The following is a 55,714-nucleotide window of genomic DNA, read 5'->3' on the forward strand; positions in this document are numbered from 1 at the left end:
CGGCGCGGCCACCTATCGGCCATCAAAATTGACGCCGACCGGACTCCGTAATCGTCGCGCTACACCATGACGATTTGCGGGGTCGATTATCCTTCGGCTTCGGACACCCGGCCATTCGTGGTGCCCACCTCAAGCCTCATGGGGACCTGCCCGCGCCCACGCATCCGGCCGCGTGAGCCTTTGCCCTCCGGCCGGTTCGTGCATAGATGATCCGATGACCGACCAATTCACTGACCGCGTGGCCAGGCTGGATGACCTGGAAGCCTTGCATCGCGTGATGGGCCGATCGATCGCCCGGCTCCAGACCGGGTTCCTTACGCCCGAGCAAGTCGCCGCCAGTCACAAGGTGATGGGGCTCGACAGCCAGCTCGTGCGCGATGGCACCTATTTCCTGGTCGAATATGGCGAGCGCATCGCCGGGTGCGGCGGCTGGAGCTTTCGCGCCACTCTCTATGGCGGCGACGAGAGCGTGATCAAGCGCGAGCCGGCCATCGTCGATCCGGCGAGCGGCGCCGCGAAGATCCGCGCCATGTACACCGATCCCGACTTCACGCGGCGCGGCATCGGCCGGCGCATCATCAGGCTATGCGAAGAGGCCGCCCGCTCGGCCGGCTATCGCCGCGTTGAGCTGATGGCGACCGCCGCCGGCGTGCCGCTGTATGAAAGCTGCGGATACCAGCCCAAGGCGAAGCTGCAATTCGCCCGGGTCGATGGCGTGGCAGTCCCTCTGCTGCAGATGGAAAAGGTGTTCTAAAAAGCGCTGCGGTCATGTCGAATGAGCGCCGCCGAGGCCGTTGCCTCAGCTTTTGCCGTCGCCTTCGTATAGTCCGCGCTGGAAGCCGAGGAACGTCGAGCGGATTTCGGCCACCGATCCCAATTCGCGGACGGCATCCATGGGCGTGCCGTATTTCAGTTCCAGCAAGGCCGGCAGCTTGCCGTCGTCCAACTCGCTTTCGCCAACCGCCGCATATTGCGACAGGACGAAATCGAGGAAGTCGCGCTGCTTGTCACCGTATCGGAAGAGGATCGCTTCTCGCCGGGTATCCGCCCGCTCGATCCGCTTGATGGGCGGGCGCGCCCAGGCGATGAAGGCCAGCACGTCGAACAGGTCGCTTTCCTGCGAATCCGTCGCCCGGCGGATGCCGTCGAGCGCTTCGCCGGTGAAGCCGCGTTCGGCCAGTCCTTCCACCAGCTTGCGCCGCGTGTCCGGCTGGCTCCAGATCGCGCGCAATTCGTCTTCATCCCGGAAGAGGTCGGGCAACTGGCCGAACAGGTTTTCGATGAACTGCTGCGCTGAAACGGGCTTGCCATCCACGCTCCAGAACGTCGTGGCGCTGATATGCTGGAACGTGCGTTCCTTCCCGTCAGCCAGCCGGATCACCAGCTTGGCCCTGGGCGGCTCGGGGTCTGGCCCCGGTTCGGGCAGATCGCCTTCCGGCTTGCCGTCGCGCGGTCCTTTCGGCGGTTCCGGGTCCAGCGGCTCGCCATCCCATTCGGGATCGCTGAAATGCTCATAGGCCTTCACGAAATCGAATATCGTGAAATAGTCCTTCCCATCGAACAGTCGCGTTCCCCGTCCGATAATCTGCTTGAACTCGATCATCGAGTTGACCGGGCGCATCAACACGATGTTGCGGACGTTGCGCGCATCGACACCGGTGGATAGCTTCTGCGAGGTCGTCAGGATCGTCGGGATGGTCTTGTCGTTGTCCTGAAAGGTGCGCAACCATTGGTCGCCGATCGCGCCGTCCGAGGCGGTGACTCGAACGCAGTAATTCGGGTTGGTGCTGGTCTTCACCTGGTTGATCAGGTCGCGCACGATGCCGGCGTGTTCCTGCGTTGCGCAGAACACGATCGTCTTTTCGCGCTGGTCGATCATGGCCATGAAGGTGCGGACGCGGTAGGCCTCGCGCTCGCGGATTTCGATGGTGCGGTTGAAGTCGCGTTCGGTATAGCGCTTGCCGTCCTCCACCTCGCCTTCGATCACGGCGTCGTCGGACGTATAGACATACTCGTCGATGGTCGTGCCGATCTGTCGGACCTTGAACGGCGTCAGGTAGCCGTCGTTGATCCCCTCCTTCAGCGAGTAGGTGTAAACCGGCTGGCCGAAATAGGCATAGGTATCGGCGTTGTTCTTGCGCCTGGGCGTGGCGGTCAGGCCGATCTGCACGGCGGGCGCGAAATAGTCGAGGATCGCGCGCCATTCGCTTTCATCCTTCGCGCCGCCGCGATGGCATTCGTCGATGATGATGCAGTCGAAGAAATCGGGCGGATAGTCGCCGAAATAGGGCGCGGGATCGCCATTGGCGTCGGTGCCGCTGGTGAAGGTCTGGAAGATGGTGAAGAACACGCTGGCGTTCTTCGGCACCGCGCCTTTCTTCTTGATGTCGCCCGGCGTGATCCGCGCCAGCGCGCCGTCGTCGAAGGCGGCAAAGCTGTTGTAGGCCTGATCGGCGAGGATGTTGCGATCGGCCAGGAACAGGATGCGCGGGTGCCGCCGTGGTTCACCGGGTGCTTTCCAGTCGGAAAGGTTCCAGCGGGCATGGAACAGTTTCCACGCGATCTGGAAGGCGATGGCGGTCTTGCCGGTGCCGGTGGCGAGCGTCAGCAGGATGCGGCTGCGATCCCCGGCTATCGCCTCCAGCACCCGCTCGATGGCGTTGTGCTGGTAATAGCGCGGCTCGAAGCGCCCGCCGCCGGTCTCATAGGCGACAGTCGCGAAGCGATCGCGCCAGCGGTTCGCTTCGGCAAAGGTGGCGTCCCACAGTTCCTGCGGCGTGGGATAGCGATCGACCAGCCCTTCCGCGCCGGTTTGCATGTCGATGCGGTAAACCTGCCGGCCGTTGCTGGCATAGGCGAAGCGGCATTGCAGGCGGGCGGCATAGTCCTTCGCCTGCCCGACGCCCTCGGTATAGCTTTTGGTCGCCGCCTTGGCTTCGAGCGTCGCCAGCTTGGTGTTGCGATAGACCAGCACATAATCGCAGGACAGCGCGCGGGCGCGCTTGCCCTTGCCCATGATCCGGCCGGGCGCGATCACCTCGCGCCGGGTGCGGCTGCCATCGACCACGCCCCAGCCGGCCTCGCGCAGCGCGGGGTCGATCAGCTCGGCGCGGGTCTCGGCTTCGTTCATGCGGCGATGGTTTCCGGCATTGCGGCGGTCAGTTCGCCGGTGAAGGCACGGTGGAGAAGCGATTGCTTTAAGGCATCCAGCGCGATCATCTTCTTTCTTATTGTGGCTTCAAGCGCCTCGCATTCCAGCATTGTCGCATCTAGCAGATCAACGACTGCTTGTTGCTCTCGGGTATCGTCAGGGACGTAGATTTCTAAATCAGACCATTTGGATTTGTTTATGATTGGGAGTGTGGCCTGCCCACTACCGCTCAACACAGCCCGCTGAAATCGCGCGGTCAAAAATTGGTAGAAAGCAAACTTTCCCGACAGACCGGCGCGTGGAATGAAGGCGTTAACCTGCTGGTTTGCCGTAACCTCAGTTTCAGTAAAACCCGATTTTCCAATCGTGGCACCAATGCACACCATCAGCGCGGCATCGGCCGGGATCAGCCGTGATGCACTTGCTCCCTGAACGCTTAGCGCCTCGTTGCCATAGTCCAATGAACCATTCGGCCGGAAATCGCCCGGCTTGATAAATGGAATATGATCTCCAAAATTCGCGGCAACGGATGTTTTTGGCGTGTTACCCGTCAAGGTTTTCCCCAATGAGCGGAGACTGGTCAGGAGCCAGCCCTTCCGCTGACCATCGAGAACATTTGCAAGCGAAGCGCTGAACAACTCCCGCGCATTGGCGAGGTTCTTTTCGGCATTGGCGGTTGCGGTGGCGATGGCGGCGAAGGCCTCATCCAGCACCGCCACAATCCGCCGCTGTTCTTCCAGCGGCGGAAAAAGAAACTCGATGGCGTGGATTTGCTTCGACGAAAGGTGTTTGACGGTCGTGTAGGTCGTTGCGTCTTCAATGGCCTTGAGGTGGCTGTTGATGCCATAGAATAGAAATCGCGCATCCACATCGGCCGCAAAATTCGTAAGTTTGCATACTCGCTGATTGAGAAGCGCATCAGGTCCGCGCCACTCAAAACACCCAAACTCACCGTCCATGCCGATAAGAAAGTCACCAGCGCGAACTCTATAACGCTCATCAAAATCGCCGTCGAAGTTGGTTTCTGTTGACCAACCGCCTCTCAAATCGCGAATGCGGACCAGAGGCATACCGCCGCCCGTGACAAACTGCCTGGAATTGAAAGCGTAGCCGTTCTGGACTTCCAGAACTTCAGATAGCTTTCGCTTACGCCACCCCGCTTTCACAGCAGTTCCCTCACCCGCGCCAGAATCTCCGCACTCTCGGCATCCAGTGCCGCAATCTCGTCCAATATCTCCCGCGGGCTGCGCAGCGCCTCGGCCTCGGGCGCATTGGGGTTGCGCACGGTCAGGTCGAAGGTCGCGGGATCGAGCGTGTCCGCCGCCACGCTCCACGCGTTCGGCCCTTCGGCGAAGCTCGCCTGCCGCTCGACGAAATCCGCCATGTCGGCATCGTTCAGCGGGTTGGTCTTGCCCATGGTGCGGCCGGGATCGAGCCGGTAATACCAGATGCCGCGAGTCGGCTCGCCCTTGTCGAAGAACAGCACCACGGTCTTGACGCCCGCGCCCTGAAAGGTGCCGCCGGGCATATCGAGCACGGTGTGCAGGTTGCAGCTTTCCAGCAGCTCGCGGCGCAGCGCCACGCTGGCATTGTCGGTGTTGGACAGGAACGTGTTCTTGATCACCACCGCCGCCGATCCTCCTGCCCTCAGCGACTTGATGAAGTGCTGGAGGAACAGATAGGCGGTCTCCCCGGTCTTGATCGGGAAATTCTGCTGGATTTCCGGCCGCTCCTTGCCGCCGAAGGGCGGGTTGGCCAGGATCACGTCGAAGCGGTCCTTCTCCTGAATGTCCAGCACGGGTTCGGCCAGCGTGTTGGTGTGGACGATGTTGGGCGCTTCGATCCCGTGCAGGATCATGTTCATCGTGCCGATGACATAGGCGAGGCTCTTCTTCTCCTTGGCGTAGAAGGTGCGCTTCTGGAGCTTTTCGAGGTCGCCGGCCGTCTTCGCCAATGGCCGGAGATAGTCATAGGCTTCGCACAGGAAGCCGCAGGAACCGGCCGCGCCGTCATAGATGGTGTCGGTCAGCGTCGGCTTCACCACCTTGATCATCGCGCGGATCAGCGGGCGCGGGGTGTAATATTCCCCGCCGTTGCGCCCGGCATTGCCCATGTTCCTGATCTTGGCTTCGTACAGTTCGGACAATTCATGTTTTTGCGTCTGGCTGCCGAAGGACAGTTCGTCGATCGCGTCAATCGCGTCACGCAGCGAGTAGCCGGACTGGAACTTGTTGCGGATCTCCCCGAAAATCTCGCCGATCTTGTATTCGATCGTATCGGCGCTGGCGGCGCGCCCCTTGAACCCCTCCAGATAGGGGAACAGCTCGCGGTTCACATAGGCGATCAGGTCCGGCCCGGTCTTGGCGCGGTTGTGGTCGAGCTTGCCGGCGGCATCCTTCGGCGCGGCCCACAGGCCCCAGCGATGCGCGGCGTCGATGATCGGCGTGTAGGCTTGCCCGCGCAGCTCGGCTTCGGTGGCGCGGGTGGTTTCCAGATCATCCAGGTATTTCAGGAACAGCAGCCAACTGGTCTGTTCGGTGTAGTCCAGCTCGGAAGCGCAGCCGGCTTCCTTGCGAAGAATATCGTCGAGGTTCTTGAAAGTCTGTTCGAACATGCGGCGAGAAGTAGCAGCGGTTTGGGAATGGCCACAAGCGGCGATCACGCAGCCTTGCGCCTCATCCTCCCCAACATGTCCAGAATGTCGGGATCATCCAGAATTTCACGGCTGGCCGGCTGGAGCGGGTAGCGGGAATCGAACCCGCATAGCCAGCTTGGAAGGCTGGAGCTTTACCACTAAGCTATACCCGCGTGCCGGTCGGCATGCGTTTGCGTGGGGAACGCAAGGCCGGGTTGCGATTGCCACGAGGGTGGCGGTCTCGTCAATCGGGCAATTGGGCATCGGTGGCGGGATACTGGCGGCGCGTCGCCGCAAGGCCCTTGCCACGGCGGCATCGCCGACTTCATGCTATCGTGCGAATCGGCTTTCGCCCCGTAAGCGGGCGGAGCCACGATCAGGACAAGGGAACGCCATTCGATGAACACGCCACGGTCGCGGTCGCAATCGGACAGTCAGGCTTCGCCGCGGCGGCGCAACCCGCTCGACCTGCTGATGAAATCGGGCCTGGGCAAGCTGCTGCGCGGGATCGGCGTGACGCCGCGCGCGGCAAGCGGGGACAGCCTGCTGGACCTTGCCGACGCGCTGCTTTCGCTGCGCGGGCGGGCCTCCGGGCCGGCGCTGGCATCTGCCTTCTTCGACCTTTACGAAGCGAGCGACACGGCCGCGCGGCATGAATTCCTCGGCAAGATCCACGATCTCCATCCCGCCGACGCGGTGGCGATCGACCGTGCCATCGCGCAGTGGCAGGAGAAGCGGGACGAGAACGCGGCGCGCGCACTGAACGAAGCGACCGAATCGCCCAGCCAGAAGCTGATCCGGCTGCTGAACCTGGCGCCGCAGGGCACCGAGCGACTGATCGACATGCGCGAGGATCTGCTTTCGGCCCCCAAGGGCTCGCCGGGGATCGCCGCGTTCGATCGCGAGATGGAAAGCGCCTTCACCGCCTGGTTCAACGCCGGCTTCCTGGAACTGCGCCGCATCGGCTGGGATTCGCCCGCGCACTTGCTGGAACGCATCATCCGCTATGAAGCGGTGCACGAGATCCATGGCTGGGAAGACTTGCGCCGCCGGGTGGAGCCCACCGACCGGCGCTGCTACGGCTTCTTCCATCCGCAGATGATGGATGACCCGCTGATCTTCGTGGAAGTGGCGCTGACGCCGCAATTGCCCAGCGCGATCCACCAGATCATCGCCGAGGAGCGCGAGCACATTCCGCCGACCGAGGCGAACTGCGCGATCTTCTATTCGATCAGCAATTGCCAGGTGGGGCTCAAGGGCATTCCTTTCGGCAATTACCTGATCAAGCGCGTGGTCGGGCTGCTCAAGGGAGAACTGCCGCACCTCAAGACTTTCGCGACGCTCTCCCCGGTTCCCGGCTTCGCCCGGTGGCTGGCCAAGGAGCAGGGCGCGGAGGCCAAGGTGCCGGGCGCGAAGGATCTGCGCATGCTGGCGGCGCAGTACCTCGTCACCGCCAAGGGACGGGGCGGTCAGCCGCTCGATTCGGTGGCGCGCTTCCACCTGGGCAACGGCGCGCGGCTGGAAGCGATCCACGCCAATGCCGATCTTTCCGAGAACGGCCAGCGCCAGGCGCACGGCGTGATGGTCAACTACGTCTACGATCTCGGCGAGATCGAGGCGAACCACTTCGCGCTGACCGAGTTGGGCACTGTCGCCACGTCGAAGGCGGTGCAGGCGCTGGTCGAGGAAGCCGAAGGCGGCAAGGGTGGCGGAAAGAGCGGCGGCAGGAAGGACAGCCCGTCCAAGGCGGCGATTGCCGCCTGACGGGCGGCGCGGCCGGGCTCCCGCCGCCCGGCTATTCGGGCAAACGCTCCCGGTCCCGGTTAGACGTAACCAAAAGCAAAGCGCCCCCGCCAGCCCATCGGTTGGCGGGGGCGCTTTTTTTTGCCCGAGTGAAGCTGCCGAAATGAAGCTTGCGGTCAGGCCTTCTTCTTTTTCTTTTCGGCCCAGATGCTGCGGTAGGACATGTAGCCCAGCACGGTGGCGAAGAGCAGGAAGCCGAGCACCGGCCAGCCGGTCTGCTTGCGCTTTTCCAGCTTGGGCTCGGCGGTCCAGATCAGGAAGGCCGAGACATCCTTGGCCATCTGGTCGACCGTCGACTTGGTGCCGTCGCCATACTGGACCTGGCCATCGGCGGTCAGCGGCGGCGCCATCGCCAGGTTGAGGTTGGCGAAATAGGGGTTGTAGTGCAGCCCGTTCGGCGTCTTGGCGTCCGGGAATTCCTTCAGCAGTTCGGCCGGCTGCGCCTGGAAGCCTGTCAGCAGCGAGTAGACATAAGGGCCACCGTCGTGACGCGCCTTGGTGATCAGCGACAGGTCCGGCGGGATCGCGTTGTTGTTGGCAGCGCGCGCGGCGACGTCGTTGGCGAAGGGCTTGGGGAAGTAATCGGTCGGCAGGCCGGGGCGCATGTTCGCCTCGCCCGTGTTGGGATCGATGCCGGGAACCTGGAAGCCCTTGGCGATCGCCTTCACTTCGGCCTCGTTATAGCCCAGCGCGGCCAGATCGCGGAACGCGACGAGGCGCAGCGAGTGGCAGGCCGAGCAGACTTCCTTGTAGACCTGGAAGCCGCGCTGCAGCTGCTGGCGATCGAACTTGCCGAAAGGGCCGTCGCTGGCGAAGTGCACTTCCTTGGGCACGAGGTGGAACTCGTGCTCGGCGGTCACGGGCGCCGGCTCGGTGATCGCCGTATAGGCGCCGTTGCCGAACGACCAGGCCAGGCCGAGGGTGAAGAACAGCCCGACGAGAATGGAAATGATGCGGATCATGGCTTTCGTCTTTCCGTCTCGCTGTTGCTTACTCGGCCGGAGCCAAGGCGGCTTGCTCGTCGCTGCCCAGCACGGCCTCGGTGATCGAGAAGGGCAGCGGGTCGGGCCGCTCGATCGAGGAAACGATCGGCAGGATGATGAGGAAGTGCGCGAAGTAGTAGATCGCGGCGATCTGGCTGATCATCACATAGGGTTCCGCCGCCGGCGCGCCGCCGCAGTAGCCCAGGATCAGCACGTCGATCAGCAGGATGATGAAGAACTTCTTGAACGCCGGGCGGTAGCTGCCCGAGCGGACCGGCGAACGATCGAGCCAGGGCAGGAAGAACCACACCAGGATCGCGCTGAACATGGCGAGCACGCCCATCAGCTTGGCCGGGATGAAGAAGAAGTCCGACGTGAAGGCGCGCAGGATCGCGTAGAACGGCCAGAAGTACCATTCGGGCACGATGTGCGCCGGCGTGCTCATCGGGTTGGCCGGGACGTAGTTGTCCGGGTGGCCCAGCGCGTTCGGGAAGAAGAACAGCATCGCGCAGTAGAGGAAGGCGAACAGGCCCATCGCCCAGCCGTCCTTGGCGATGTAGTAGGGGTAGAACGGCACGGTGTCGCTCTCGCTCTTCACCTCGACGCCGGTCGGGTTCGAGGAGCCCGGGATGTGCAGCGCCCAGATGTGCAGCACGACCACGCCGACGATCACGAACGGCAGCAGGTAGTGCAGCGAGAAGAAGCGGTTGAGCGAGGCGTTGTCCGGCGCGAAGCCGCCCAGCAGCCACTGCTGCAGCGGCTCGCCGACCAGCGGGATCGCCGAGAACAGCCCGGTGATGACCTTGGCGCCCCAGAAGCTCATCTGGCCCCAGGGCAGCACATAGCCCATGAAGGCGGTGGCCATCATCAGCAGGAAGATCACCACGCCCAGCAGCCACACCATCTCGCGCGGGGCCTTGTACGAACCGTAGAAGAAGCCGCGGAAGATGTGGATGTAGATCACCACGAAGAAGGCCGAGGCGCCGTTGGCATGGGCATAGCGCAGCATCCAGCCCCAGTTCACGTCGCGCATGATGTGCTCGACCGAATCGAAGGCGACGCCGGCGTTGGCGGCATAATGCATCGCCAGGATCACGCCGGTGACGATCTGGATGCCGAGGCAGGCCAGCGCCAGGAAACCGAAGTTCCAGAAATAGTTCAGGTTGCGCGGAACCGGGTAGCCGGAGCCGACCGAGTTATAGACCAGGCGCGGCAGCGGCAGCTTTTCGTCCATCCACTTCATGAAGGGATGGCTCGGCGTGTATTCGTGGGCCCAGGGGAAGCTCATGTTCGTGATCCTCGGGAGTCTCTTGGCCTCAGCCGATCTTGACGACGGTGTCGGAGGTGAATTCGTAGGTCGGAACCTCGAGGTTCTTCGGGGCCGGGCCCTTGCGGATGCGCGCCGCGGTATCGTAGGCCGAACCGTGGCAGGGGCAGAAATAGCCGCCGAACTCGCCCTTGATCTCGCCCTCGCCGGCGCCCAGCGGCACGCAGCCCAGGTGGGTGCAGACACCCATCGTGATCAGCCAGTTCTCCTTGCCCTCCTTGGTCCGCTCGGCCAGCGTCTGCGGGTCGCGCAGGCTGGAGATCGGCACGGCGTTCGCCTCGGCGATTTCCTTGGGGGTCAGGTTGCGGATGAAGACCGGCTGCTTGCGGAAGATCGACTTGATCGCCTGGCCGGGCTGGATCGCGGAGATATCCACTTCGGTGGAGGATTCGGCAAGCACGTCGGCCGAAGGCGCCATCTGGCTGATGAGCGGCACGAGGAGCGAAACCCCGGCGACACCCGCCGCGCTGACCGCTGCTAGATTGATGAAATCGCGACGCCGCACTCCATCTCCGGTTGCAAGCTCCGGAGCGTCAGTGATCGCTTCTTCTGCCATGTTGACCTTGCCTTGCTCTCCAAGGCCCGCCGCCGAGACCGGAAGCAGGCTGAATCCTGTTCAGTGGTACGCCTGGTATCCCCCGATGCCCGCAACGAGCCCGAACGGACCCCGGACCGATGCCGACTTGGCGGGCCTGATAGACGCGAAAATCACACCTGCCAACCGCCTTTTTGGCGCAAGCCCCCGGCCGGTCAAGATGCGGTTATGCCGGGCCGATCAAGGATATCTGCCGGCCATAGGCGGGCTCGCCCCGGTGGGTGGCGCGGCGGAAGGAAAAGAACCGCTCCGGCGCGGCATAGGTATCGAGGCCGAGCCGGTCGACATGGGCGATTCCCGCCAGCGCGAGCCGCGCGGCCACATAGCCTGCAAGGTCGAACTGGCGATGGCCAGTGCGCGCGCCGGCCGCGAAGAATCGCGCGTTATCCGCGTCTTCGGCAAGAAAGCGGTCGCGAAAGCCCTCGTCCACCTCGTAGCTCGGCTGGGCGATGCAGGGGCCGACGGCGGCGACGATCCGCGATGCCCGCGCACCCAGCCGCTCCATCGCCGCGATCGTCCGGTCGGTGACGCCGGCCACCGCGCCTTTCCACCCGGCATGGGCCGCGCCGACCACGCCGGCCTCGCGATCGGCCAGCAGCACCGGCGCGCAATCGGCGGTGAAGATGCCGAGCAGCAGCCCCGGCCGATCGGTGACGAGCGCATCGGCGCGCGGCCGGTCGGCCTCGGGCCAGGGATCGGCCACGGTGACGCAATCGGGCGAATGGATCTGGTAGACCGTGACCAGCCGCGCGCCGGGTCTGACCGCGGCGATCGCGCGGGCGCGATTTTCCGCGATCAGCGCCGGATCGTCGCCCGAGCCGTGGCCGACATTGAGCCCGGCGACATCGCCTCGCGACACCCCGCCGCGCCGGCCGAGGAAGCCGTGCGGCAATCCGGCGAGCGATGGCGCGGCGATGACTTCGACAGGCTCTGCGGCCGGATCAGCCAAGGCTTTTCGTCACCTGTTCCAGCACGTCGCGCGACAGCGAGGGCGCGGCGGCGATTCGTTCCAGCTCGGCGCGCATCATCGCCGAGCGGCCGGGTTCGATCCGCCGCCAGCGGCCCAGCGGCGGGACGAAGCGCGCCGCCGTCTGCGGGTTGATCGGATCAAGCCGGCGGATCAGATCGCCGATGATGCGATAGCCTTCGCCATCCGCCACGTGGAAGCCCTTGGGATTGACCGCGAAGGCCATGTAGAGCGCGCGCACCCGGTTGGGGTTGTGCATGGTGAAATCAGGATGCCCGGCCAGCGCCTGGACATGATCGAGCACCTGCGGATGGAGCGAGCCCGCCTGGAGCGAGAACCACTTGTCGATCACCAGCGCGTTGCCGTGATAGCGCGCGTGGAAATCGGCCAGCGCTTCCTCGCGCTCGGGCACGGCCAGGCCGCACAGCACCATCAGCGCGCCTTGCCGGTCGGTCATGTTGTCGGCGGCGCGGTATTGCGCGATGGCGCGCCTCGCCGCTTCCTCCGGCGCGCCGGCCGCGAGATAGATCAGCGCCTGCGTCTTCAGCTTGCGCGCGCCGCGCGCGGCGGCATCGCGGCTGTAGGGCACGGCCGAAGCCCGATCGTGCAGCGCGATCAGCGCGGCCTGCAAGGCATGGCCCAGCCAGGCCTTGAGCGCTTCGCGCTCGGCATGGATGGCGCCGGGATCGGCGACGAGGAGCTGCTCGGCAAGGTAGGTTTCGGACGGCAGGATCATCAGCTCGCCACGCATCAGGTCATCCAGCGCGCCATCGGCGAGGAACGCGGCGAAAGCCTCGCCGATCGCCGCGCGGCCCGCCGCCCGGTCATCCGGCGACAGCCCGCCGCCCACCGCGGCGACCAGATGCCGCACCACCAGGCTCTGCATCGCCTCATAGCGGGCGAAGGGATCGTCGTCGTGCGCGGCCAGGAACACCAGATCCGCGTTGGAGCGATCGGCCTCGATCGAGACGGGCGCGGAAAAGCCGCGATTGATCGACAGCACCGGCGGCGCGGAAAAGCCATCGAACGTGAAGCTGTCGCTCGCCTTGTCGAGCACGATCAGGCGTTCGCCGCCATGGCGACCGCTTTCGCGATCGAACAGCGCGACGCGCAGGGGAATCGGCATCGGCTGCTTTTCGGGCTGGCCCGGCGTCACCGGCACGGCTTGCGAGAGCGCCAGCGTGGCGGTGGTGCCCGCGTGCGTCAGCGCGACCTTGACTTGCGGCGTGCCGGCCTGCCCGTACCACAGGCGGAAGCGCCCGAGATCGAGCCCGGACCCGTCCTCGATCGCCTTGACGAAATCCTCGCACGTCGCCGCCTCGCCATCGTGACGCGCGAAATAGAGGTCGGTGCCCTGGCGGAAGCGTTCGGGCCCGGCCATGGTGCGCATCATGCGGATCACCTCGGCGCCCTTGTTATAGACCGTCGCGGTGTAGAAGTTGCTGATTTCCTGATAGGAATCGGGCCGGATCGGGTGCGCCAGCGGCCCCGAATCCTCAGGGAACTGGGCCGAGCGCAGCACCCGCACATCCTCGATCCGCTTGACCGCTTCCGATCCCATGTCCGCGCTGAACAGCTGGTCGCGCAGCACGGTGAAGCCTTCCTTCAGGCTGAGCTGGAACCAGTCGCGGCAGGTCACGCGGTTGCCCGACCAGTTGTGGAAATATTCGTGCCCGATCACGCCTTCGACCGCATCGTAATCGGCGTCGGTCGCGGTTTCGGGATCGGCCAGCACATAGCGGGTGTTGAAGACGTTGAGGCCCTTGTTCTCCATCGCGCCCATGTTGAAGTCCGACACGGCGACGATGTTGAACAGGTCAAGATCGTACTCGCGCCCGAACGTCTCCTCGTCCCACCGCATCGCCGCCTTCAGCGATGCCATGGCGTGGTGCGTGCGCGCCTCGTCGCCGGGGCGGACCCAGATGTTGAGATCGACCTTGCGGCCCGACATGGTGGTGAAGCTATCGTGGTTGGCGACGAGATCGCCCGCCACCAGCGCGAAGAGATAGCAGGGTTTGGGCCAGGGATCGTGCCATTCGGCCCAATGGGTGCCGTCCGCGTCATCACCTTGCGCCACGCAGTTGCCGTTCGACAGCAGGATCGGGAACGCCGCCTTGTCGCCCGCCATCCGCACCCGGTAGGTCGAAAGCACGTCGGGCCGGTCAGGGAAGAAGGTGATGCGGCGGAACCCCTCGGCCTCGCACTGGGTGCACAGCATCCCGTTGGACGCGTAAAGCCCCATGAGCTGGCTGTTCGCCGCCGGGTTGACCGCGGTTTCCACCTCGACCGCGTGGGCATCGCCGGCAAGGTCGATCAACAGGTCCGCGCCGTCGAGCCGCCAGTCGTTCACCGCCACGCCATCGACCTTCACGCCCAGCGGCGCGATATTGTCGCCATTCAGGCGCAACGCCGCGCCATCGCCGTGCGGATTGCGCCGCACCGTCAGGCGCGAGACGACGCGGGTAGCATCGACCCCCAGCGTGAAGTCGAGCGCGATCTCCGGCACCAGCCAGGCGGGCGGCTGGTAATCCTCGCGGCGAATCACCGGCGGGGCCAAGGGCGGCGGCGCGGCACCGGCAAGCTGTGGATCGGCGACAGGTTCGGACGGTCTGCTGGCAATATCCATGCCCGCCTAGGTAGCGCTTCCGTTTCCGATTGCCAGCAGTTCCGCTATGCCGCCGCGCGATGCCCCGTCTCTTCGTCTTCGGCCTCGGCTATACCGCCTCCGTCATCGCCCGCGCCCTGGCGGCGCGCGGCTGGGAGGTGATCGCCACCGGGCGCGAGGGCCAGCTGGGGTTCGACGATAGCGGCAATGTCCGCCTGGCGCTGGCCGATGCCGATCACGTGCTGTCCTCGGTCCCGCCCGGCGGCGAGGGGCTGGACCCGGTGCTGGACCGCTATGGCGCGGCGCTGCGCGGCAAGGCGCTGTCCTACCTTTCGTCCACCGGCGTCTATGGCGATGCCGGCGGCGCCTGGGTCGATGAAAGCGCGCCCACCGGCACGGGCCGGCGCACCGCGCGCAGCGATGCGGACGCGGCCTGGCTAGCGCTGGGCGCGCGCGTCTGGCGACTGCCGGGGATCTACGGGCCGGGGCGCAGCGTGCTCGACCGGGTGCGCGCGGGGCGCGCCCACCGCATCACGCTGCCGGGGCAAGTGTTCAGCCGCGTGCATGTCGAGGATATCGCCAGCGGCGTCATCGCCGGGCTGGACGCGCCGCCGGGCGCCTACAACCTGGCCGACGACCTGCCTTGCGGCCAGAACGCGCTGGTGGAGGAAGCCTGCCGGCTGCTGCGATGCGATCCGCCGCCGCTCCTGGCGCTGGAGGAGGCGGACCTTTCGCCCATGGCGCGCGCGTTCTATGCGGAAAACCGGCGCGTGGCGAACGGCAAGGCGAAGCGCGTGCTCGGCTGGCGGCCCCGCTATCCGACGTATCGCGAAGGGCTACGCGCGCTGCTTGCGGGCTGACAGCGCCATGAGCAGTCCGGCGATCGCCAGCACCGCGCCGCCTACCGCCAGGCCCGTCCAGCGATAGCCTTCGAACGCGGTCGAAAGCGCCATGGCCACCACCGGCACCGCCACGCCGTTGTAAGCCGCGCGGCCGGCGCCCATCGCGCGGATCAGCCCGAAATAGAGCGGGAAAGTGACGACCGAGCCGAAGATCGCGAGATAGGCGATGCCCGCCAGGTATTCCCAGCGCGGATCGAAGCGCGGCGGGCCGGCGGTGGCCAGGCTGAAGGCCGCATTCACCAGCACGCCCCAGAACATGGCCCAGGCGATCAGCGGCACCACCGGCTGGCGGCGGCCCACCGAATTGGCCTGCAGCACGTTCGCCGCCGATGCGCTGAACAGCCCGGCGCACGTGAACAGGATGCCGAGCGCGACCCGGCCGCCGGGCAGGGCAACGCGGTATTCGTGCACCAGCAGCAGCGCGATCCCGGCCATGGCGACCAGCGAGCCCGCCAGGAACCGGCGCGTCACCGGCTCGCCCAGGAACAGCCGCGCCAGCACCGCGTTGGGCACCATCAGCAAGGCATAGAACACCGCCACCAGCCCCGATGTCAGGTGCTGTTCGGCGCGATAGACGAACTGGAAATTGCCCACGAACTGGGTCAGGCCCAGCAGCACCGCCAGCCGCATCCCCTCGCCCGAAAGCCGCAGCGATTCGCGCCGCGCCAGCGCCAGCGCGAACATTCCCGCGCAAGCCAGCAGAAAGCGATACGTCACCGACCAGCTTGCCGGCACCGCCCCCACCTGATCCTTGATGACCAGCCAGGTCGATCCCCAGATCGCCGCGACGATCAGGAACGGCACGATGATCCCGGCGCGGATCGTCTCGGGCGCGCCGTCCGCCGCGCTCACAGGCGGGCAATGGCCCGGGCCAGCGCGGCCGCGTGATCCGGGTTCGTGTCCCAGGCGGTGACCAGCCGGGCCGCGTCCTTGCCCCAGTCATAGAATTCGAAGCCCCCGGCGCGCAGCGCGGCGCGCTCGGCCGGGCTGGTGGCCAGGAAGATCTCGTTGGCCTCGACCGGGTGCAGCAGGCGGCCGGGCGCGGCGGCGGCGATCGCCTGCGCGGCGGCATTGGCGGCGCGCGCGTTGTCCAGCCACAGATCGCCTTCCAGCATGGCCAGGATCTGCGCGGCCAGGAAGCGGCCCTTGGATTGCAGGTGCCCCGCGCGCTTGCGGCGATAGCGGATCACCCGCGCCATCTCGGGATCGAAGAACACGATCGCTTCCGCGCCCATGCCCCCGTTCTTGACGAAGCCGAAGCTCAGCACGTCGGCCCCGGCGCAGGCTTCGGCCGGCGCGCAGCCAAGGAACGCGACGGCATTGGCGAAGCGCGCGCCGTCAATGTGCAGGCCCAGCCCGCGCGCGCGGACGAAAGCGCCGATCGCCGCCAGTTCGGCGGGCCGGTAGACGCAGCCATATTCGCTCGCCTGCGTGATCGAGACGGCGTGGGGCTGGACCTGGTGCACGTCGTCGCGGATCGGATCGATCACGGCGGCGATGCTGGCGGGCGTCAGCCTGGCGCTGTCGCCTTCGGCCAGCATCAGCTTGGCGCCGTGAAGATAGAAGCCGGGGGCGCCCGCCTCGTCCATCTCGATATGCGCTTCGCGGTGGCAGACGACACCGCCATGCGGCGGTACCAGCGCGGCCAGCGCCAGACAGTTCGCCGCCGTCCCGGTCGCGACCCACAGCGCGGCGCATTCGCGGCCGAACAGGCGCGAGAAGGCGCCGTCCAGCTCGCGGCTGAGGGCATCGTTGTCATAAGGCGAATCGGCCGCATCGGCGGCGTGCATGGCGCGCCATAGCGCGGGATGCACGGCGGCGGCATTGTCGGACGTGAATTGCATGGCCATATCGCCCTGCGAGCGGAAGCCGGTCCCGTCAAGCACCGGACAGCGGGAAACCGCACAACGGCAAGGAGCAGCGCATGGTCGGCGTCACCATCACCAAGCACGATCACGGGAATGCGGGCGAATATCATGCCCATGTCGCCGACAGCGACCACATCGGCCGCCTGACCTGGGTGGTGCGTGACGGCGTGCACGTGGCCGAACACACGCTGGTGCCCGGCGAGATCGGCGGGCGCGGCGTCGCCGGGCGGCTGGTCGAGGCGCTGGTGGCCGACGCGCGCGAGAACCACTTCAAGATCCGGCCGCAATGCACTTACGTGGTCGCCGCCTTCGCCAGGCACCCCGAATGGGCGGACCTCAAAGGCTGAGGCGCACCGCAAGGGGGAGCGAAACGCGCTCTTCCGCGCAATCCTTCAGGGGCGCGGGTGCAACTCGCGCAGGCGGTCGAACGCCGTGCCCGGTCCTTCGGCCAGCCGCGCCGCGATCAACTCGCACACGTCCTCGGGCGAATGCGTTTCGGTGTCGATCGTCAGGTCGGAAACCTGGTTGCGATAGACTTCCTCATAGAACCACGGCCGCAGCCGGGTGAGGCGATCGACGATCTTTCGCGCCGCGTCCTCGCCCAGCAAGTCCACCGGGATCTTCTTGTCCATCCGCCGCTCGGCCACGCGGCGTTCCAGCACCTCGAACGGCGGGCGCAGCGTCACCAGCAGCACGGGCAGGCCACGGGTGCGCCAGACCAGATCCTGCAGCACCGGCGGGTCCATCATCAGCAAGTGATCGAACACCACGTTGAGCCCCTGGCGCGAGACCGCGGCCATCCATTCGTGCATCGCCGCGAACGCGCGCATGGCCTGGTCGGCGAAGACCCAGCGCAGGGGCCCGTCGGGATCGGCCGGATCGCGCGGCACGGCGCTGATGCCTTGCACGGCGAGCGGACCGTGGTGGCCGTATTTCGCCGGCAGCGTGTTCGCGGTGAAATGGTCTATGCCGTAGAGCAGCCAGTAATCGTCGCGCCGCTGCTGGAACAGCTCGCAAGTGGTGGACTTGCCCGAACCCGACGTGCCGTTGACGACGACGATCTGGCCCGGCGCGGTCATGCCGCCCCCAGCGCGATCTCGCCGCGCGCGATGCGGCGGAACGTCTCGTCGGGGCAGAATTCCTGGTTGTCGCCCCAGTGGGTCACGCCGTCCCAGTCCCATTCGACCAGCGACCAGACGACGGTGTGGTCGGTATAGCCGGTGAAGACCAGGCCCGGATCGATGCTGCCGGTGGCGCGCATCGTCCGGCCGAGCGCATCGGCGGCTTCGAACACCACGCTGGACGGGCCGAACCGGCCGTATTCAATGATCTCGCGCTTGCCCGAGACGAGGCTGGCCATCGTGCCGTCCCGCATGATGTAGCCGCCGATGCTGGCCGCCTCGCGCCCCGCGCCCATGCACAGCGCGTGGAAGCTGCTGTTTGCGGCGATGCCCCAGAAATAGCCGCCGCGCGCCAGCGATTCGTAATCGCGCGCGCCATAGGACGTGTCGCGCATCGAGAAGCAATCGACCGCGAACGCCTCGCCGTGCCGGCGGATCGTGCCCTTCATCCGGCCGGGCTGCTCGATATGGAACTTGGCGGTCGCCTTCTGCCCGGCATCACCAGTCTTCAGCTCATGCATCGGGCCGATCGCGGTCCATTCCAGATCCAGCTCGAAGCCGTCCCTGGCATAGTCGAGCTTGTAGCGCCGCAGCGGCTCGATCACCCGGCAGGAAAGCGAATTGCGCGCCCGCATGTCGAACTTGCGCGCGCCCGCCGGCAGCGCCTGCAAGTGGCTCCAGTTGTAGTAGAGGCAGTTCCACTGGAACGTGCCCGACGGATCCCACAGCACCGGGCCACCGTTCAACATGCCCATGTTAGGGCGGAAGTAGTACTGGATCAGCCCGTGCATCCGCCGTTCCGGGATCGACATCGAGAACCACACGCTCTCGTTCCAGTAGGGATTGTCATCGCGGCCGGCGCCGAAATGGTCTGCGAAGCTGAGGTCGGTCATGACGGTTCGTGTCCCTCGGGCCAGGTGATGTCGAGACGCAGGCGGGTGAGCGTCAGCGTGGCGATGCGCCATGCCCCGCCTTCGCGCCGGTAGGTTTCATGGTAATGGCCGCGCCCGAGGATGGCTTTCCAGCCGGTGCGCGGGTGGGCCTGCTCCCACTCGATCACGTCCTGCATCGCCCAGATGCCGGTGGCGGTGCCATCGTCCAGCAGTTCGATCTCGCCGGTCAGGCCCTGGTGGCAGGAAACCGCGTGCTCCAGCGAATGGCGCAGGCTTGCCGCATAGGCATCACCCCCCGCGACATAGACCGCCCCTTCGGGCGTCAGGACTTTGAGATCGGCGGCGAACACCGCACGCAGCGCGTCCCACTGCCTGGTGTCCATCAGGCGGAAATAGCGTGCCTTGAGCGCGCGAATCGCCTCGATCGCCTCAAGCCGTTCCAGCCTGTCCATGCCTTCCCCCGCGATCGTTCTCGCCGGCCAAGGCAGCAAAGCCCCACCGGCTTTGCAAGCGCCGGCGCATGACCCCGGGCGCAATCCGCCTTGCGGAATTCGGACAGGCCGGGCTTCGGGTGGGCGGCGATCAGCCTTGCAGGTTCGGCGCGAAGCCGCGCGCCAGATAGCTTTCGGCCAGCCCCGCCAGATAGGCCGCGCCCATCGGCATGACGGTTTCATCCACCATCATGCGCGTGGAATGGATGCCGCAGCACTGCCGCCAGTCGTCGCCCTGATGGCTGACGCCCAGGAAGAACATCGCGCCGGGCAGCTTTTCCAGCACATAGGCGAAATCCTCTGCGCCCATGATCGGGTCGGCCAGCCGCAGGAAGGCCTGATCGCCGAACATGTCGCGCGCCACCGCCTCGCCGAAATCGACCGCGCGCGCATCGCAGACGGTGACGGGGAAGCCTTCCATGATCGTCGTCTCGGCGCTGAGCCCGTGCGCCCCGGCGATGCCCGCGGCGAGCAGTGGCAATTCGTCCTTCAGCCGCGCGCGGCTGGCGGCCGACAGCGTGCGCATCGTGCCCGTCATCCGCGCGCTGTCGGGGATGACGTTGTGCGCCGTGCCGCTGGCGATCTTCGCGATCGTGACGACGACCGGATCGAACACGCTGTAGCGCCGCGCCACCATCGTCTGGATGGCCGAGACGATCTCGCAGGCGACCGGCACCGGATCGAGCGTGTCGTGCGGCATGGAGGCGTGGCCGCCGCGCCCGCTGACCATGATCTCGATCTGGTCGGCGGCGGCCAGCAGCGGCCCGGCGCGCCCGCCGACCAGCCCGTGCGGCGCATTGGGCATGACATGAAGCGCGAAAGCGGCATCGGGCAGCGGGTCCAGCAAACCATCGCGCAGCATGAAGCGCGCGCCGTGGTGGCCCTCCTCGCCCGGCTGGAACATGAAGCGCACCTCGCCCTTGAGCGTGGCCCGGCGCGCGCACAGCAGTTCCGCCGCGCCCGCCAGCATCGCGACATGCGCGTCATGCCCGCAGGCGTGCATCACGCCGGGAATGGTGGAGGCGAAAGCGAGCCCGGTTTCCTCGGGCATCGGCAGCGCATCCATGTCGCCGCGCAGCAGGACCGAGGCACCTTCGCCGCCCTCCCCCGCCAGCGTCGCGACAAGGCCAGTGGTCGAAGGCCCCTCACGCCAGGTCAGCGGCAAGTGCGCCAGCGCGGCGCGAACCTTGTCGCGCGTTTTCGGTGTGTGCAGGCCAAGCTCCGGCTCGGCGTGGATCGCGCGGCGCAGGCCGGTGATCCGATCGGCGATATCGCGGGCTTGGGCAATCAGGGCTTCGTGCAGCATCGCGGCATCTTACGCGGCGCAAGCGCGGTGTCGAGGGTGGGATACCTACTTGCGCAGCAGCCCGTCGAGCCGGTCGGCCAGCCGCAGCGCGAAGGCGACGATCGTCAGCGTCGGGTTGGCCCAGCCCGCCGTCGCGAAGACCGAGGAGCCGGCGACGTGCAGGTTGGCATAGCCGTGCACCCGGCAATCGGCATCGACCACGCCGTGCCGGGGATCGGCGCTCATCCGCGTGCCGCCAAGGTGATGATAGCCGGCGATCGGGTGGTTGCCGACGGTGGGATCGACCGGCCAGGCAGGGCCGGGTTCCGAAAGCCATTCGCTGGGCGTGACCGAGCCCTTGCCCATGCGGCGCATCTCTTCATCGAACACGCGGGTGACGACGCGCGCGGTGTGCTTGTCGAGCGCCGACAATTGCCACGAGAGGTCGGCCCGGCGCTGGCCCAGTTCGTCGCGCGCGGCCGAGAGCAGCACCCGGCTGTCCGGGTTGGGCGCCTGCTCGCCGCGGATGATGAGGTAGAGCCCGGTCATCCCGGCATTGGCCATCGCCGCCTCGATCGGCTCGCGCACCACGCGGTGGAACCACGCGCGCATCCCGCGATAGAGATGATCGAGCGTGCGCCCGGTGCGGTTGGGGTTCAGCGAATGCTTGATCGTGCCGTAAAGCTTGTTGCCCAGCGCCACGCCCTTGTTCGGGTCGCGCTGCAGCTTGAACGTGACGATCGAATTGAGCGCGCCTTCGCTTTCCTGCACCGCGTCGGCCAGCCGCAGCACCGGGGCGAGCGGCGGCCCGGCCTTCATGAAGCGCTTCTGGTAGGCCGCCCACAAGTCGAACGGGCGCGTGGTATCGGCCCGCGCGATCCGCCCGGTGGGATGCTCCATGAAGAAGCGGCCGACCTGATCGTGCGCGTTGCCCACGCCCGCCGCCTCGACATCGTCCGAAGCGAGCATGAGCCGCGCGTTCTCGATCGCGCCGCAGGCGAGCACGAAATGCGTCGCCGCGATCACGGCGCTCCGCCCGCCCAGCGAGCGCACTTCGACATGCTCGATCGACCCGGCGTTGGCGGCGGCCTGCAGCTTCACCGCGTTGGCATGGAGCAGCACGGTGACGTTGGGCGCGTCGATCAGGTCTTTCGCGCGCGAGGCGGCGAAGCGCTCGCTCGCCTCGTCGAAGCGCCACAGCTCGGTCGCCAGCTTTTCGGGATCGAAGCCCTGATCGGCAATGCCGACGAGGCGATAGGCATCGTCCCATTCGAACGGGCCGATCTCGAAGATCTCGTGCGCCTGGCGATACCACGGCATCAGGTCCGCGCGGCCGATCGGCCAGCCCGAATGCGGCACCCAGTCGCGCCGGCGGAAATCGATATCGTCGAACAAGGCGCAGCGCCCGCCCCAGATCGACACCGTGCCGCCGAAGAAGCGCAGCCGCGATTCCTCAAGGTCGTAATAAGGCATCCCCACGTTTTCGCCCTTGTAGAGCGCCTGGGTGCGTTCCTCGAAATCGAGCCCGCCGCTTTCGGCCAGGCACACGCTGTGCCCCGCCTGCATCAGCGCGCGCGCCAGCGGCACGCCCGCCGCGCCCGCGCCGATCACGCAGACGTCGAAGCGCCGGCCGGCCAGGGCATCGGCATCGCGGGCCAGGTCGATCAGCACGGCGCCGCCTCGCGGGCCGGGCCGGTCCCGGCGAATGTCTGTTCCCACCAGCACGCGAACATGGCGATGGCGTAAAGGATGCGGCCGTGATTGGCGAGACCCGCCGCGTGTTCGGCAAAGAGCTTCTCCACCGCGTCCTGCCGCAAGTAGCCGCTGCGGCTGGCCGCGCTGCCGCTCCACGCCTCGCGCGCGAAGGTGGCGAAGCCGCCGCTGAACCATTCGGCGAAAGGCAGCTGGAAGCCCAGCTTGCGATCGTCGAGCGCGCCGGGGAACAGCCAGGGCTCCACCGCCTTGCGCAAGGCATATTTGCCCACCTTGCCGCGCAGCTTCATCGCGCGCGGCATCGTCAGCGACCAGTCGACCAGCTTGTGCGAGAGGAACGGCACGCGCGCTTCCAGCGAATGCGCCATGCTGCCCCGATCGGTGCGGTTGAGCAGCGAGGAAGGCATGTGCACGGTCAGGTCGGCCAGCATGAACTGGTCCAGCGGATCGAGATCGCGCGCGCCGGGCCAGCCGAAATACTCGCGCTCCAGATCGGCGAAGGGATGGTCGCTTTCCTGCCGGGCGTGGAAGCCCGGCTCGTACAGATCCTCGCGCACCCAGGGGGTGGAAATCTGGGTGCCCTGGAAGAAGCGCTGGTAATTGCTTTCCAGCAGGGCCGACTGGCGAAAACGCCGTGCGTTCTGCCGTAAGTAGTTGAACCGCTTCGATCCCAGGCCCGGCGCACGGTCGATCGCGGCAAGCAGCGGATCGAGCAGGCGCAAGTACGGCGCCATGCGCGCGGCGGCGAGCGCGGTGCGCTGGCGCTTGTAGCCGGCGAAGATCTCGTCGGCCCCCTCGCCGCAAAGCACCACTTTCACATGCTGCGCCGCCAGCCGCGAGACGTGCCAGACGGGCACGGCCGCCGTCGCGGCGCAAGGCTCATCGAAAACGGCCTGCACTTGCGGCAGCATCACGCCGGCATCCTGCGGTTCAAGCGGCAGGACGATATGCTCGCAGCCCAGATGCCGCGCGATTCGCGCCGCCGCCTCGGTCTCGTCGATCGAGGTGCCGGGAAAGCCGACGGTGAACGCCTTGACCGGGGCGCTGGCGTGCCGGGCCATCGCCGCGACCACCGCGCTCGAATCGACCCCGCCCGAAAGGAACGCGCCCACCGTGACATCGGCAAGCATGTGGCGGCGCACGGTATCGTCCACCCGGCGGCCGGTTTCCGCGATCCACTCGGCTTCGGACAACCCCTCCTGCACGGCGAAGCGCGGGGTCCAGAACCGCCGGACCTCGGGATCGCGCTCGGGGCCGAGGTGGAGCAGGTGGCCGGGCGCCAGCGTCCTCACCTCGTTCCAGATCGTGCGCGGCTTCTGGACGTGGCCGAACATGAAGAAATCATGCACCGCGCGCTCGTCCATGGTGAAATCGAGCCCGTCCAGCGCCCGGATCGCGCGTATTTCCGAGCCGAAGGCCAGGCCGCCGCGCTGCAGGCTGTAGTAGAGCGGCTTGATCCCCAGCGGATCGCGCGCCAGCGTCAGGCGGCGGTCGCGCCGGTCCCAGATGGCGGCGCCGTACATGCCTTCCAGCCGGGGCCAGGCATCGTCGCCCCAGCGTGCGAAGGCGGCCAGCACGGTCTCGGTATCGCTGTGCGTGGCAAAGCTCCAGCCCCAATCGGCCAGTTCCGCGCGCAGTTCGGGATGGTTGTAGATCTCGCCATTGTAGACGATCGCGAAGCGCCGGTCGGGCGAGAAGATCGGCTGGTGGCCGCCCGCCAGATCGATGATCGAAAGCCGGCGCATCCCGAAGCCGAAATCATCCTCGGCAAAAAGGCCCTGATCGTCCGGCCCGCGATGGACGATCGTGGCGCAGGCGCGGGCCAGCGCGGCTTCGGCCACCGGCCGGCCGCCGCGCCGATACCAGCCGGCGATGCCGCACATCTAGGTCACTTCCCGTGGATCGTCGGCCAGGAGCTCGACCGGCAGCCGGGCTGCTTCCTCATCACCCTTGCGGTTGAGCGTGCGCAGCGCGGCAACGCCCATCGCCAGATAGGACACCGCCCCGCCGATCGAGACCGCCCAGGCGATGCCGATCGTGCCGAAGCCCTGCAAGGCGAAGATCCCGGCCGCCAGCGCGGAGACCGCCAGCAGCCGCGCGATCAGCGCGTGGCGCGCCCGCCCGGTCGAATGCAGCACGGGCTCGAACGCGACGCTGGCGAGATCGAAGCTGGCGGCGACCGCCAGCGGCACCAGGATCGCCGCGCCCTGCTCGAAATCGTCGCCGCCGATCAGCGCGAGCAGCTGCTTGCCCGCGATCGCCGCGATCCCGATCACGACCACGCCGGCCAGCCCGGCGATCAGGCTGGTCTGCACCGCCAGCTTGCGGAATTCCGCCGCTTCCGAGGATACCCGCACGCGCGCCACTTCGGCATAGACCGCGCGGGTCAGCAGCGTGGAAAGCTTGCTCAGCGCCTGCGAAAGCTGCGCCGCGAGCCGGTAGAGACCGGCCGCGCGAGTCGAGACGAAAGCGCCCACCGCCAGCAGCGGGCCATTGCGCATCGCCGCCTCCAGCGTCGCGCTGGCATATGTCACCATGAAGAAGCGGCCCAGCCCTTCGTTCTCGGCGAAAGCCAGCCGCCATTGCCCCAGGTGCGAGAGCCGCACCGCCTGCGGGCAGAGCCGCCGCGCCATGACCCAGTAAAGCGCCGCTTCCAGGATATCGATCGCGGCCCAGGCGAACAGGAACCGGCCCACGCTCGGCCCCGTGCCCCAGATCGTCAGCGCCGCCAGCAGGCGCCCCACCGGCACCACCGCCTCGACATAGACCGCCATGTCGAAGCGGTGCAGCGCGCGCACGATCCCGGTCGGCGCCGAAACCAGCGCCCAGAGCGAGGCGCAGCAGAAATAGAACGCCAGGTCGATATAGGCGGGGTTGAGATCGAGCCTGTGGGAAAAGCCATAGATCACGACGGCGGCCAGCACGCAGCCGATCACCGCGCCGACCGCGTCGAGCAGCCCGCACAGCAGGCCCAGCCGGCCGAACTTGTCCCACTCCTTCTGGTGCACATGCTCGCTGCCGTACCGCACCACCACGCGCCAGGTCTGGAAACCGGCGATCGCGATCAGCGCCTGCGCGGTGCCGAAGATCAGCGCGAAGTGGCCGAAATTCTTCAGGCCCAGCGTGCGCGTGAGGATCGCGAGATAGGCGATTCCGCAAATTGCGCCAAAGCCCTTGCCGCCCAGCAGCCAGGCCGTGTTCTGGAGGATCCGCCCGATCGGGGTTTTTGTCACGGAGCGGTCAATCTTCGGCATCGAGGTGCATTTGGACGAGGGGCGAGCCACTTGCAAGATTTGCCGCGAAAGGCGCGAAGGCGGAGTGGACTTTCCCTTTGCCGCGCCAGGGAGTAGAGCGGCGCGCTTTCACGCAATCGTCATGTATCGGGAAAGCCGCCGCCAATGATCGAACACGCCATCCTTCTCAGCGCCGGCCAGGGCTCGCGGATGCTCCCGCTGACGGCCGAGCGGCCCAAGTGCCTGATCGACTTTTCCGGCCGGACGCTGCTGGAATGGCAAGTGGAGATGCTGGCGCGCGGCGGCGTGAAGCGGATCGACGTCGTCACCGGCTTCATGACCGACATGGTCGACGCATGCATCGCGCGGATCGCCGATCCGCGCGTGACGATCACCACGCGGTTCAATCCATTCTACAAGGTGGCCGACAATCTCGGCTCGTGCTGGATCGCGCGCGAGGCGATGCGCGGCGATTTCCTGATCCTCAACGGCGATACGCTGGTTTCCGAAGAGTTGGTGCGCCGGGTGCAGCAGGGCGGCGATGCGCCGGGCGGCGGCTGGCCGATCGCCGTGACCATCGACGCCAAGCCATCCTACGACAGCGACGACATGAAAGTGGAACGCGCGCGCGACGGACGCCTCGTCCATATCGGCAAGACACTGACCGCCGCGCAGTCGAACGCCGAATCGATCGGCTTCCTGGCCTTTCGCGGCGAAGGCGCCGACTTGTTCCGCGAAGCCGTGCGCAAGGCGATGCGCACGCCCGAAGGCGTGCAGCACTGGTACCTGAAAGTGATCGACAGCCTGGCCGCCACCGGCAAGGTCGGCACCGTCTCGATCGAAGGGCTGGACTGGGCCGAAGTCGATTTCCTCAACGATATCGAGATTGCGACGCAATTGACCGATCGCTGGGCAGCGGCCGGCAAAGGGTAAACCGCGACGCGCCGGCCCGTCGACAGAACGTGCCTCCCGTGCGACGAGCAACCTTCTGACATAATTCGGCTTTCGTAGGTCGTATCAGGCGCTCCGCTCGTCGCAAACATGCTTGCCTGACGGAACCGAATGGCCCCTTGGCCGCTGCAGCGCACAAAAAATAAGGTGTTGTGCGTAATTTTCGGTGCTAGCGAGGGCCCCGCATTGTTATTTCCTGAACGTGTCGATCTAGACCCGTGGGTTCTGTTCGCGACCATCATGGCCTTGGTCGCTTCGGTATGGATATCGCGCAATGTCGCGGGCCCGGCGCGCAGCCGCGTCCCGTTCAGCGGCGCTGTCGATCTGCTGGCGGCATCGGTCATCACGTTCCTCGCCACTGGCTGGATGGCCGGCTTTCGCGCCAGCCTGCCGCCGCTGCTCGCGTTCCTGGCGCTTTCGGTACTGGTCAGGCTGACGGCGCGCAATCTCAGCGCGCCGGGAAGCGCCTGGCTGACGATCGATTTCGCCGGCGTGCTGATCGGCTGGCTGTGGTCGTGCCTGTTCATCCGCGAAACCGCGCTGCCGCCCGCGCTCGAGGCGCTGGCGCTGGTCAGCCTGACGCTGGGGCTGGTCTTCATCGTTGCCCGCTGCCTGGAACGCGTCGCGCGCGAGGCGCTGCTGACGCACCGGCGCTGGCGCGAGCCGAACGAGGCGCCCGAGGCCGGGCCAGGCCACTTCCGCCCGAAAGTCTCGATCCACCTGCCCTGCTATGCCGAGCCGCCCGAAGTGGTCATGGAGACGATGAACCGCCTGGCCGCGCTCGATTACGACAATTTCGAAGTGCTGGTGTGCGACAACAACACTCGCGACGAGGCGCTGTGGCGGCCGCTGGAGCGGCACACGCGCGAGCTGAACGCCCGGGCGGGCCGCGAGATCTTCCGCTTCTTCCACGTCTCCCCGCTGCCCGGCGCGAAGGCCGGGGCGCTCAATTACCTGCTGCGGCACATGGCGAAGGATGCCGAGCTGGTTTCGGTGGTGGACGCCGATTACTATTCCACGCCGGACTTCCTGAAGCGCCTGGTGCCATTCTTCGAAGACCCGCAGATCGCCTATGTCCAGACGCCGCACGACTATCGCGACTATGCGGACAGCGCGTTCCTGACGAGCTGCTATTGGGAATACATGCCCAACAACAAGGTCGATATGGTGGGCGTGCACGAATATGGCGGCGCCTTCACCATCGGCACGATGTGCCTCTTGCGCACCCGCGTGCTGAAATGCGTGGGCGGCTGGGCGGAATGGTGCCTTACCGAGGATTCGGAAGTTTCGGTGCGGCTGCGCGCCGCCGGCTATCGCGGGATCTATATCGGCGAGACGTTCGGACGCGGCCTGATCCCGGCAACCTACAGCGATTACAAGAAGCAGCGCTTTCGCTGGACCGCCGGCCCGGTGCAGCAGCTCGTGCGCCACTGGCGGCTGTTCCTGCCCACGCCCTGGGCCCGGCCGATGCCGGGCTGGACCAAGCTGCTTGAAGTCCTGCGCTGCATCGCGCCGCTGCAGAACCTGGCCGCGCTGCTTTCGGGCCTGATCGTGCTGGGCATCGTCTCGGCCGCGACATTGCTGGGCGCGCTGCGGCCGATCGCCGTGCCCGATATCGTCTGGACCGTGATGCCACTCGCGATCGCGACCCAACTCGTGCGCGTCTGGCAGCGCTATCGCCTGACCGGCTGCGATCGCATCGGCGCGATGATCCGGGGCGAGATCGCGCGCGCCTCGCTCAGCTATGTGGTGCTGGCGGCCGGGCTCGCCGGGCTGTCCAGCAAGCCGCTGGCCTGGCGGCGCACACCCAAGTTCGGCGAGGGGGACAGCCTGAAGGCGGCGCTGGCATCGGTGCGGGGCGAAACCGTGCTCGGCGCGGCCGGGCTGGCGCTGGCGGGGGCGATGCTGGTGCTGCACGGCCGGATCGGCGACACGTTCGGGATGCTGGCGGCGCTTGGCCTGGCCCTCATCGCCCTGCGCTTCCTTTGCGCGCCTTATATGGCCTGGCTCTCGTTCCGCGATCGGCGGGCGGGCACCGGACTGGTCCAGGACCTGACGATCCCCGCCGTATCGCGCGCCTGAACCGCGCAAGGGCCGCGCGCCCGGATGGACACGCGGCCTTGCGCCGAATTCGCCGTACCGCGCGGGGTCAGGCGATCGCCGCGCGGCGCAGGCTGCGCGCCAGCACGAAGCCGAGCACCGCGCTGGCCAGCAGGCCCACGGCCTGGGCCGCGAGGAAGGGCGGCTCGGTGCCGGTAGGCGCCAGCGCATTGAGCGTGGGCACCTTGAGGAACGATTGCACCACCAGCACGAAGAGGTTGAGGTACAGCGCCAGCGTCGCGGTCACGCCGAAGACGAGGGCTGCCCCGCCGCCCGATGCCAGCTTGCGCCAGGCGGCGAACGCGATGGCCAGATCGATCACCGAGATGATCCCCACTCCCAGCGCCGGCGTGAAGCCGCCGATCGGGAAGAGAAAGCCGGTCAGGCTGGTCGCCAGCGTCGTCCAGAGGAAGACCTGAAGCCAGAGCGAAAGACGGCGGCCAGCGGCATAGGCGGGCAATGCGATCAGTCCGGCCGCGATCGCGACAAGGCTGATGGCAACGTGAAGCGCGGTGAACTGCGCGAGCGAAAGGCCAAGCATCATGACACGTTCCTCCTGTTTCAGACGGCCGCCGCGACGCCGTAGCGCGGCGCGGCATGGGCAAGCGAAAGGTTGGGCCGCAGCGCGGCGCGTGCGGCGATGTAGGCGGTGTAAGCGGCCATGTCGGGCAGCGCGGGGATCGTGATCGTCTCGCCCAGGTCGAGCCCGGCCAGCGCGGCGTCGACCATCTCGTCGACCAGCATCACCATGTGCGCGGGCAGCGTGGCCAGCTTCTCCTCGGTCCAGATCGCGGTGCGGGTGATCCCCGGCAGCACCGCCTGCACGCGCACGCCCTTCGGCCCCAGTTCGGCCTGCAAGGCTTCGGTAAAGGCCAGGACATAGGCCTTGGTCGCCGGATAGACCGCCGTGAAGCCATCGGGCATCAGCGCGGTGACCGAGGTGATGTTGACGATCGTGCCGGTGCCGGCCGCGGCAAGACGCGGCGCGATCGCCGCCGAAAGCCGCGTGACCGCCCGCACGTTGAGGTCGATCATGCCCGAAAGGTAATCGGGATCGGCATCGAGGATCGAACCTTCGTTGGCGATGCCGGCATTGTTGACGAGGCCGGTGATCGCCGCGTCATCGCGCAGCCGCGCCTCGATCCGGGCGAGGTCTTCGATCTTGGCCAGATCGGCGCTGACCACGTCGACCGTCACGCCGGTTTCGGCGTGGAGCCGGTCGGCCAGTTCGGCCAGCTTGTCGGCGCGGCGGGCGACGAGGACGAGGTCATGGCCGCGCCGGGCGAGGCGATCGGCATAGATCGCGCCGATGCCGTCGGACGCGCCGGTGACGAGAAAGGTCTGCTTGGTCATGGGTAATCTCCTTCGGGGGTGGGAGATTCTGGCGGCGGCGACCCACCGCCAGAATGCCGTCATTCGCGGATGAAGTCGAGCAGATCGGCGTTGAAGCGATCCTGGTGCGTTGCAGTCAGGCCATGGTCGGCGCCTTCATAGACCACGAGCCTGGCGCCCTTGACGATCTTGACCGTTTCGAGCGCCGAAGCGCCGATCGGCACGATCTGGTCGTCATCGCCATGGAGGACGAGCGTGGGCACGTCGAACTTGGCAAGGTCGGTGTGGAAATCGCTCTCCGAGAAGGCGCGGATGCTGTCGAGCTGACCCTTGAGGCCGCCCATCATGCCCTCGCGCCAGAACTCCAGCCGGGTCCCTTCGGAAATGACCGCGCCTTCGCGATTGTAGCCGTAGAACGGGATCGTGAGGTCATGGAAGAACTGGCTGCGGTTGTCGTACGTGCCCTTGCGGATCGCGTCGAAGGCATCGATCGGCAAGCCGCCGGGATTGGCCTCGGTCTTGAGCATCAGCGGCGGCACCGCGCCGATCAGCGCGACCTTGGCGACGCGCGCCGTGCCGTGCCGGCCAACGTAGCGGGTCACTTCGCCGCCGCCGGTCGAGTGGCCGACCAGGACCACGTCATGCAGATCGAGCTGCTCGATCAGTTCGGCAAGGTCGTCGGCGTACTGGTCCATGGTGTTGTCGGCCCAGACCTGGTCCGAGCGGCCATGGCTGCGGCGGTCGTGGGCGATGGTGCGGAAGCCCTGATTGGCGAAGAACACCATCTGCGCGTCCCACGCGTCGGCCGAAAGCGGCCAGCCGTGCGAGAAGACGATGGGCTGGGCATCCTTGGCGCCCCAGTCCTTGTAGAAGATGCGGGTTCCATCGCTGGTGGTGATCGTGGTCATCTGGGTATCTCCTGTTGCTCAAGGGCGGCCTTGCGCCCGGTGAGATCGGAAGTACCTTGGCTCCGGCGGGCGCGGGATTGGCGGAACCGACATTGACCGGGCCGAAACTGACAAAGGGCCGAAGCAGGCCCGCAAACCACAAGGGGAAGCGGCGATGGCGGCGGACAAGCCGGAGGCCGAAGTGGGCCTGGTGCTCTATCGGCAATGCCAGATGGCGATGGTCCACGGCATGACCGACTTGCTGGCGATCGCCTCGACCTTCTCGGTCGAGCGCGGCGGGCCGCGCGTGCGGGTCAGCCACTGGATCATCGACGAATGCGGCGATGTCACGCGCCAGTACGACACCGATCGCGGCAAGTCGGGCGAGCCCGACGTGCTGATCGTGCCGGGGCGGCTGACCGGCCCGCCGGGCCTTGAGGAATCGGCGCCCTATGCGCGCTGGCTGCTCGATCGCCACGCGCGCGGCACCACGCTCGCCTCGAACTGCGGCGGCGCTTTCCTGCTGGCGGCCACCGGGCTGCTCTCGGGCCGCCCCGCGACCACGCACTGGCTCTTCGCCGAAGCCTTTCGCGAGCGTTTTCCCGAAGTCCTGCTCGATCCCGACCGTATGGTGATCGAGGATGGCGACATCATCACGGCGGGCGGGCTGATGGCCTGGACCGACCTTGGCATCCGCCTTGTCGATCGCCTGCTGGGGCCGACCGTGATGATCGAGACCGCCAAGTTCCTGCTGGTCGACCCCGCCGGGCGCGAGCAGCGCCACTACAGCCGCTTCGTCCCGCGCCTGACGCACGGGGACGAGCCGATCGTCAAGGTGCAGCACTGGCTGCAGGCCAGGTCCGGCATCGGCGTCAACGTCACCGACATGGCCGGGACGGCGGGGCTGGAGGAACGCACGTTCCTGCGCCGGTTCAAGGCGGCGACAGGCATGAAGCCCACCGAATACGTCCAGCACTTGCGCATCGGCAAGGCGCGCGAACTGCTGGAATTCACCAGGCGCTCGATCGACCAGATCGCCTGGTCGGTCGGCTATGAGGATTCCTCCGCGTTCCGGCGCGTGTTCCAGCGCATCCTCGGCCTGTCGCCGGGCGAATACCGCAACCGCTTCCATTCGGGCGCCGATCTGGCAGTGGCGGCGTAACCAAGGCGGTCGGTCGCGGGTGTTCTGGAGAGCGACCAAACGCCTCCCCAAAAAACGTCACCTTGAACTCGTTTGGGAATTATCCCCTTCGAACACGTAGGCACATTCGTCGCCCCGGGCTTGACCCGGGGCCGCGCTGCCTTTGCCGATGTAGCGGGAGAAGCGGGATCCCGGGTCAAGCCCGGGATGACGGGGGAAGAAGTACGTGTCCGAAGGGAATAATCACCCGATGCTGAAACCAGTTCAGCATGACGGGGAGCAACAGGTACGGCCGAGCCCTGACGACAGCCTAGAAGCCCCCCTTCAGCCACGTCACCAGCGCGGCCAGATCCACGCCTTCCAGCGTCACCGCGTGGCCGAGATCGGGCACCTTGGGCCAACCGCAATCGACGAATTCACGGCCGCGCCATTCGCGCGCGCCTTCGTAGCGCGGGATGACGTGGAAGTGGACATGGGGGTCCACCATCATCAGCATCAGGTAGTTGAGCTTCGCGTAATCCACCGCTCGCGTAAGCGCGGCCTCGATCGCGGCGGCCGCCGGCTTCAGCTCGGCATGGGCCCCGGCGGGAAGATCGCCGAACGCGGTCGCATCCGATTTCGCCGCCAGCACCAGCGAGCCCAGCGTCGGCTGCGCCGGGCGGGCGAGCACGACCCAATGTTCGAACTCTGCCACCAGCGTTGCCGGGAAGCCGAACCTTGCGATCGTCTCGTTCATTTCAGCCCTCCGCCAGCCACGAGGTGATCGTACCTCCGCGCGCCCGCACGATCCAGGCCTGCACCAGCCGCACCGCGTGGACCACGCAGGAGATCGCCGTCCACCACGCCACCGCGATCAGGCCGAGGTCGGGCCGCGCAAGCAGCGTGGCGACGAACAGGATCACCATGTTCGGATTGCGGCGCGCGGTGATCAGGCGGAACCGGCTGTCGAACCGGCGCCAGACGTGGATGTGCATCATCCCGTTCTGGCGCATGAACACACCCTCGATCAGCCGCTGGACCAGATAGCCGCCCTGGATCGCGCCCTGCACCCACCAGAACGTCACGGTATCATAGGCCAGGCCCCAGGTCGCCAAGCCGGTCGCCCAGAACCACCACCAGAACGGCGGGTGGACCAGGTCGATGCCATGATCGAACACGTTGCCCCATTTCGACGAGGTGATCGTGCAGCGCGCGAGCTTGCCGTCCACCGTATCGAACACCATGAACACGAGGCCGAGCGCCATGCCCAGCCAATAGCGGCCATCGGCAAAGCACCAGGTGGCGATCACGCACAGCAGCGCGCCCGCCGCCGTCACCATATTGGGGGTGATGCCCAGCTTCGCGGCGATGCGCGTCAGCACCAGCGCCCATTCGGGCCACAGGTACTTGGTGAGCAGATCGGTAACGCCCTTGTAGGCGCCGAAATAGCTCGCCCGCTCCAACGCGCGCACCGTATCCGGGCGCAGCGGCATCAGGAACGGCGTCTCGCGCTTCCTGAGCTGCTTGTTCTCGATGGTCGGGCCGTCCTCGAACGCGATCATTTCCAGCCCGGCGGCATCGGCCAGCGGCGCGCCGTCACGCATGGCCGCCCCGATCCGCGCCGCCTCGCCGGCATCGCGGGCATGGGCCAGCGCAGGCACGCCGCCCAGCGTCAGCACCGCGCCGGGCCGGGCCAGGAACTCGCGCAGCCACGAGGGATCGAAGGCGAAGGCCGCGTTGGCCAGCAGCCGGGGGCCCGGCGCGGCCCCGGCCGATGTCGCCAGCCCCGCCGCGCGGGCGATGCGGCGCACGCGCTCGGGCATCGTCAGGCCCCAGAGCCGGGTCGGGTTCTCGCCGATCGTTTCGACCGGCAGCGCTTGCGCTTGTTCCACCATGGCCGTCGCACGTAGTCGAGCCGCTCGCCGCTGACAATCGTGGCCCCCTGGCGCGCGCCTCGCGCCTGCCCGCGCGGGGTACAAACGCGGTTCACGAAACCACCATGGAGCGCCGCCATTTGCAACAAATGTGTAACAGTGGCTTGTCAGATTCGGTTTTCCTGATGATTTTCCGCTTATTCGGCACTAAGTAGCTTTTGCCGTGCACGGAACGATCCACGAACTTGAAACGCTGCGCCTGTTCGAGCAGCCCGAACCGAGGGGAAATCCGCGGCCTTCGCGCTATGTCCCGCGCGGCCGGGCCGTGCCGCTGGTGGGCATCGTGCGCAACCCGCGCAGCCACCGCAACAAGCGCAACGCGCCCGAACTGGCCGAATGCTCGAACATCCTGACGCGCACGCCCCGCTCGCGCGAGGCGCTGCGCGAATGCCTTGAGGAATTCGCCCGGCGCGGGATCGATTTCCTCGTGGTCGATGGCGGTGACGGCACCGTGCGTGACGTGCTGAGCTGCGGCGTCGACATCTTCGGCGATACCTGGCCCAAGCTGGCCGTGCTGCCCAAGGGCAAGACCAACGCGCTGACCGTCGATCTGGGCCTGCCCAACCACTGGTCGCTCACCGAAGCGCTGATCGCCGTGCGCAATGGCAACACCGTGCGCCGCCGGCCGCTGCGGATCACGCCTGCCGATGGCGCGGGCGGCCTGGCGCAAGGCTTCATCCTGGGCGCGGGCGCGTTCACGCTCGCCACCGAAGTGGGGCAGGAAGCCCACCGGCGCGGCGCGTTCAACAGCTTCGCCGTGGCGCTGACGGTGCTGTGGGGCATCGCGCAGACCATTTTCGGGCGCAAGGGCAATCCCTGGCGCGCGCGCACGCCGATGCGCATCATCGACCGGCTGACCGGCCGCGAATTGCCGCACAACGGCCGGGGCCGCGCGGACGAGCGCTTCCTGGCCGTGGCCACCACCTTCGAGAAGTTTCCGCTGGGCGCCCGCCCCTTCGGCCGCCACCCCGCCCCCGGCCTGAAGCTGGGCGTGATCGACTGGCCCTCGCGCCTGGTCATGGCCATGCTGCCGGTGATCCTGCTGGGGCTGGGCGAGCGCCTTATCGGCCGCAACGGCGCGCACCGCCTGGCCACCGGCAAGATCGAGCTTGATCTGGGCGGCCCGTTCATCCTTGATGGCGAAGCCTTTCCCGCGGGCCGCTATATCCTTGACGAAGGTCCGCAGCTCACTTTCGTGGTGCCATGACCGGAACGCTCGATGCGCGGATCGCCGCCGCGCTGTCCCGGCCGGTCGCCCCGCCGGTGAGCGCGTTCGCCACGGCGCTGGCCGCGGACGCGGATGCGCTGGCGGTGCTGTTCTACGGTTCGAACCTGCGCACCGGCGCGCTTGACGGCGTGCTCGATTTCTACGTGCTGTGCGACGGGCCGGTGGAAACCGGCATCTGGCCGCGCGTCAGCTATCACGAGCGGGACCACGGCGGCGTAACGCTGCGCGCCAAGGTCGCGACGATGGCGCTGGCCACCTTTCGCGAGGCCGCCGCCGGCCGCCTGCTCGACACCACGATCTGGGCCCGCTTCGTCCAGCCCAGCGCGCTGGCCTGGGCGCGGGACGAGGCGGCGGCGGAGCGCGTGGCCGAAGCCGTGGGCCTGGCCGCCTGCACCGCCGCGCGGCTCGCCGTCGCGCTCGGGCCCGAGGCGGCGACGCCCGATGCCTACTGGCGCGCGCTGTTCCGCGCGACTTACGCCGCCGAGTTCCGCGTCGAGAAGGCGGGGCGCGAGGATTCGATCCTTTCCGCCAATCGCGGGCATTTCGACGGGCTGCTGCCCCTGGCGCTGATCGCCGGCGGGATCGGCTTCGCGCGCGGGCCGCAAGGCGTGATCCGCCCCGAGCTTTCGCCCGCTCAGCGCCTGCGGACGCTGCGCTGGTGGCGGCGGCGGCAGAGGCTGGGCAAGCCCTACAACTTCGCGCGGCTGCTGCGGGCCTCGACCACGTTCGATGGCGCGGCCCGCTACGCCGCCTGGAAGATCGAGCGGCATACCGGCGTGCCGGTGCCGCTGACCCCGTGGCGCGAACGCCACCCCGTGCTGGCGGCGCCCGGCGTGCTGTGGCGGGTGTGGCGCGCCAGGCGGGCGCGGGCGTGACGCCAACCGCGCTGGTGCTCGCCGGCTCGCGGCCGGGCGTGCCCGATCCGGTGGCCAGGGCCGAAGGCCTCTCGCACAAGTCGCTGGTCGAAGTGGACGGGCAGGCGATGCTCGCGCGCGTGGTGGCGGCGGTGCGCGAGGCGGGGATCATCGCCTGCGTGGTCGCGACCGGGGACGCGCAAGTGGCCGCGCTGGCCGCCGATCTGGGCTGCGAGGTGCTGCCTTCGGCCGAAGGGCCCAGCGCCAGCGTCGCCGCCGCCTTCACCCGCTATGGCGCGCCGATGCTCGTCACCACCGCCGATCACGCCTTGCTGGAAGGCCGGTGGATCGCCGGGTTCCTGGACGATACGCCGCCCGGCGCCGACGTCGCGGTGCTGATGGCCCGGCGCGAGGCGATCGAGCGGGCGATGCCCGGCAGCCGGCGCACCTACATGCGCTTTGCCGATGGCGAATGGTCGGGCTGCAACCTGTTCCTGCTGGCCACGCCGCGCGCCTGGCCGGCGATCGAGACCTGGTCGGCGGTGGAGGCGGATCGCAAGCGGCCCTGGCGGATCGCGATGCGGCTGGGGCTGCGCACCCTGTTCGATTATGCGCGCGGCAGGCTGACACTGAACGATGCGCTGGCCCGGCTGGGCCGGCGCGTCGGCCTGACGGCCTGCGCCGTGCCCGCGCGCGACGGCCTGGCGGCCGTCGATGTCGACAAGGTGGAGGATCTGGCGGACGTGCGGCGCCTGGTCGCCGCGCGGCCGGCGATCACATGTATTTCATCTGGATGCGGATCGACTTGACGCCCGGCCCCACCGCGATCGCGGTCTTGGCATAGCTCGGCTTGCCGAGATTGAAGATATTGATGCTCGGGTTGTTCGACATGCCGCCGCCGTCGGTGGTGATCTCGGTCTCGCCATTGCCGTTGATATCGTGGCGCACGGCGATGCCATAGCTGCCCGCCGCCGGCACCGGCATACAGAAAGTCATCGTCCCGGCCCTGGCCGGCGCTTCGATGCGATAGATCCAGCGGCCCTTGGCCAGCCAGTCGGCCGCCGTGGCGCGATAGGACTGGACGCGCAGCTTGCCCGCGGACGACTTGATGCCATCCACCGTCACCATCACCGCGGGCCCGCCGCCGGCCACGCACTTGCCGGGATCGTTGCGGATCTCCTGGCGATACTGCGCGGCCGCCGGGGCGGCGGTGGCAAGCCCGAAAGCGCCGAGCGCGAGCGCGCCGGCGGCGAAATACCTCTTCATTGCTCCCGATCCCTTCGGAAAGGTCGAAGTCATCGTGTTACCCATGTCCTTTGTGGATGACAAAGCGGCGACGAAGCGTCGGCCGCGCCCAGCGGCGCCGGCATCTTCCGTTTTCATGTTGCGCGATCTAGGATTCACGCCGTGAATAGGAACTGAATTGCGCGTGTGGCCACGCGCGCCTCGTTCCGTCGCACCCAGCCCTTCGCTCTGGCGCGCATATCGGCCGATCAGGGCGATCACGTAAATCAGCGTGTGGAAAACGCGCGGCCGGCTGCTTGTCGCCCCGCGCGGCGATGTTTAATCGCTTCTGAAAGGAGCCGTTTTCCCGACATGGTCGTCCCGCTCATTTCACCCTCTATCCTGTCCGCTGACTTCGCGCGTCTCGGCGAGGAAATTCGCGCCATCGACGAGGCCGGCGCCGACTGGATCCATGTCGACGTGATGGACGGCCATTTCGTGCCCAACATCACCATCGGGCCCGGCGTGGTCAAGGCCTTGCGCCCGCACACCGCCAAGCCGTTCGACGTGCACCTGATGATCGCCCCGGTCGACCCCTACCTTGAGGCTTTCGCCGAGGCGGGCGCGGACATCATCACCGTCCATCCCGAATCCGGCCCGCACGTCCACCGCACGGTGCAGGCGATCAAGGCGCTGGGCAAGCAGGCGGGCATTTCGCTCAATCCCGCGACTCCGGCCAAGATGCTGGACTACCTGATCGACGAGATCGACCTGGTGCTGGTGATGAGCGTCAACCCCGGCTTCGGCGGGCAGAGCTTCATCGCCAGCCAGCTCCGCAAGATCGAGGCGGTGCGCAAGATGATCGACAAGTCCGGGCGCGACATCCGGCTGGAAGTCGATGGCGGGGTGGACCGCGCGACCGCCGGGGACTGCGTCTCGGCCGGCGCCGACGTGCTGGTTGCCGGCACCGCGACGTTCCGGGGCGGGCCAGGGCAATACGCGCGGAACATCGCCGCGCTCAAGGGAATGGGATAGGATATGGCCGCACCCGTCCGCACCAGGCGCAAGGCTCAGGCGCGGCGGCCGGCCCGGGCGGTTCCCCTGGCGCAAGGAGCCGAGGAGGGCGTTCTGGACGAGGTCGGCAAGGCGGAGGCAAACGCGCCGGAGATGATCGCGGCGCAGGACATGATCGCGGCGCAGGGTAAGGCCGCCACGCCCCGGCCGGAGGACGACATGGCCCCGGGCCAGGGCGAAGTGATCGAGCCCGGCCGCTCGCTGGCCCTCGCCGATTTCGCGCCGCCCGCCGTCGGCGCGGGTGAGCGGCTGATCCGGCTGGCCTATCGCATGGGCGTGCCCGGCTCGTTCCTCACCTCGCCGATGGGCAAGAAGGTCAAGCCCCGGCTGCTGGCCACCGTGCGCAATCCGCTGCCCGGCAGCCGGGTTGCCGGCACGGCGCTGAGGGCCGGGCATTTCCTGGTCCACGGCGCCAAGACGCCGATCGCGCAGATCGATTACAACGGCGCCGCGCGCGTCACCCCGCCGCTGGAACGCGTGGTCCATTCCTTCGCCTGGCTGGCCGACCTTGAAGCCTGCGTCACGCGCGAGCAGGGCGGGCCGATCGCCGAGCGTATCCTGGCGGCATGGCTCCAGGCCAATCCGAAGCCGCCGGGCAAGCCCGGCAAGGGCCCGGCGTGGAGCGTGGGCAACACCGGGATGCGCCTGCTCAACTGGCTGGTCCATGCCCCGCTGATCCTTTCGGGCGACAAGGCGCTGCGATCGAGCACGCTGCGCGTGCTGGGCGAGACCGCGCGCTGGCTCGATCGCAACGTGCACCATGCCGAGGACGGTCTGGCCGAAGTCTCGGGCTGGTGCGCGATCGTCGCAGCCGGCCTGCTGCTGCCCGACGGGCGTCCGCGCCGCCTTTATGGCGAGGCCGGGCTGATGAAGGCGCTGGGCGAGCTGGTCGGCGATGATGGCGGCGTGCTGTCGCGCAGCCCGCTGGCGCAGATGGAAGCGATCACCCTGCTGGTGAAGCTGCGCGCCTGCTACCACGCGACGCGACGCGACGCGCCCGAGGCGATCGAGGCCATGCTGGCGATGCTGGTACCGCCGCTGCTGGCGCTGACCCACGGCGATGGCTCGCTCGGCTCGTGGCAAGGCGCCGGGGCGGTCGGCGCCGACGAGGTCGCCGCGCTGATCGAGGCGAGCGGCGTGCGCACCCGGCCGCTGCGCGACGTGCGGCAATGGGGCTATCAGCGGGTGGTGGCGCAAAAGGCGATCCTCCAGTTCGACACCGCCCCGCCGCCGATGCCGCGCCACGCGCGCTATGGCTGCGCCTCCACGCTGGCCTTCGAGCTTTCGCATGGTGGCCACCGGCTGATCGTCAATTGCGGCGGCGCGGCCTGTGCCGGCGGGCTGGTGCCGGTGCGGCTCGAACAGGGGCTGCGCGCCACGGCGGCGCATTCGACGCTGACGCTGGACGATGCCAATTCCACCGCCGTGCTGATCAACGGCATGATCGGCTCGGGCGTGTCCGAAGTCGATGTCGATCGCCGCACGCTGGAAAGCGACGGCGGCGGCGCGGCCACCCGGCTGGAAGCGAGCCACAACGGCTATGCCGCGCGCTATGGGCTGACGCACCGGCGCATCCTGATCCTGCGCGATGCCGGCACCGAGCTGCGCGGCGAGGATCTGCTGGTGCCGACCGGGCGCAAGGGCAAGCGCGGCAAGGTGGGCTTCGCCATCCGCTTCCACCTGGGCCCCGGCATCGACGTCCGCGTTTCGGAAGACGGCCACGGCGCCGGGCTGGCCCTGCCCGACGGCAGCTACTGGCAATTCCGCGCCGGATCGGGCGACGTGGCGGTGGAAGACAGCCTGTGGGTGGACGGCCAGGGCCGCCCGATCGCGACGCAGCAACTGGTGCTGCAAGGCCTGGTATCGCGCGGCGGCGGGAATTTCGGCTGGCTTCTCAAGAAGATGGGATGAACAGTCGCGAGCCGGTGCGGCAGGGCCACGGCGCATGTCATGGCCGCGCCCGGCGCGATACCGCCTAAAACTTCGGCCCCGCGCCTTGCCCGCCAGCCCTTCCCGACCTAGAGCGCGCGCCACATCCCGCACAAGAGGATCTGCCCCATGACCGATTCCGTGACCATTCGCCGCGCCCTGCTTTCCGTGTCCGACAAGTCGGGGCTGGCCGAACTCGGCCGGGCGCTGAGCGAGCGCGGGGTCGAGCTGGTCTCCACCGGCGGCACGGCCAGGGCACTGCGCGACGCGGGCCTTGCGGTGAAGGACATTTCGGACGTCACCGGCTTTCCCGAGATGATGGATGGCCGGGTCAAGACGCTGCACCCTATGGTCCACGGCGGCCTGCTGGCGGTGCGCGACAATCCCGAGCACGCCGCCGCCATGGCCGAGCACGCGATCGGCGCGATCGACCTGGTCGTGGTCAATCTCTATCCCTTCCTCGCCACCGTGATGCGCGGCGCGGACCGTGACGAGGTGATCGAGAATATCGACATCGGCGGCCCTTCGATGGTGCGTTCGGCGGCGAAGAACCACGCCTATGTCACGATCCTGACCGATCCGGCCGATTACCCCGCGCTGCTGGCCGAGCTGGACGCGGCGGACGGCGCCACCTCGCTCGCCTTCCGCAAGCGCATGGCCTCGAAGGCTTTCGCCGCGACCGCCGCTTACGATTCGACCATCGCCGGCTGGTTCCAGAACGCCGACCAGCCCGAGAAATTCCCCGCCACCCGCACGATCGCCTCCTCGCTGGTGACGACGCTGCGCTATGGCGAGAACCCGCACCAGGAAGCCGCGCTCTACAGGGCGATCGGCCCGGCCGCGCAAGGCATCGGGCAGGCGCGCCAGCTTCAGGGCAAGGAGCTTTCGTACAACAACTACAACGATGCCAACGCCGCGCTTGAACTGGCGGCGGAATTCGCCGGCGCGCCGCCCAGCGTCGTCATCGTCAAGCACGCCAACCCTTGCGGCGTCGCCACCCGCGCGACCCTGCTCGAAGCCTGGGAGGAAGCGCTCGCCTGCGATTCGGTCTCGGCGTTCGGCGGCATCGTCGCCACCAACGTGCCGCTTGACGGGCCCACGGCCGAGGCGATCTGCAAGATCTTCACCGAAGTCGTGGTGGCGCCCGGCGCCGACGACGCGGCGATCGCGGCATTCTCGAAGAAGAAGAACCTGCGCCTGCTGCTGGTCGATGGCCTGCCCAATGCGCGGCGCGGCGGCCAGTCGGTGACGGTGATCGCCGGCGGCGTGCTGATCCAGGATCGCGACAACGGCCATGTCACGCGCGACATGCTCAAGGTGGTCAGCAAGCGCCAGCCGACCGAACAGGAGCTGGAAGACTGCCTGTTCGCCTGGACCGTGGCCAAGCACGTCAAGTCCAACGCCATCGTCTATGCCAGGGACGGCGTCACCGCCGGCATCGGCGCGGGCCAGATGAACCGGCGCGATTCCTCGCGGATCGCCGCGATGAAGGCGCAGGAAGCGGCCGAAACCCACGGCTGGGCCACGCCGCGCACGGTCGGCAGCGCGGTTGCCTCCGACGCGTTCTTCCCCTTCGCCGACGGCTTGCTCGCCGCGGCCGAGGCGGGCGCCACCGCCGTGATCCAGCCGGGCGGCTCGATTCGCGACGAGGAAGTGATCAAGGCCGCCGACGAGGCCGGGCTTGCCATGGTGTTCACCGGGATGCGCCACTTCCGCCACTGACCGCAGGGCGATTCGTCGCCAACAGCGCCCGGTTCGCCGCAATCATGGCGGAACCGTGGCAATGTTCACATCGGCGAAAGCGAGAAAGCGCCACGCCGCCGTTCACGCATCGAACCCAGCACCATCCAAGCGAACGACACCTCATGGGACTCTTCAAGGCCGACTTCTACCGCTTCTTCGCCCTCGGTTTCGTCGGCGGCGCGCTCATCGTCTTCGCCACGCTGGGCAGCGATCTGGAGCCGGTCGCCTCCGGCATCGTTCCCGCCGCCGAGGCCGCGCCCGCGCCATGAAGCGCGGCGGCGCCATCCTGCCGCTTCTCGCGCTGGCCGCCGCCTGCCAGCAGCCCGCCTCGGCCGAAACCGTGGTGCGCGCGCCGGCCGCCGCGCTGACCGCCGCCGAAGGCAAGGGCATCAGGACCGCGATCTTCGCCGGCGGCTGCTTCTGGGGCGTCGAAGGCGTGTTCAGCCACGTCAAGGGCGTGACCAGCGTGGTTTCGGGCTATCACGGCGGCGCCGGCAAGGATGCCGACTATGCCAGCGTCAGCAGCGGCGCCACCGGCCATGCCGAAGCGGTGCGCGTGCGTTATGATCCGGCCGTGGTGCGCTATGACGAATTGCTGCGGATCTTCTTTTCCGTCGCCGCCGATCCGACCACGCTGAACCGGCAAGGGCCCGACATCGGCACCCAGTATCGCTCCGCGCTGGTGCCGCTCGATGCCGGCCAGCGCCAGGTCGCTACCGCCTATCTGGCGCAACTGGCCAAGGCCAGGCTGTGGAGCCGGCCGATCGTGACGCGGATCGAATCCTATCGCGGCTTCTTCCCCGCCGAGCGGCACCATCAGGATTTCATGGCCGCCAACCCGCGCAATCCTTATATCCTGCGCTGGGACCAGCCCAAGGTGGCCGGCCTCAAGGCGCTTTACCCCGGCTATTACCAGGCCGCCTTCACCAAGGGCTGATTGCACAGCCGGCCCGGCGGGACCATATTGGCGCCATGGCCAGTCACACCCATCAGGAGCATTCGGGCGACAAGCTCGTCAATGCCGCCCGAGCCGCCCTGACCGACGCGGGCGAGCAGTGGACCGAAATGCGCGCCGACGTCTTCGCCGCGCTCGCCGCGCGCGAACGCCCCGCGTCCGCCTATGACCTTGCCGAAAGCGTTTCGACGACGCGCGGCAAGCGGGTGGCGCCCAACAGCGTCTACCGCATTCTCGACCTGTTCGTGCGCACCAACCTGGCGCGGCGGGTGGAAAGCGCCAATGCCTATGTCGCCAACAGCCATCCCGGCTGCCGGCACGACTGCATCTTCCTGATCTGCGACATCTGCGGCCAGGCCGTGCACATCGACGACGATCGCCTGACCGGCGCGCTCGTCACCGCCGCGCGCGAGGCTGGCTTTGCCGATGTGCGCCCGGTGGTGGAACTGCGCGGCACTTGCGCGGCCTGCAGCTAGAATTCGGTGAGGCTCAGCACGTTGCCGTCCGTATCGCAGAACCACGCGACTTTCGCCCCGCCGCCGGGGGCTTCCCAGATACCGTCCGCGTCCTGGCCGAAACCTTCGTAGATACGGAAGGTCACGCCCCTTGCCCGCAGGTCCGCCGCCGCCGCACGGATATCGGGCACGCTCCAGCCCAGCACGGTATGGTCCTGCGCGGCATGGCCGGGCAAATCGGTCAGGCGCAGAATGGCCCCGCCCGCCAGCGCGAAAGTCACCGCGAAATCGTCTTGCGCGATCACCGGCAAGCCCAACGTTTCGGCATAGAACGGCCACGCGCGGGCGCGGTCGGCCGTGAGCACGAAACTGATCGCCTGCGCCTCGCCAAGTCCCGACATCGCGAAATCCTCATGTTTTTTCTGTCAATTGCCCGGCGGCCATCATATTGCGGGCTGGGAAATTCGACACCAGAATAGCAGGCGTGTACAACCAGCTCATGACAGGCGAACCGGCCACCCCGCTCCTCGACAAGGTGCATGATCCCAGGGACCTGCGCAAGCTGGACCCTTCGCAGTTGCGCCAGCTCGCGGACGAGCTTCGCACCGAAACCATCGCGGCTGTGGGGCAGACCGGGGGGCACCTAGGATCGGGTCTGGGCGTGGTCGAGCTGACCGTGGCGATCCATTACGTGTTCAACACGCCCGAGGACCGGCTGGTGTGGGACGTCGGCCACCAGGCCTATCCGCACAAGATCCTGACCGGGCGGCGCGAACGGATTCGCACCTTGCGCCAGGGCGGCGGCCTGTCCGGCTTCACCAAGCGCAGCGAGAGCGAATACGATCCGTTCGGCGCGGCGCACAGCTCCACCTCGATTTCCGCCGCATTGGGCTTCGCGGTGGCCAACAAGCTGACCGGCCAGCCGGGGCGCGGCATCGCCGTGATCGGCGACGGCGCGATGAGCGCGGGCATGGCCTATGAGGCGATGAACAACGCGCGCGAGGCGGGCAGCCGGCTCATCGTCATCCTCAACGACAACGACATGTCGATCGCGCGGCCGGTGGGCGGGCTTTCGGCCTATCTGGCCAAGCTGGTTTCCTCGCAGCCGTTCCTCAACATCCGCGAATTCGCCAAGCGGCTGTCGCGCCGCCTGCCCGAGCCGCTGCACCGCGCCGCCAAGAAGACCGACGAGTTCGCGCGCGGCATGGCGATGGGCGGAACGCTGTTCGAGGAACTGGGCTTCTACTATGTCGGCCCGATCGACGGGCACAACCTGGACCAGCTCGTGCCCGTGCTGGAAAACGTGCGCGACGCGGCCGAGGGCCCGTGCCTGATCCACGTCGTCACCCAGAAGGGCAAGGGCTATGCCCCCGCCGAGCAGAGCGCCGACAAGTACCATGGCGTCCAGAAGTTCGACGTGATCACTGGCGAGCAGGTGAAAAGCGCAGGCGGCCCGCCGAGCTATACCAACGTCTTCGCCCAGGCCCTGCTCGCCGAGGCGCAGACGGACGAGCGAATCTGCGCGATCACCGCCGCGATGCCTTCGGGCACCGGGCTGGACAAGTTCCAGCAGACCTTCCCGTCGCGCGCCTTCGACGTCGGCATTGCCGAGCAGCACGCGGTGACTTTCGCGGCCGGGCTCGCGGCGCAGGGGATGCGCCCGTTCTGCGCGATCTATTCCACCTTCCTGCAGCGCGCCTTCGATCAGGTGGTGCATGACGTGGCGATCCAGAACCTGCCGGTGCGCTTCGCCATCGACCGCGCCGGGCTGGTCGGCGCCGACGGCGCGACGCACGCCGGATCGTTCGACGTGACTTATCTGGCCACCCTGCCCAATTTCGTCGTGATGGCCGCCGCCGACGAGGCCGAGCTGGTGCACATGGTCCACACCGCCGCGCGGCACGATACCGGCCCGATCGCCTTTCGCTATCCGCGCGGCAACGGCACGGGCGTGGCCATGCCCGCGGTGCCCGAGCGGCTGGCCATCGGCAAGGGCCGCATCGTGCGCGCCAGCGAAAAGGGCGCCGGCAAGGTTGCGCTGCTCTCGCTCGGCACGCGGCTGGCCGAAGCGCTCAAGGCGGCGGACGCGCTGGAAGCCAGGGGCCTGGCGACCACGGTGGCCGACATGCGCTTCGCCAAGCCGCTCGACACCGACCTGATCCGCAAGCTGATGCTGAGCCACGAAGTCATCGTGACGATCGAGGAAGGCTCGATCGGCGGCCTGGGCGCCCATGTCCTGACCATGGCGAGCGACGAGGGGTTGACCGATCATGGCCCGCGCATCCGCACCATGCGCCTTCCCGACGTGTTCCAGGATCAGGACAAGCCCGAAAAGCAATACGACGAAGCCGGCCTCAACGCCCCGCAGATCGTCGATACGGTGCTGAAGGCCCTGCGCCACAACAGCGCCGGAGTGAGCGAGGCGCGGGCCTGACGCCCGGCCACGGCGCACGCCCCGCAAGGAAAAGCCCATGTTCGCGATCGCCCTGGCCGCCCTTCTTGCCTCCCTTGCCGCCACGGGCGACGCTCGCCTGCAACTGAACGGCCGCTGCGAATACAGCGCCGAGGTGCAGGAACATCGGGACGGAACCGTGCTCGCCTTGTGCGACACGCTGGAGATCGTGCGTGACGGAAACACGGGAACGCTCGATTTCCGGCAGAGAAGCTGGGGCTCGACGATAAGGTTCCAGGGCGAGATGGCCGGCGATCGCATGATCGTTCGCTCGGTCCGGCCGCGCGCGGGCGAAACCGCCCCGGCCACCGGGACGTGCGAGGTGTTCCACGCCAACGACCGCATCTCGGTCGTCGCCTGCCTCGCACGCGCGGGCACGCGCTCCTATGCGGCCAACTTCGTGGTCTCGCGCCTTTAGTATCCTGACCCTGGCGAAACCGGGCGGCGCGGGGCCGCCCGCGCCTCACCAGTCGTAAGCCTTGGGCAGCACGCTTTCATCCAGATCGTGATAGCGCTGCTTCAGGCGGCTCTGGTGGTTGTCGAGCGGCTGCTCCACCCCGTCGATGAAGACGCGGCGCGGGGCCGAGGAGACTTCGAGAGGATCGCCGTCCCAGATCACCACATCGCCCACCGCGCCGGGCGCGAGCACGCCCGCCTTGATCCCGGCGGTGCCGCCCAGGCCGCTGATCCTGGCCGGGATCGAAGTGATCGCCGCCAGCGCTTCGCCCCAGGTGAGGCCGGCCGCGCCGGGCAGCTTGGCCAGCGCCACCAGGTTGCCCGCCTGCTGCGGCGCGTAGCGCGGCTGGTTGCTGCCCGCGAGCATCCCGATGGCGACCGTGACACCGGCCCGCTTCATCCGCCCGATGTTCGATTGCGTGGCGGCGAGCTTTTCGAACGAGGACGGCAGGTCATTCAGCGCCGTCGCGATCACCGGCACGCCGGCGGCGGCGATCTCGCCCGCCACCAGCCAGCCCTCGGTGGCGCCGACCAGCACGAGATCAAGCTTGGGAAACTCGCGCTTCAGCGCCAGCACCGAGCGGATATCAACCGCGCGCTCCACCCCGACGTAGAGCGGCTGGCGGCCCTCGATCACCGGCCCCAGCGCGGCGGCATCGGCACGCGTCAGCATGGCATCGGCCTTGCGGTCCGACGCCGGGCCCATCGCCGCGACATCGCGCGCCTCGCGCAAAGCGTTGTGCAGCACGACATAGGCGGCGACGCGGCTGCCGCCGGCCAGCCGGGCCCCGCCTTCGCTCAGATCGACGAGCTGGAAGGCGTGCGGCACGGTGACGGCATTGGCATCGGCGCCCAGATCGATGATCGCGCCTTGCCCGGCGAAGATCGAGCTGCCGTTGAACGGCGTCACGCTGGCGCGCGTCACACCGCCTTCGCGGCTGACGGCGATGTCCTGCGCCGCCGGATTGATCGCCGGGGTCACATCCAGCGCGGCGTTGAACGGCGACGTATCGGCCGAACGGTCATCGCTTTCGCCTACCGCCTGCACGTCATAGAGGCCCATGTCGGAGAAGGCGGCGAAGAGGCCGGGCGTCACCCACATGCCGCTGCCGTCCAGCACCTGCACGCCCGGCGGAACCGCGACGCCCGCGCCGGCGGCAACGATCTTGCCGGCGCGCACCACCACCGTGCCGTTCGCCACCGGCTCGCTGCCGTCGCCGATCGCCACCGTGGCGCCCGTGATGGCGAAGTCCTGCGCCGTGGCGGCGCCCGCCGGGACCAGCGCGGCCAGAGCCGCGAGCATGAGAGCCGCGCGCTTCATTTCACGTCTCCTTCACCGGGCTGGCCCAGCTCGAAATCGCTGACCGGGCGGCGCTTGCGATCGAGCGCGTCATACAGCAGCGCGCCATCGATCCAGACTTTCTCGGGCCGCGAATAGACCGAGAGCGGGCTGCCGTTCCACAGCACGACATCGGCCATCTTGCCTTTCTCCAGGCTGCCGGTCTGCTTGTCGATGCCCATGGCCCTGGCCGGGTTGAGCGTGAACCATGCCACCACTTGTTCATCGGGAATGTCGATGCCGACGCGGCGGCCGTCGGCCTGCGCCTTGGCCGCTTCCTGGTTGAGCCGCTGGATGCCATTCTCGTCATCCGAATGGATGATGACGCAGGCGCCCGCGCGGTGGATCAGCGCGGCATTTTCGGGAATGGCATCATAGGCTTCCATCTTGAAGCCATACCAATCGGCCCAGACGGCGGCACAGACATTGCTGGCCTTGAGCAGATCGGCGATCTTGTAGGCTTCCACCGCGTGGTGGAAGGCTGTGACCTTGTAGCCCATCTCCTTGGCCATATCGAGCACCAGCGCCATCTCGTCGGCGCGGTAGCAGTGGTTCTGGACCAGGATCTTGCCATCGAGCACACCGGCCAGCGTCTCCTTGGCCAGATCCCGCTCGGCCCGATCACCCCCGGCATATTTCTTGGCATCGAGCCAGGTCTGCCGGTTGACCGCGAAATTGCCCATCCGGGTCGAAGGTTTCTGCCCCTTTTCGCCATAGACGCGCTTGGGATTCTCGCCGCAGGCCATCTTCAGCGAATAAGGCGCGCCGGGAAACTTCATCCCCTGCACCGTGCGGCTCGGCACGTTCTTGAGCGTGACCGAGCGGCCACCCATCAGGTTGGCCGAGCCGGGCAGGATCTGTAGCGAGGTGACGCCGCCGTTCGCCAGCGCACGGCTGAAGCCGGGGTCCTGCGGCCAGACGCTGTGCTCGGCCCAGACATCGGGCGTGGTCGGGCTGGTCGCCTCGTTGCCGTCCGAATTGGCCTCGACGCCCGGCGAGGGGTAATCGCCCAGGTGCGAATGCACGTCGATCACGCCGGGGGTGACGAACTTGCCGGCCGCGTCGATCCTGGCATAGCCATCGGGAATGGCCAGCTCGGGGCCGCCGGCGGCCACCACCTTGCCATCGGCGATCAGCACGACGCCATTGTCATAGCGCTTGCCCGCGCCATCGAACACGGTCGCGCCGACCAGCGCGGTGGGCGCCCCGGGATAGGGCTTGTACGTGGAAGGATAGGGATTTTCCGCCGCCGCGCCGGCCGACTTGGCCGATTTCGCCCCACTCGTCGTCGCGCAGGCGGCCAGCGCGATGCCGGTGAGCACCGTGGCGCTCCACCGCCCCAATCCGGGTACTGCCCTCATTCGTGATACCCCCGTATTCGCCCGGCGCAGGCGGCCGGTTCGTTTTCCTGTCCGGTTATTGCGGCTTGACCGCCGGATGCAAGCCCGCTTCCTGCGCTTCCAGCCCGGCTTCCTCCTGGCCCAGCAAGTCATCGGTCACGTCGCGGTCTGCCAGCGTATCGAGATGCATCCAGCGTTTGACCAGCGGCGCGACCAGGATCACCAGCAGGCCGATGCCCATGACCCACCAGCCGATCGTGCCATAGACCTCGACCGTCCGCTCGCGCGTCATCTCGCCGCCCTCGCCGCCAGTGGCCTGGCCGATCAGCCCGGCGACGAAATTGCCGCCCGCCGTCGCGAAGAACCACGCACCCATGATGAAGCTGGCCAGATGCCGGGGCGCAAGCCGGTTCATCGCGCTGAGGCCCACCGGCGAAAGGCACAGCTCGCCCAGCGTGTGCAGCCAGTAGATCAGGAAGATGTAGAACGCGCCGACCTTGGCGGTCTCGCCCGCGGCGGTATCGCCCAGCACCAGCGAGACGAAGCCGAGGCCCACAAGCACCAGCCCATAGCCGAACTTGGCCGGGGCCGAAGGCTCGATCCCCTTGCGCCCGAGCACGCGCCAGAGCCAGGCAAGCAGCGGCGCGAACGTGACGATGAAGATCGGGTTGATCGACTGGAACAGCGAGGTCGGCACTCCGCCGCGATCGACGAAGCGATCGGTGAACAGCGAGAGCGAGCCACCCGCCTGCTCGAACAGGCCCCAGAACACCGGCTGGAACGCCAGCAGGAAAATGATCGCGAAAATGCGCTCGCGCGGTTCTTTCGGCATACGGAACGCCTCGAACAGCATGTAGCCCAGAAGCGCCAGCGCGGCGACGAGCAGCAGCGAGCCGACGACCGCCTGGAACTGGATCAGCAGCCACAGCGCGACGACGGCGGCGACGCCGACGCCATAGAGCACCATCTCGCGGTTGCGGGCCAGCGGCACCGGCGGCTCGCCCTGGCCCCGGAGCGAGGGCTTGCCGATCACGAAGATGATCAGGCCCAGCACCATGCCGATGCCGGCCAGGCCGAAGCCATAGCCCCAGCCGATCGTCTCGCCGAGATAGCCGACCAGGATCGTGCCCAGCGCCGCGCCCGAGTTGATGCCCATGTAGAAGATCGAATAGGCGCCGTCGCGCCGCTCGTCGGTGAGCTTGTAGAGCTGGCCGACGATCACCGAGATATTGGCCTTGAGGAAGCCCGAGCCGACAATGATGAAGGCCAGCGCCAGCCAGAACACGTTGATCGTCGCGTCCCCCTGCCCGCCGTTGCCTTCCACCGCCATCAGCGCATGGCCGAAAGCCAGCAGGATGCCGCCGAACACCACCGCCTTGCGCTGGCCGAGATAGCGGTCGGCCAGATAGCCGCCAAGCACCGGGGTGATATAGACCAGGCTGGTATAGGCGCCATAGATCAGGTTCGCCTTGCCGTCATCGAACAGCCAGTGCTTGGTCAGGTACAGAATCAGCAGCGCGCGCATCCCGTAATAGGAGAAGCGCTCCCACATTTCGGCGTAGAACAGGACGAACAGCCCGCGCGGATGGCCGACCACTTCCTCGCTCCGGCGCGAGGCGATCACCCCGCCGATGGCAAGGACGGCGAACAGCGCCACGGCACCGATCGCGGCGACCCAGTCCCCCTCGTTCCACAATCCGATATCCTTCATGCGCCCTCGTCGTCCCTTTTGTCGCCCATGCCGGTGCCTGAAGGTTGGGCAGGTTAGCGATCAATCGCCCCGGACGGAAGGGGATTGGCATCCGCCGCGCAAACGCTCCACCAGCGGCGCAAAAAGGCCGCGCGGACGCGTCGGACAGTGGCCCGGCGGGCCAGCGCAAGGCCATTGCGTCTTAATCGCGATACTGGCACGTTCGCACTGAATCGGTGGGCGAATCGCCGGATTCGTTGGGCGAACAGTCTATGGGGACAGCGGAATGATCCGGTCGGAACTGCTTCAGGCGCTCGCGCGGGAAAACCCCGAATTGCGTGCCGAGGATGTCGAGCGGGCGGTCGATACCTTCTTTGACGAGATCGCCGAACGCCTCGCCGCCGGCGGCCGGGTGGAACTGCGTGGCTTCGGCGCGTTCTCCACTCGCCATCGCGACGGTCGCAAGGGCCGCAACCCGCGCACCGGCGAAAGCGTGGAAGTGCCGGAAAAGCGCGTCCCCTATTTCAAGCCCGGCAAGGAAATGCGCATCCGCCTCAACGTAAGCTGAAATGCCGCGCTCCGCGGTTGCCGCGACCCCGGCGATCTGGCAGATCGCTTGAAGTTTGTTTGGCAATGCGCCTTCGGCGCATAGCGGCACCAGCCCACGCCCCCACCCGGCCTCCCATCGGAATGGTACTCTGTGGGAGGCCGGGTGGGGGCGTGGGCTGGTGCCGCAGCGAAATGCGCTCTTCCGCGCATTTCCGAACAGGCCCTAAGCGGCCACGCGGACGTGGCGGAATGGTAGACGCAGCGGACTTAAAATCCGCTTGGGGTTCCCAGTGCGGGTTCGAGTCCCGCCGTCCGCACCATGGCCTGCTGGCGCTCGGACGCCGGGCGGCGCAAGGCCGCCCGGCGGGCGGGGCCGATCCGATCAGGCCGCCGCTTCGCGCAACCGGGGCGTGCGCAGACGAGTGGAGGGCAGGCAGCCCAGCCCGGCCAGCGTGGCGGCGATAGCGGTATCGAGCGGGGTGCGAGGCTCTTCATCCAGCAGGGCGAGGAGCCGGGTGTTGTCGAGGCGGACGGGATGGCGCCAGTATTCCTCGATCTCGATCACTTCGCGGGGAAAGCCGCCGAACGGGGCCAGCAGGCGCATCAGCCACCAGGGGAACGCGGCCTCGGGCAAGTCCGGCTGATGCGTCACGCGGCGGATCGCATCGGCCATCATCGTCCCGCCGGCATCCCAGATCCCTTCGAACTGCACCCGTTCGAATGGCCGCAGGCGATCCTCCATCGCCAGCAGGCAGACGATCGTCTCGGCCAGATCGGGAAGATAGGCCCAGCCATGGCCCGTGCCCTTGCCCGGGTTGACGATGCGGCGGACCGGCACGCCGGGCTTCACCATGGCCTGGCCGAACCAGCTGTTGCGGCAATCGGGGCCGAAGAAATCGCCGGCCCGGACGATCAGCACCGGCGCATCGGCCGATGCCGCCAGCAACCGGTTCTCCAGCGTCACGCGAATCCTGCCCTTGCGGGTCCGCGGCCTTTGCGCCGATCGCTCGTCGATCAGCGGCGTGGCCGCCGGATCGAAATTGTAGATCGTTCCGGGCAGCACGATCCGCGCGCCGCCGGCGGCGCGGGCCGCGGCGATCGTGTTGTCGATCATCGGCAGGACGAGCTTTTCCCAGTTCCGATAGCCCGGCGGGTTCACCGCATGGACGATCGCGTGGGTATCGGCGGCCGCTTCCACCACCTCGGCACGCACCATCGCGTCGCCCTGTATCCATTCGATGCCGGGCATGGTGCGCGCCTTGCCCGGATCGCGCACCAGCGCGCGCACCTGCCAGCCGTGAAGCGCGAGCGCCTGGGCTACCGCCCCGCCAATGCCGCCTGTCGCGCCCAGGACGAGCGCGCGTCTTGCTGTCGTTTCCGCTGTGGTTTGCATTGTCCGTTCTCCTTGCGCGGCGCGGGGCGGGACCATTCGCCGCCCGGGGCACGGAAGACGGTGTGGCAGCGAAGCCATTGGAAAAAAATTGCCATAAATCTTCCAGCAGCTCATAAGATTTTTATGAGTAACGCGCCAACATGGGACGAATTGCAGGCATTCTGGGCCGTGATCGAAGTGGGCAGCCTCTCGGCCGCCGCGCGGCGGCTGGGTCTGTCGCAACCGACGCTGCGCAGCCGCATCGATACGCTGGAGCGCAGGCTGGACGCCGTGCTTTTCACGCGATCGGCCGCCGGGCTGACGCCCACCGAAAGCGCGCGCGCCATGGCGGCGCATGTGGGCGCCATGCAGACCGCCTCCCAAGCGGTGCTGCGCGCGGCTTCTGGCACGCCGGGGGCGATTGCCGGCGCGGTGCGCGTCAGCGTGTCGGAATTCGTCGGCGCGGTGGTGCTGCCACCCATGCTGGCGCGCCTGCGTGCGCGCCACCCGGCGGTCTGCATCGAGCTGGCGCCCAGCAATGCCGCGATCGACCTGGCCCGGCAGGAGGCCGATATCGCCGTGAGGATGTATCCGCCCCACGGGGACGGACTGGTGGCGCGCAAGATCGGCGCGATCCGCCTGGGCTTCTATGCGGCGCGAAGCTATGCCGCCCGGCGCGGGCTTCCCGCCGGCGTGGAGGATCTGGCGGCGCATGACCTGATCGGGCCGGATCGCTCGGCCTATGACGCGCGGCTGATAGCGGCGTTCCATCCCACGCTGGCAGGCACGCGGTTCGTGCTGCGCAGCGACAGCCATGTCGCCCACCTTGCCGCCATTCGCGCGGGGCTGGGGATCGGCGTGATCCAGCGCGGCGTCGCCGATTGCGATCCGGCCCTGGTCGCGGTGCTGCCCGAACGCGATTTCGCCACGCTGGAAACCTGGATCGTCGTGCATGACGATCTGCGGCGCGCGCCCAAGGTGCGCGCCGTGTTCGACTGGCTGGTGGACGAAATGACCGCTTTCGCGCGCTGACCGGGCGCCGCCATGCGTCACAGCGCGCATCCACAGGGCCGGGCATGTGCAGCGCACCTGCCTCTTGAGGCCCCGTCTGGGCACTGATATCGCGGCCTGATGTCGAGTTGTGACCTTTGCGTTGTGCGGAACCGCGCCATCTGTGCCGCGCTCGATAGCAAGGAGCTGCTCGCGCTCAACGCGATCGGCCGCACCCGCAGCTTGCAGGCCGGCGAATCGCTGATCTGGGAAGGCGAGGATTCGGTGCTCGTCGCCAATGTGATCGACGGCGTGCTCAAGCTTTCGACCAATACCGAGGACGGGCGCGAGCAGATCGTCGGCGTGGTCTATCCATCCGATTTCATCGGCCGGCCTTTCGGCGGGACCAGCGGGCACGGCGTCATCGCGCTGACCGATGCGAAAGTCTGCGTGTTCAGCCGGGGCGATTTCGATGCCTTCGCGCGGGATCATCCGGCGCTGGAGCACAAGCTGCTTGAACGCACGCTGGGCGAACTGGATCGCACGCGGCGCTGGATGCTGCTGCTGGGCCGCAAGTCGGCCGGGGAGAAGCTGGCCAGCTTCCTGCTCGAACTGGTCGAGCGGCTGAGCGGCGCGGGCTGCCGGCCCGATACCGCCGATCCCTCGCGCCGGATCATCACGCTGCCTTTCTCGCGCCAGCAGATCGCCGATGTGCTGGGGCTGACGATCGAGACGGTGAGCCGCCAGTTCACCCGACTGAAGAACGAAGGCGTGATCGACCTGCCATCGCGCCGCGAAGTGACGATCCTGGATCACGAACGGCTCGTCGCCGAGGCGGGCTGATCGCGGACGGCGCGGCGCAGCGCGACCGGAACTACCGAATCAGAAAAGGCGGCACGGTGGCCGCCCTTTCCTCCTCTCCAACTCGTTGGGAAGCCGGCGCCGGAGCGCCTGGCTTATCGGCTTCGCGCCTGCGGGGGCTCAGCCGCCCTTGGCGCCGTCTGAGGCGACCGCGAGGCGATCGGCCTGCATGTAGGGGATGGGGTTGACCGCTTCACCGTGGACGCGGACTTCGTAATGCAGGTGCGGGCCGGTCGAGCGGCCCGTGGTGCCGACGAAGCCGATGATCTCACCCTTGTGGACGCGCTGGCCTTCGGCGACGTTCAGCCGCGACATGTGGCCGTAGCGGGTTTCAAGCTCGCCGCCATGCTCGAGCGAGACGAACAGGCCGTAGCCGCCGAACCACGACGCCTTGCTGACCATGCCATCGGCGGTCGCATAGATCGGCGTGCCGACGGGGGCGGCAAGATCGACGCCCTTGTGCGCGCGAACCCCGCCGATCACGGGATGGACGCGCATACCGAACGAGCTGGTCAGCGTGAGCCCTTCAAGCGGCGTGCGCGAGGGGATCGAGACCGAGGTGTTCGCAATCCGCGAGGCGGCGCGGGCGGCCGTGGTCAGGCCCGACTGGCCCGCCGCTTCGGCGACGGCGGCTAGCGCCGGAACGCCGGTATCCTCAAAATTCTGCCAGCTGTTGAAGAGTTTGCGGAACTGTTCGTCCTCGCCGCCGGTTACTGACTGGTTGGCGGCCTGGGCGGCGCGCAGCGGAGCGGCGATATCGGCATTCGCGCTGCTGTTGGCCATGGCCGGATTCACGATCACGAAGGAGAACCCGGCTGCCAGAACCCCGGTTGTTGCGCGGAACTTGGCGAAAAAATTCGTTACGACCACTCGCAATACCTTATCATTCGCTGAATCGCTGTGGCGATCAGCGTTTGTTCATCGGTCTCATGGCATCGCCGGGCGGCACCTGAGGCTTTTATTGGAGATGGTCGGAACCCCCCGCCGTCTCGCTGGCGGTGAGCTATGCCGACCAGAATTTAACAAGCAAGTGCCGCGTAGAGATCGCGCGATAAACCGGCTGCCTGACGCGCTGAGTCGTTGAACGGCGGCTTCAGACCCCCGCGAAAATGGCGAGATACCAGCGCTTTCCACAGTTCGCCGGCCGTTTCGCCGCGTTGCAGCGCAACCGCGGCGAAGTGATTTGCGCCGAAACGCACGTGGCGGATTTCATCGTCAAGGATTCGTTCGAGGATGCGCGCGCCGGTCTCGTCGCCGCCCGCGCGCACGCGTTCCAGCGTCATCGGCGTGACATCGAGCCCGCGCGC

General features: G+C 67.5%; 51 protein-coding genes and 2 tRNA genes (1 of these 53 cut by a window edge). 22 read left to right on the forward strand and 31 right to left on the reverse strand.

Annotation, left to right across the window (positions count from 1 at the left end):
- Window positions 1–214 precede the first annotated feature (214 nt).
- Complete coding sequence (locus PYV00_RS18760) at window positions 215–754, forward strand: GNAT family N-acetyltransferase (RefSeq protein WP_275229821.1); 540 nt, start codon at window positions 215–217, stop codon at window positions 752–754.
- A 45-nt stretch (window positions 755–799) separates the two neighbouring features.
- Here PYV00_RS18760 and hsdR read toward each other — a convergent pair whose 3' ends face one another.
- The 4 genes from hsdR to PYV00_RS18780 all read right to left on the reverse strand — a co-directional run bounded on the left by hsdR (window position 800) and on the right by PYV00_RS18780 (window position 5,959).
- Window positions 800–3,130, reverse strand: coding sequence for an EcoAI/FtnUII family type I restriction enzme subunit R (gene hsdR / locus PYV00_RS18765; protein WP_275229822.1), 2,331 nt, complete (start codon window positions 3,128–3,130; stop codon window positions 800–802).
- Window positions 3,127–4,317 (reverse strand): restriction endonuclease subunit S, encoded by a 1,191-nt coding sequence (locus tag PYV00_RS18770; protein WP_275229824.1) that lies wholly within the window; start codon window positions 4,315–4,317, stop codon window positions 3,127–3,129. Before PYV00_RS18770 ends, hsdR begins: the two co-directional genes overlap by 4 nt.
- Window positions 4,314–5,765 (reverse strand): N-6 DNA methylase, encoded by a 1,452-nt coding sequence (locus PYV00_RS18775; RefSeq protein WP_275229825.1) that lies wholly within the window; start codon window positions 5,763–5,765, stop codon window positions 4,314–4,316. The genes PYV00_RS18770 and PYV00_RS18775 overlap by 4 nt, the downstream gene beginning before the upstream one ends.
- 120 nt (window positions 5,766–5,885) lie before the next feature.
- Window positions 5,886–5,959 (reverse strand) — tRNA-Gly (locus PYV00_RS18780).
- A gap of 226 nt (window positions 5,960–6,185) precedes the next feature.
- On the opposite strand from PYV00_RS18780, the gene PYV00_RS18785 reads away from it, so the two are divergent.
- Entirely contained in the window at window positions 6,186–7,550 is a 1,365-nt protein-coding gene (locus PYV00_RS18785; RefSeq protein WP_275229826.1) for a malonyl-CoA decarboxylase, read from the forward strand.
- 155 nt (window positions 7,551–7,705) lie between these two features.
- Here the strand turns inward: PYV00_RS18785 and PYV00_RS18790 are convergent, their stop codons facing one another.
- From PYV00_RS18790 to pepN, 5 genes are all read right to left on the reverse strand, one after another.
- Window positions 7,706–8,551, reverse strand: a complete 846-nt coding sequence (locus tag PYV00_RS18790) for a cytochrome c1 (RefSeq protein ID WP_275229828.1) — start codon at window positions 8,549–8,551, stop codon at window positions 7,706–7,708.
- A 28-nt stretch (window positions 8,552–8,579) separates the two neighbouring features.
- Window positions 8,580–9,860 carry a cytochrome b gene (locus PYV00_RS18795; protein ID WP_275229830.1) on the reverse strand — a complete coding sequence of 427 codons (1,281 nt, stop codon included), beginning with the start codon at window positions 9,858–9,860 and terminating at the stop codon, window positions 8,580–8,582.
- 28 nt (window positions 9,861–9,888) lie between these two features.
- Window positions 9,889–10,455, reverse strand: coding sequence for a ubiquinol-cytochrome c reductase iron-sulfur subunit (gene petA, locus PYV00_RS18800; protein ID WP_275229831.1), 567 nt, complete (start codon window positions 10,453–10,455; stop codon window positions 9,889–9,891).
- A gap of 205 nt (window positions 10,456–10,660) precedes the next feature.
- Entirely contained in the window at window positions 10,661–11,443 is a 783-nt protein-coding gene (pgeF, locus tag PYV00_RS18805; RefSeq protein WP_275229832.1) for a peptidoglycan editing factor PgeF, read from the reverse strand.
- Window positions 11,436–14,087, reverse strand: coding sequence for an aminopeptidase N (gene pepN / locus PYV00_RS18810; RefSeq protein ID WP_275229833.1), 2,652 nt, complete (start codon window positions 14,085–14,087; stop codon window positions 11,436–11,438). The genes pgeF and pepN overlap by 8 nt, the downstream gene beginning before the upstream one ends.
- Before the next feature lie 59 nt (window positions 14,088–14,146).
- Between pepN and PYV00_RS18815 the strand changes: the two genes are divergently transcribed.
- Window positions 14,147–14,926, forward strand: coding sequence for an SDR family NAD(P)-dependent oxidoreductase (locus PYV00_RS18815; protein WP_275229834.1), 780 nt, complete (start codon window positions 14,147–14,149; stop codon window positions 14,924–14,926).
- Here the strand turns inward: PYV00_RS18815 and PYV00_RS18820 are convergent.
- Together PYV00_RS18820 and PYV00_RS18825 are read right to left on the reverse strand one after the other, a co-directional pair.
- A complete protein-coding gene (locus PYV00_RS18820; RefSeq protein WP_275229835.1) occupies window positions 14,903–15,820 on the reverse strand; it encodes a DMT family transporter in 918 nt (305 codons plus the stop codon). The genes PYV00_RS18815 and PYV00_RS18820 overlap by 24 nt on opposite strands.
- Entirely contained in the window at window positions 15,817–16,812 is a 996-nt protein-coding gene (locus PYV00_RS18825) for a threonine aldolase family protein (RefSeq protein ID WP_275229836.1), read from the reverse strand. The genes PYV00_RS18820 and PYV00_RS18825 overlap by 4 nt, the downstream gene beginning before the upstream one ends.
- 80 nt (window positions 16,813–16,892) lie before the next feature.
- Between PYV00_RS18825 and PYV00_RS18830 the strand changes: the two genes are divergently transcribed.
- Complete coding sequence (locus PYV00_RS18830; RefSeq protein ID WP_275229837.1) at window positions 16,893–17,183, forward strand: GNAT family N-acetyltransferase; 291 nt, start codon at window positions 16,893–16,895, stop codon at window positions 17,181–17,183.
- 45 nt (window positions 17,184–17,228) lie between these two features.
- On the opposite strand, the gene PYV00_RS18835 is transcribed toward PYV00_RS18830, so the two are convergent.
- The 7 genes from PYV00_RS18835 to PYV00_RS18865 form a co-directional block, all read right to left on the reverse strand.
- Entirely contained in the window at window positions 17,229–17,915 is a 687-nt protein-coding gene (locus tag PYV00_RS18835; protein WP_275229838.1) for a phosphotransferase-like protein, read from the reverse strand.
- Entirely contained in the window at window positions 17,912–18,850 is a 939-nt protein-coding gene (locus tag PYV00_RS18840; RefSeq protein WP_275229839.1) for a hypothetical protein, read from the reverse strand. Before PYV00_RS18840 ends, PYV00_RS18835 begins: the two co-directional genes overlap by 4 nt.
- On the reverse strand, window positions 18,847–19,302 hold the full coding sequence (locus tag PYV00_RS18845; RefSeq protein ID WP_275229840.1) for a nuclear transport factor 2 family protein: 456 nt from the start codon (window positions 19,300–19,302) through the stop codon (window positions 18,847–18,849). The genes PYV00_RS18840 and PYV00_RS18845 overlap by 4 nt, the downstream gene beginning before the upstream one ends.
- Before the next feature lie 130 nt (window positions 19,303–19,432).
- On the reverse strand, window positions 19,433–20,647 hold the full coding sequence (locus PYV00_RS18850; protein WP_275229841.1) for a M20 metallopeptidase family protein: 1,215 nt from the start codon (window positions 20,645–20,647) through the stop codon (window positions 19,433–19,435).
- A gap of 45 nt (window positions 20,648–20,692) precedes the next feature.
- A complete protein-coding gene (locus PYV00_RS18855) occupies window positions 20,693–22,297 on the reverse strand; it encodes an FAD-dependent oxidoreductase (RefSeq protein ID WP_275229842.1) in 1,605 nt (534 codons plus the stop codon).
- A complete protein-coding gene (gene asnB / locus PYV00_RS18860) occupies window positions 22,291–24,222 on the reverse strand; it encodes an asparagine synthase (glutamine-hydrolyzing) (protein ID WP_275229843.1) in 1,932 nt (643 codons plus the stop codon). Before asnB ends, PYV00_RS18855 begins: the two co-directional genes overlap by 7 nt.
- Entirely contained in the window at window positions 24,223–25,593 is a 1,371-nt protein-coding gene (locus PYV00_RS18865; protein WP_275229844.1) for a lipopolysaccharide biosynthesis protein, read from the reverse strand.
- A 144-nt stretch (window positions 25,594–25,737) separates the two neighbouring features.
- Between PYV00_RS18865 and PYV00_RS18870 the strand changes: the two genes are divergently transcribed.
- Window positions 25,738–26,505, forward strand: a complete 768-nt coding sequence (locus PYV00_RS18870) for a phosphocholine cytidylyltransferase family protein (protein ID WP_275229845.1) — start codon at window positions 25,738–25,740, stop codon at window positions 26,503–26,505.
- Between the two features lie 258 nt (window positions 26,506–26,763).
- Complete coding sequence (locus PYV00_RS18875) at window positions 26,764–28,605, forward strand: glycosyltransferase (protein ID WP_275229846.1); 1,842 nt, start codon at window positions 26,764–26,766, stop codon at window positions 28,603–28,605.
- Between the two features lie 67 nt (window positions 28,606–28,672).
- On the opposite strand, the gene PYV00_RS18880 is transcribed toward PYV00_RS18875, so the two are convergent.
- From PYV00_RS18880 to PYV00_RS18890, 3 genes are read right to left on the reverse strand one after another with little or no spacing between them, the layout of a single operon-like run.
- Entirely contained in the window at window positions 28,673–29,167 is a 495-nt protein-coding gene (locus PYV00_RS18880; protein WP_275229847.1) for a hypothetical protein, read from the reverse strand.
- A 17-nt stretch (window positions 29,168–29,184) separates the two neighbouring features.
- The gene (locus tag PYV00_RS18885) at window positions 29,185–29,976 is read right to left on the reverse strand and encodes an SDR family NAD(P)-dependent oxidoreductase (protein WP_275229848.1); all 792 of its coding nucleotides are present in this window, start codon (window positions 29,974–29,976) and stop codon (window positions 29,185–29,187) included.
- 59 nt (window positions 29,977–30,035) lie between these two features.
- Window positions 30,036–30,863: an alpha/beta fold hydrolase gene (locus tag PYV00_RS18890; RefSeq protein ID WP_275229849.1), complete on the reverse strand. Its 828-nt coding sequence runs from the start codon at window positions 30,861–30,863 to the stop codon at window positions 30,036–30,038.
- Window positions 30,864–31,017: 154 nt separating this feature from the next.
- Between PYV00_RS18890 and PYV00_RS18895 the strand changes: the two genes are divergently transcribed.
- Window positions 31,018–32,004, forward strand: coding sequence for a GlxA family transcriptional regulator (locus PYV00_RS18895; RefSeq protein WP_275229850.1), 987 nt, complete (start codon window positions 31,018–31,020; stop codon window positions 32,002–32,004).
- A 289-nt stretch (window positions 32,005–32,293) separates the two neighbouring features.
- Here the strand turns inward: PYV00_RS18895 and PYV00_RS18900 are convergent, their stop codons facing one another.
- Together PYV00_RS18900 and PYV00_RS18905 are read right to left on the reverse strand one after the other, a co-directional pair.
- On the reverse strand, window positions 32,294–32,719 hold the full coding sequence (locus tag PYV00_RS18900; RefSeq protein ID WP_275229851.1) for an HIT family protein: 426 nt from the start codon (window positions 32,717–32,719) through the stop codon (window positions 32,294–32,296).
- Between the two features lies 1 nt (window position 32,720).
- Entirely contained in the window at window positions 32,721–33,857 is a 1,137-nt protein-coding gene (locus PYV00_RS18905; protein WP_275229852.1) for a CDP-alcohol phosphatidyltransferase family protein, read from the reverse strand.
- Between the two features lie 202 nt (window positions 33,858–34,059).
- Between PYV00_RS18905 and PYV00_RS18910 the strand changes: the two genes are divergently transcribed.
- Genes PYV00_RS18910 through PYV00_RS18920 form a run of 3 tightly spaced genes read left to right on the forward strand, consistent with a single transcriptional unit; the run spans window position 34,060 to window position 36,787 of the window.
- Entirely contained in the window at window positions 34,060–35,103 is a 1,044-nt protein-coding gene (locus tag PYV00_RS18910; protein WP_275229854.1) for a diacylglycerol/lipid kinase family protein, read from the forward strand.
- A complete protein-coding gene (locus PYV00_RS18915; RefSeq protein WP_275229855.1) occupies window positions 35,100–35,999 on the forward strand; it encodes a hypothetical protein in 900 nt (299 codons plus the stop codon). Before PYV00_RS18910 ends, PYV00_RS18915 begins: the two co-directional genes overlap by 4 nt.
- On the forward strand, window positions 35,996–36,787 hold the full coding sequence (locus PYV00_RS18920) for a nucleotidyltransferase family protein (RefSeq protein ID WP_275229856.1): 792 nt from the start codon (window positions 35,996–35,998) through the stop codon (window positions 36,785–36,787). Before PYV00_RS18915 ends, PYV00_RS18920 begins: the two co-directional genes overlap by 4 nt.
- On the opposite strand, the gene PYV00_RS18925 is transcribed toward PYV00_RS18920, so the two are convergent.
- Window positions 36,753–37,244 carry a DUF2141 domain-containing protein gene (locus PYV00_RS18925; RefSeq protein ID WP_275229857.1) on the reverse strand — a complete coding sequence of 164 codons (492 nt, stop codon included), beginning with the start codon at window positions 37,242–37,244 and terminating at the stop codon, window positions 36,753–36,755. The two genes, PYV00_RS18920 and PYV00_RS18925, sit on opposite strands and share 35 nt — an antisense overlap.
- A 330-nt stretch (window positions 37,245–37,574) precedes the next feature.
- Between PYV00_RS18925 and rpe the strand changes: the two genes are divergently transcribed.
- The 6 genes from rpe (at window position 37,575) to PYV00_RS18955 (ending at window position 43,379) form a co-directional block, all read left to right on the forward strand.
- Window positions 37,575–38,237 carry a ribulose-phosphate 3-epimerase gene (gene rpe, locus PYV00_RS18930; protein ID WP_275229858.1) on the forward strand — a complete coding sequence of 221 codons (663 nt, stop codon included), beginning with the start codon at window positions 37,575–37,577 and terminating at the stop codon, window positions 38,235–38,237.
- 3 nt (window positions 38,238–38,240) lie between these two features.
- On the forward strand, window positions 38,241–40,187 hold the full coding sequence (locus tag PYV00_RS18935) for a heparinase II/III family protein (RefSeq protein WP_275229859.1): 1,947 nt from the start codon (window positions 38,241–38,243) through the stop codon (window positions 40,185–40,187).
- Window positions 40,188–40,334: 147 nt separating this feature from the next.
- Window positions 40,335–41,927 (forward strand): bifunctional phosphoribosylaminoimidazolecarboxamide formyltransferase/IMP cyclohydrolase, encoded by a 1,593-nt coding sequence (gene purH, locus PYV00_RS18940; protein WP_275229861.1) that lies wholly within the window; start codon window positions 40,335–40,337, stop codon window positions 41,925–41,927.
- Between the two features lie 143 nt (window positions 41,928–42,070).
- Window positions 42,071–42,217 carry a hypothetical protein gene (locus PYV00_RS18945; protein ID WP_275229862.1) on the forward strand — a complete coding sequence of 49 codons (147 nt, stop codon included), beginning with the start codon at window positions 42,071–42,073 and terminating at the stop codon, window positions 42,215–42,217.
- Window positions 42,214–42,885: a peptide-methionine (S)-S-oxide reductase MsrA gene (msrA, locus tag PYV00_RS18950; RefSeq protein ID WP_275229863.1), complete on the forward strand. Its 672-nt coding sequence runs from the start codon at window positions 42,214–42,216 to the stop codon at window positions 42,883–42,885. Before PYV00_RS18945 ends, msrA begins: the two co-directional genes overlap by 4 nt.
- A 35-nt stretch (window positions 42,886–42,920) precedes the next feature.
- Window positions 42,921–43,379 (forward strand): Fur family transcriptional regulator, encoded by a 459-nt coding sequence (locus PYV00_RS18955; RefSeq protein WP_275229864.1) that lies wholly within the window; start codon window positions 42,921–42,923, stop codon window positions 43,377–43,379.
- Here the strand turns inward: PYV00_RS18955 and PYV00_RS18960 are convergent.
- On the reverse strand, window positions 43,376–43,759 hold the full coding sequence (locus PYV00_RS18960) for a VOC family protein (protein ID WP_275229865.1): 384 nt from the start codon (window positions 43,757–43,759) through the stop codon (window positions 43,376–43,378). The genes PYV00_RS18955 and PYV00_RS18960 overlap by 4 nt on opposite strands.
- 98 nt (window positions 43,760–43,857) lie before the next feature.
- Between PYV00_RS18960 and dxs the strand changes: the two genes are divergently transcribed.
- Both dxs and PYV00_RS18970 read left to right on the forward strand, forming a co-directional pair.
- A complete protein-coding gene (dxs, locus tag PYV00_RS18965) occupies window positions 43,858–45,792 on the forward strand; it encodes a 1-deoxy-D-xylulose-5-phosphate synthase (RefSeq protein WP_275229866.1) in 1,935 nt (644 codons plus the stop codon).
- A 37-nt stretch (window positions 45,793–45,829) separates the two neighbouring features.
- Window positions 45,830–46,228, forward strand: a complete 399-nt coding sequence (locus PYV00_RS18970; RefSeq protein WP_275229867.1) for a hypothetical protein — start codon at window positions 45,830–45,832, stop codon at window positions 46,226–46,228.
- A 45-nt stretch (window positions 46,229–46,273) separates the two neighbouring features.
- On the opposite strand, the gene PYV00_RS18975 is transcribed toward PYV00_RS18970, so the two are convergent.
- The 3 genes from PYV00_RS18975 to PYV00_RS18985 are packed head-to-tail and all read right to left on the reverse strand — an operon-like array spanning window position 46,274 to window position 50,656.
- Window positions 46,274–47,587 carry an amidohydrolase gene (locus tag PYV00_RS18975; protein ID WP_275229868.1) on the reverse strand — a complete coding sequence of 438 codons (1,314 nt, stop codon included), beginning with the start codon at window positions 47,585–47,587 and terminating at the stop codon, window positions 46,274–46,276.
- A complete protein-coding gene (locus PYV00_RS18980) occupies window positions 47,584–48,966 on the reverse strand; it encodes an amidohydrolase (protein WP_275229869.1) in 1,383 nt (460 codons plus the stop codon). The genes PYV00_RS18975 and PYV00_RS18980 overlap by 4 nt, the downstream gene beginning before the upstream one ends.
- Before the next feature lie 55 nt (window positions 48,967–49,021).
- Window positions 49,022–50,656, reverse strand: coding sequence for a peptide MFS transporter (locus PYV00_RS18985; protein ID WP_275229870.1), 1,635 nt, complete (start codon window positions 50,654–50,656; stop codon window positions 49,022–49,024).
- Window positions 50,657–50,921: 265 nt separating this feature from the next.
- Here PYV00_RS18985 and PYV00_RS18990 point away from each other — a divergent pair, with 265 nt between their 5' ends.
- Window positions 50,922–51,203: an integration host factor subunit beta gene (locus PYV00_RS18990; protein ID WP_275229872.1), complete on the forward strand. Its 282-nt coding sequence runs from the start codon at window positions 50,922–50,924 to the stop codon at window positions 51,201–51,203.
- Between the two features lie 216 nt (window positions 51,204–51,419).
- Window positions 51,420–51,504 (forward strand) — tRNA-Leu (locus PYV00_RS18995).
- A 62-nt stretch (window positions 51,505–51,566) separates the two neighbouring features.
- Here PYV00_RS18995 and PYV00_RS19000 read toward each other — a convergent pair.
- Entirely contained in the window at window positions 51,567–52,577 is a 1,011-nt protein-coding gene (locus PYV00_RS19000; protein ID WP_275229873.1) for an NAD(P)H-binding protein, read from the reverse strand.
- Window positions 52,578–52,700: 123 nt separating this feature from the next.
- Between PYV00_RS19000 and PYV00_RS19005 the strand changes: the two genes are divergently transcribed.
- The gene (locus PYV00_RS19005) at window positions 52,701–53,588 is read left to right on the forward strand and encodes a LysR family transcriptional regulator (protein WP_275229874.1); all 888 of its coding nucleotides are present in this window, start codon (window positions 52,701–52,703) and stop codon (window positions 53,586–53,588) included.
- Between the two features lie 99 nt (window positions 53,589–53,687).
- The gene (locus PYV00_RS19010; RefSeq protein ID WP_275229875.1) at window positions 53,688–54,389 is read left to right on the forward strand and encodes a Crp/Fnr family transcriptional regulator; all 702 of its coding nucleotides are present in this window, start codon (window positions 53,688–53,690) and stop codon (window positions 54,387–54,389) included.
- Window positions 54,390–54,527: 138 nt separating this feature from the next.
- Here PYV00_RS19010 and PYV00_RS19015 read toward each other — a convergent pair whose 3' ends face one another.
- Window positions 54,528–55,190, reverse strand: coding sequence for a M23 family metallopeptidase (locus tag PYV00_RS19015; RefSeq protein WP_275229876.1), 663 nt, complete (start codon window positions 55,188–55,190; stop codon window positions 54,528–54,530).
- 236 nt (window positions 55,191–55,426) lie between these two features.
- Window positions 55,427–55,714, reverse strand: the 3' portion of a protein-coding gene (locus PYV00_RS19020; RefSeq protein ID WP_275229877.1) for a ferritin-like domain-containing protein. 507 nt of this gene lie beyond the right edge of the window; only the last 288 of its 795 coding nucleotides appear in the window; its start codon lies beyond the right edge, outside the window; the stop codon is at window positions 55,427–55,429.

Source organism: Novosphingobium album (ex Liu et al. 2023) (assembly GCF_029076845.1).
Classification (GTDB): Bacteria; Pseudomonadota; Alphaproteobacteria; order Sphingomonadales; family Sphingomonadaceae; genus Novosphingobium.

What these genes read in the sequence shown, in the direction of transcription:
- PYV00_RS18905 (WP_275229852.1), bottom strand. Translation starts at nt 33,857, where the DNA reads ATGGTGGAACAAGCGCAAGCGCTGCCGGTCGAAACGATCGGCGAGAAC.
- PYV00_RS18790 (WP_275229828.1), bottom strand. Translation starts at nt 8,551, where the DNA reads ATGATCCGCATCATTTCCATTCTCGTCGGGCTGTTCTTCACCCTCGGC.
- PYV00_RS18980 (WP_275229869.1), bottom strand. Translation starts at nt 48,966, where the DNA reads ATGAGGGCAGTACCCGGATTGGGGCGGTGGAGCGCCACGGTGCTCACC.
- PYV00_RS18970 (WP_275229867.1), top strand. Translation starts at nt 45,830, where the DNA reads ATGTTCGCGATCGCCCTGGCCGCCCTTCTTGCCTCCCTTGCCGCCACG.
- PYV00_RS18945 (WP_275229862.1), top strand. Translation starts at nt 42,071, where the DNA reads ATGGGACTCTTCAAGGCCGACTTCTACCGCTTCTTCGCCCTCGGTTTC.
- PYV00_RS18835 (WP_275229838.1), bottom strand. Translation starts at nt 17,915, where the DNA reads ATGACCGCGCCGGGCCAGATCGTCGTCGTCAACGGCACGTCGGGTTCG.
- PYV00_RS18875 (WP_275229846.1), top strand. Translation starts at nt 26,764, where the DNA reads ATGGCCTTGGTCGCTTCGGTATGGATATCGCGCAATGTCGCGGGCCCG.
- PYV00_RS18785 (WP_275229826.1), top strand. Translation starts at nt 6,186, where the DNA reads ATGAACACGCCACGGTCGCGGTCGCAATCGGACAGTCAGGCTTCGCCG.
- PYV00_RS18830 (WP_275229837.1), top strand. Translation starts at nt 16,893, where the DNA reads ATGGTCGGCGTCACCATCACCAAGCACGATCACGGGAATGCGGGCGAA.
- pepN (WP_275229833.1), bottom strand. Translation starts at nt 14,087, where the DNA reads ATGGATATTGCCAGCAGACCGTCCGAACCTGTCGCCGATCCACAGCTT.
- PYV00_RS18975 (WP_275229868.1), bottom strand. Translation starts at nt 47,587, where the DNA reads ATGAAGCGCGCGGCTCTCATGCTCGCGGCTCTGGCCGCGCTGGTCCCG.
- PYV00_RS18865 (WP_275229844.1), bottom strand. Translation starts at nt 25,593, where the DNA reads ATGCCGAAGATTGACCGCTCCGTGACAAAAACCCCGATCGGGCGGATC.
- PYV00_RS18960 (WP_275229865.1), bottom strand. Translation starts at nt 43,759, where the DNA reads ATGTCGGGACTTGGCGAGGCGCAGGCGATCAGTTTCGTGCTCACGGCC.
- PYV00_RS18840 (WP_275229839.1), bottom strand. Translation starts at nt 18,850, where the DNA reads ATGACCGACCTCAGCTTCGCAGACCATTTCGGCGCCGGCCGCGATGAC.
- PYV00_RS18990 (WP_275229872.1), top strand. Translation starts at nt 50,922, where the DNA reads ATGATCCGGTCGGAACTGCTTCAGGCGCTCGCGCGGGAAAACCCCGAA.
- PYV00_RS18760 (WP_275229821.1), top strand. Translation starts at nt 215, where the DNA reads ATGACCGACCAATTCACTGACCGCGTGGCCAGGCTGGATGACCTGGAA.
- PYV00_RS18890 (WP_275229849.1), bottom strand. Translation starts at nt 30,863, where the DNA reads ATGACCACGATCACCACCAGCGATGGAACCCGCATCTTCTACAAGGAC.
- asnB (WP_275229843.1), bottom strand. Translation starts at nt 24,222, where the DNA reads ATGTGCGGCATCGCCGGCTGGTATCGGCGCGGCGGCCGGCCGGTGGCC.
- PYV00_RS18870 (WP_275229845.1), top strand. Translation starts at nt 25,738, where the DNA reads ATGATCGAACACGCCATCCTTCTCAGCGCCGGCCAGGGCTCGCGGATG.
- PYV00_RS18925 (WP_275229857.1), bottom strand. Translation starts at nt 37,244, where the DNA reads ATGAAGAGGTATTTCGCCGCCGGCGCGCTCGCGCTCGGCGCTTTCGGG.
- PYV00_RS18915 (WP_275229855.1), top strand. Translation starts at nt 35,100, where the DNA reads ATGACCGGAACGCTCGATGCGCGGATCGCCGCCGCGCTGTCCCGGCCG.
- PYV00_RS19005 (WP_275229874.1), top strand. Translation starts at nt 52,701, where the DNA reads ATGAGTAACGCGCCAACATGGGACGAATTGCAGGCATTCTGGGCCGTG.
- PYV00_RS18955 (WP_275229864.1), top strand. Translation starts at nt 42,921, where the DNA reads ATGGCCAGTCACACCCATCAGGAGCATTCGGGCGACAAGCTCGTCAAT.
- PYV00_RS18815 (WP_275229834.1), top strand. Translation starts at nt 14,147, where the DNA reads ATGCCCCGTCTCTTCGTCTTCGGCCTCGGCTATACCGCCTCCGTCATC.
- dxs (WP_275229866.1), top strand. Translation starts at nt 43,858, where the DNA reads ATGACAGGCGAACCGGCCACCCCGCTCCTCGACAAGGTGCATGATCCC.
- PYV00_RS19000 (WP_275229873.1), bottom strand. Translation starts at nt 52,577, where the DNA reads ATGCAAACCACAGCGGAAACGACAGCAAGACGCGCGCTCGTCCTGGGC.
- hsdR (WP_275229822.1), bottom strand. Translation starts at nt 3,130, where the DNA reads ATGAACGAAGCCGAGACCCGCGCCGAGCTGATCGACCCCGCGCTGCGC.
- PYV00_RS18895 (WP_275229850.1), top strand. Translation starts at nt 31,018, where the DNA reads ATGGCGGCGGACAAGCCGGAGGCCGAAGTGGGCCTGGTGCTCTATCGG.
- petA (WP_275229831.1), bottom strand. Translation starts at nt 10,455, where the DNA reads ATGGCAGAAGAAGCGATCACTGACGCTCCGGAGCTTGCAACCGGAGAT.
- PYV00_RS18985 (WP_275229870.1), bottom strand. Translation starts at nt 50,656, where the DNA reads ATGAAGGATATCGGATTGTGGAACGAGGGGGACTGGGTCGCCGCGATC.
- PYV00_RS18880 (WP_275229847.1), bottom strand. Translation starts at nt 29,167, where the DNA reads ATGATGCTTGGCCTTTCGCTCGCGCAGTTCACCGCGCTTCACGTTGCC.
- PYV00_RS18795 (WP_275229830.1), bottom strand. Translation starts at nt 9,860, where the DNA reads ATGAGCTTCCCCTGGGCCCACGAATACACGCCGAGCCATCCCTTCATG.
- PYV00_RS18775 (WP_275229825.1), bottom strand. Translation starts at nt 5,765, where the DNA reads ATGTTCGAACAGACTTTCAAGAACCTCGACGATATTCTTCGCAAGGAA.
- PYV00_RS18935 (WP_275229859.1), top strand. Translation starts at nt 38,241, where the DNA reads ATGGCCGCACCCGTCCGCACCAGGCGCAAGGCTCAGGCGCGGCGGCCG.
- rpe (WP_275229858.1), top strand. Translation starts at nt 37,575, where the DNA reads ATGGTCGTCCCGCTCATTTCACCCTCTATCCTGTCCGCTGACTTCGCG.
- PYV00_RS19010 (WP_275229875.1), top strand. Translation starts at nt 53,688, where the DNA reads ATGTCGAGTTGTGACCTTTGCGTTGTGCGGAACCGCGCCATCTGTGCC.
- purH (WP_275229861.1), top strand. Translation starts at nt 40,335, where the DNA reads ATGACCGATTCCGTGACCATTCGCCGCGCCCTGCTTTCCGTGTCCGAC.
- PYV00_RS18850 (WP_275229841.1), bottom strand. Translation starts at nt 20,647, where the DNA reads ATGCTGCACGAAGCCCTGATTGCCCAAGCCCGCGATATCGCCGATCGG.
- PYV00_RS18885 (WP_275229848.1), bottom strand. Translation starts at nt 29,976, where the DNA reads ATGACCAAGCAGACCTTTCTCGTCACCGGCGCGTCCGACGGCATCGGC.
- PYV00_RS18845 (WP_275229840.1), bottom strand. Translation starts at nt 19,302, where the DNA reads ATGGACAGGCTGGAACGGCTTGAGGCGATCGAGGCGATTCGCGCGCTC.
- PYV00_RS18825 (WP_275229836.1), bottom strand. Translation starts at nt 16,812, where the DNA reads ATGCAATTCACGTCCGACAATGCCGCCGCCGTGCATCCCGCGCTATGG.
- msrA (WP_275229863.1), top strand. Translation starts at nt 42,214, where the DNA reads ATGAAGCGCGGCGGCGCCATCCTGCCGCTTCTCGCGCTGGCCGCCGCC.
- PYV00_RS18900 (WP_275229851.1), bottom strand. Translation starts at nt 32,719, where the DNA reads ATGAACGAGACGATCGCAAGGTTCGGCTTCCCGGCAACGCTGGTGGCA.
- PYV00_RS19015 (WP_275229876.1), bottom strand. Translation starts at nt 55,190, where the DNA reads ATGGCCAACAGCAGCGCGAATGCCGATATCGCCGCTCCGCTGCGCGCC.